At 70.0% G+C, this 57,487-nt stretch carries 49 protein-coding genes and 3 pseudogenes; 31 read left to right on the top strand and 21 right to left on the bottom strand.

The genetic code is table 11. The features are described from left to right. The 3 genes from GFH49_RS30445 to recX form a co-directional block, all read left to right on the top strand. On the top strand, nt 1-875 hold an 875-nt coding region (locus tag GFH49_RS30445; protein ID WP_155059276.1), incomplete at its 5' end, for an AI-2E family transporter. Nucleotides 876-1,138: 263 nt separating this feature from the next. After that, complete coding sequence (gene recA, locus GFH49_RS30440) at nt 1,139-2,266, top strand: recombinase RecA (RefSeq protein ID WP_155059275.1); 1,128 nt, start codon at nt 1,139-1,141, stop codon at nt 2,264-2,266. Between the two features lie 4 nt (nt 2,267-2,270). Beyond that, nucleotides 2,271-3,197 (top strand): recombination regulator RecX, encoded by a 927-nt coding sequence (recX, locus tag GFH49_RS30435; protein ID WP_196218169.1) that lies wholly within the window; start codon nt 2,271-2,273, stop codon nt 3,195-3,197. 164 nt (nt 3,198-3,361) lie between these two features. On the opposite strand, the gene GFH49_RS30430 is transcribed toward recX, so the two are convergent. The 8 genes from GFH49_RS30430 to GFH49_RS30400 form a co-directional block, all read right to left on the bottom strand. Continuing rightward, the gene (locus tag GFH49_RS30430; protein ID WP_155059274.1) at nt 3,362-3,772 is read right to left on the bottom strand and encodes a rhodanese-like domain-containing protein; all 411 of its coding nucleotides are present in this window, start codon (nt 3,770-3,772) and stop codon (nt 3,362-3,364) included. Next, a complete protein-coding gene (locus GFH49_RS30425) occupies nt 3,769-4,326 on the bottom strand; it encodes a cupin domain-containing protein (protein ID WP_155059273.1) in 558 nt (185 codons plus the stop codon). The genes GFH49_RS30430 and GFH49_RS30425 overlap by 4 nt, the downstream gene beginning before the upstream one ends. Nucleotides 4,327-4,406: 80 nt before the next feature. Continuing rightward, nucleotides 4,407-4,478, bottom strand: a complete 72-nt coding sequence (locus GFH49_RS41270) for a putative leader peptide (protein ID WP_328288302.1) — start codon at nt 4,476-4,478, stop codon at nt 4,407-4,409. 91 nt (nt 4,479-4,569) lie between these two features. Then, on the bottom strand, nt 4,570-6,207 hold the full coding sequence (locus tag GFH49_RS30420) for an FAD-dependent monooxygenase (RefSeq protein ID WP_155059272.1): 1,638 nt from the start codon (nt 6,205-6,207) through the stop codon (nt 4,570-4,572). Between the two features lie 180 nt (nt 6,208-6,387). Beyond that, the gene (locus tag GFH49_RS30415; RefSeq protein ID WP_155059271.1) at nt 6,388-7,290 is read right to left on the bottom strand and encodes an amino acid ABC transporter permease; all 903 of its coding nucleotides are present in this window, start codon (nt 7,288-7,290) and stop codon (nt 6,388-6,390) included. Then, nucleotides 7,287-7,955 (bottom strand): amino acid ABC transporter permease, encoded by a 669-nt coding sequence (locus tag GFH49_RS30410; protein WP_155059270.1) that lies wholly within the window; start codon nt 7,953-7,955, stop codon nt 7,287-7,289. Before GFH49_RS30410 ends, GFH49_RS30415 begins: the two co-directional genes overlap by 4 nt. A 75-nt stretch (nt 7,956-8,030) precedes the next feature. Beyond that, nucleotides 8,031-8,879: a glutamate ABC transporter substrate-binding protein gene (locus GFH49_RS30405; protein WP_196218168.1), complete on the bottom strand. Its 849-nt coding sequence runs from the start codon at nt 8,877-8,879 to the stop codon at nt 8,031-8,033. An 80-nt stretch (nt 8,880-8,959) separates the two neighbouring features. After that, nucleotides 8,960-9,736, bottom strand: coding sequence for an amino acid ABC transporter ATP-binding protein (locus GFH49_RS30400; RefSeq protein WP_155059268.1), 777 nt, complete (start codon nt 9,734-9,736; stop codon nt 8,960-8,962). A gap of 286 nt (nt 9,737-10,022) precedes the next feature. Between GFH49_RS30400 and GFH49_RS30395 the strand changes: the two genes are divergently transcribed. Both GFH49_RS30395 and GFH49_RS30390 read left to right on the top strand, forming a co-directional pair. Next, nucleotides 10,023-10,709: a response regulator transcription factor gene (locus GFH49_RS30395; RefSeq protein WP_155059267.1), complete on the top strand. Its 687-nt coding sequence runs from the start codon at nt 10,023-10,025 to the stop codon at nt 10,707-10,709. Between the two features lie 9 nt (nt 10,710-10,718). Next, nucleotides 10,719-12,128 (top strand): sensor histidine kinase, encoded by a 1,410-nt coding sequence (locus GFH49_RS30390; protein ID WP_155059266.1) that lies wholly within the window; start codon nt 10,719-10,721, stop codon nt 12,126-12,128. Nucleotides 12,129-12,148: 20 nt separating this feature from the next. Here GFH49_RS30390 and GFH49_RS30385 read toward each other — a convergent pair whose 3' ends face one another. Continuing rightward, nucleotides 12,149-13,147 carry a TAXI family TRAP transporter solute-binding subunit gene (locus GFH49_RS30385; protein WP_155059265.1) on the bottom strand — a complete coding sequence of 333 codons (999 nt, stop codon included), beginning with the start codon at nt 13,145-13,147 and terminating at the stop codon, nt 12,149-12,151. 110 nt (nt 13,148-13,257) lie between these two features. Here GFH49_RS30385 and GFH49_RS30380 point away from each other — a divergent pair, with 110 nt between their 5' ends. Then, nucleotides 13,258-13,662, top strand: a complete 405-nt coding sequence (locus GFH49_RS30380) for a pyrophosphohydrolase domain-containing protein (RefSeq protein ID WP_155059264.1) — start codon at nt 13,258-13,260, stop codon at nt 13,660-13,662. Between the two features lie 235 nt (nt 13,663-13,897). Here the strand turns inward: GFH49_RS30380 and GFH49_RS30375 are convergent, their stop codons facing one another. Both GFH49_RS30375 and GFH49_RS30370 read right to left on the bottom strand, forming a co-directional pair. Next, a complete protein-coding gene (locus tag GFH49_RS30375; RefSeq protein ID WP_230396585.1) occupies nt 13,898-15,238 on the bottom strand; it encodes a cation:proton antiporter in 1,341 nt (446 codons plus the stop codon). Nucleotides 15,239-15,242: 4 nt separating this feature from the next. Further along, a complete protein-coding gene (locus GFH49_RS30370; protein ID WP_155059263.1) occupies nt 15,243-15,728 on the bottom strand; it encodes a cation:proton antiporter regulatory subunit in 486 nt (161 codons plus the stop codon). Between the two features lie 187 nt (nt 15,729-15,915). On the opposite strand from GFH49_RS30370, the gene GFH49_RS30365 reads away from it, so the two are divergent. The 8 genes from GFH49_RS30365 to GFH49_RS30335 all read left to right on the top strand — a co-directional run bounded on the left by GFH49_RS30365 (nt 15,916) and on the right by GFH49_RS30335 (nt 22,815). Further along, a complete protein-coding gene (locus GFH49_RS30365; RefSeq protein ID WP_230396584.1) occupies nt 15,916-16,896 on the top strand; it encodes a sensor histidine kinase in 981 nt (326 codons plus the stop codon). Further along, the gene (locus GFH49_RS30360; RefSeq protein WP_155059261.1) at nt 16,896-17,558 is read left to right on the top strand and encodes a response regulator; all 663 of its coding nucleotides are present in this window, start codon (nt 16,896-16,898) and stop codon (nt 17,556-17,558) included. Before GFH49_RS30365 ends, GFH49_RS30360 begins: the two co-directional genes overlap by 1 nt. Nucleotides 17,559-17,621: 63 nt before the next feature. Continuing rightward, entirely contained in the window at nt 17,622-17,855 is a 234-nt protein-coding gene (locus tag GFH49_RS30355) for a hypothetical protein (protein ID WP_155059260.1), read from the top strand. A gap of 154 nt (nt 17,856-18,009) precedes the next feature. Beyond that, nucleotides 18,010-18,309, top strand: a complete 300-nt coding sequence (locus GFH49_RS39535; RefSeq protein WP_196218170.1) for a hypothetical protein — start codon at nt 18,010-18,012, stop codon at nt 18,307-18,309. Continuing rightward, nucleotides 18,306-19,721: an FAD-binding oxidoreductase gene (locus GFH49_RS30350; protein ID WP_230396583.1), complete on the top strand. Its 1,416-nt coding sequence runs from the start codon at nt 18,306-18,308 to the stop codon at nt 19,719-19,721. The genes GFH49_RS39535 and GFH49_RS30350 overlap by 4 nt, the downstream gene beginning before the upstream one ends. Before the next feature lie 210 nt (nt 19,722-19,931). Next, nucleotides 19,932-20,075: a hypothetical protein gene (locus GFH49_RS40580; protein ID WP_155059259.1), complete on the top strand. Its 144-nt coding sequence runs from the start codon at nt 19,932-19,934 to the stop codon at nt 20,073-20,075. Nucleotides 20,076-20,469: 394 nt separating this feature from the next. Next, nucleotides 20,470-21,999 (top strand): tRNA (N6-isopentenyl adenosine(37)-C2)-methylthiotransferase MiaB, encoded by a 1,530-nt coding sequence (gene miaB / locus GFH49_RS30340; protein WP_155059258.1) that lies wholly within the window; start codon nt 20,470-20,472, stop codon nt 21,997-21,999. Between the two features lie 84 nt (nt 22,000-22,083). Further along, the gene (locus tag GFH49_RS30335; RefSeq protein ID WP_155059257.1) at nt 22,084-22,815 is read left to right on the top strand and encodes a class III extradiol dioxygenase subunit B-like domain-containing protein; all 732 of its coding nucleotides are present in this window, start codon (nt 22,084-22,086) and stop codon (nt 22,813-22,815) included. 263 nt (nt 22,816-23,078) lie between these two features. Here the strand turns inward: GFH49_RS30335 and GFH49_RS30330 are convergent, their stop codons facing one another. Further along, on the bottom strand, nt 23,079-23,348 hold the full coding sequence (locus GFH49_RS30330) for an antitoxin (RefSeq protein ID WP_155059256.1): 270 nt from the start codon (nt 23,346-23,348) through the stop codon (nt 23,079-23,081). 25 nt (nt 23,349-23,373) lie between these two features. Continuing rightward, nucleotides 23,374-23,613: a hypothetical protein gene (locus tag GFH49_RS30325; protein ID WP_328288301.1), complete on the bottom strand. Its 240-nt coding sequence runs from the start codon at nt 23,611-23,613 to the stop codon at nt 23,374-23,376. Between the two features lie 221 nt (nt 23,614-23,834). Between GFH49_RS30325 and miaA the strand changes: the two genes are divergently transcribed. The 6 genes from miaA (at nt 23,835) to hflX (ending at nt 31,992) form a co-directional block, all read left to right on the top strand. Next, on the top strand, nt 23,835-24,773 hold the full coding sequence (gene miaA / locus GFH49_RS30320) for a tRNA (adenosine(37)-N6)-dimethylallyltransferase MiaA (protein ID WP_155059254.1): 939 nt from the start codon (nt 23,835-23,837) through the stop codon (nt 24,771-24,773). Between the two features lie 108 nt (nt 24,774-24,881). Further along, on the top strand, nt 24,882-25,379 hold the full coding sequence (locus GFH49_RS30315; RefSeq protein WP_155059279.1) for a hypothetical protein: 498 nt from the start codon (nt 24,882-24,884) through the stop codon (nt 25,377-25,379). Between the two features lie 34 nt (nt 25,380-25,413). Next, nucleotides 25,414-26,307 (top strand): diaminopimelate epimerase, encoded by an 894-nt coding sequence (dapF, locus tag GFH49_RS30310; RefSeq protein WP_155059253.1) that lies wholly within the window; start codon nt 25,414-25,416, stop codon nt 26,305-26,307. Nucleotides 26,308-26,587: 280 nt separating this feature from the next. Next, on the top strand, nt 26,588-28,708 hold the full coding sequence (locus GFH49_RS30305) for a RelA/SpoT family protein (RefSeq protein WP_155059252.1): 2,121 nt from the start codon (nt 26,588-26,590) through the stop codon (nt 28,706-28,708). Between the two features lie 161 nt (nt 28,709-28,869). Next, nucleotides 28,870-30,342 carry a M1 family metallopeptidase gene (locus tag GFH49_RS30300; protein WP_155059251.1) on the top strand — a complete coding sequence of 491 codons (1,473 nt, stop codon included), beginning with the start codon at nt 28,870-28,872 and terminating at the stop codon, nt 30,340-30,342. 156 nt (nt 30,343-30,498) lie between these two features. Next, nucleotides 30,499-31,992 (top strand): GTPase HflX, encoded by a 1,494-nt coding sequence (hflX, locus tag GFH49_RS30295; protein ID WP_155059250.1) that lies wholly within the window; start codon nt 30,499-30,501, stop codon nt 31,990-31,992. A 243-nt stretch (nt 31,993-32,235) separates the two neighbouring features. Here hflX and GFH49_RS30290 read toward each other — a convergent pair whose 3' ends face one another. Then, nucleotides 32,236-33,450, bottom strand: a complete 1,215-nt coding sequence (locus GFH49_RS30290; protein WP_155059249.1) for a trypsin-like serine peptidase — start codon at nt 33,448-33,450, stop codon at nt 32,236-32,238. Nucleotides 33,451-33,830: 380 nt separating this feature from the next. Between GFH49_RS30290 and GFH49_RS30285 the strand changes: the two genes are divergently transcribed. The 4 genes from GFH49_RS30285 (at nt 33,831) to GFH49_RS30270 (ending at nt 41,383) form a co-directional block, all read left to right on the top strand. After that, nucleotides 33,831-35,465 carry a diaminobutyrate--2-oxoglutarate transaminase family protein gene (locus GFH49_RS30285; protein WP_155059248.1) on the top strand — a complete coding sequence of 545 codons (1,635 nt, stop codon included), beginning with the start codon at nt 33,831-33,833 and terminating at the stop codon, nt 35,463-35,465. 128 nt (nt 35,466-35,593) lie between these two features. Beyond that, complete coding sequence (locus GFH49_RS30280) at nt 35,594-37,786, top strand: IucA/IucC family protein (RefSeq protein WP_408055971.1); 2,193 nt, start codon at nt 35,594-35,596, stop codon at nt 37,784-37,786. 275 nt (nt 37,787-38,061) lie between these two features. Further along, the gene (locus tag GFH49_RS30275; protein ID WP_456243059.1) at nt 38,062-39,000 is read left to right on the top strand and encodes a GNAT family N-acetyltransferase; all 939 of its coding nucleotides are present in this window, start codon (nt 38,062-38,064) and stop codon (nt 38,998-39,000) included. Between the two features lie 412 nt (nt 39,001-39,412). After that, entirely contained in the window at nt 39,413-41,383 is a 1,971-nt protein-coding gene (locus GFH49_RS30270) for an ATP-dependent DNA helicase (protein ID WP_155059247.1), read from the top strand. A 114-nt stretch (nt 41,384-41,497) separates the two neighbouring features. Here GFH49_RS30270 and lexA read toward each other — a convergent pair whose 3' ends face one another. Further along, complete coding sequence (gene lexA / locus GFH49_RS30265) at nt 41,498-42,277, bottom strand: transcriptional repressor LexA (protein WP_155059246.1); 780 nt, start codon at nt 42,275-42,277, stop codon at nt 41,498-41,500. Between the two features lie 564 nt (nt 42,278-42,841). Here lexA and nrdR point away from each other — a divergent pair. Then, nucleotides 42,842-43,393: a transcriptional regulator NrdR gene (nrdR, locus tag GFH49_RS30260; protein ID WP_155059245.1), complete on the top strand. Its 552-nt coding sequence runs from the start codon at nt 42,842-42,844 to the stop codon at nt 43,391-43,393. A gap of 163 nt (nt 43,394-43,556) precedes the next feature. Next, nucleotides 43,557-46,451, top strand: a complete 2,895-nt coding sequence (locus GFH49_RS30255; protein WP_155059244.1) for a vitamin B12-dependent ribonucleotide reductase — start codon at nt 43,557-43,559, stop codon at nt 46,449-46,451. 66 nt (nt 46,452-46,517) lie between these two features. On the opposite strand, the gene GFH49_RS30250 is transcribed toward GFH49_RS30255, so the two are convergent. Then, nucleotides 46,518-47,048 carry a TerD family protein gene (locus tag GFH49_RS30250; protein ID WP_155059243.1) on the bottom strand — a complete coding sequence of 177 codons (531 nt, stop codon included), beginning with the start codon at nt 47,046-47,048 and terminating at the stop codon, nt 46,518-46,520. Between the two features lie 148 nt (nt 47,049-47,196). On the opposite strand from GFH49_RS30250, the gene GFH49_RS30245 reads away from it, so the two are divergent. The 3 genes and pseudogenes from GFH49_RS30245 to GFH49_RS30235 form a co-directional block, all read left to right on the top strand. Further along, nucleotides 47,197-47,802 (top strand): YdbC family protein, encoded by a 606-nt coding sequence (locus GFH49_RS30245; RefSeq protein ID WP_155059242.1) that lies wholly within the window; start codon nt 47,197-47,199, stop codon nt 47,800-47,802. Between the two features lie 119 nt (nt 47,803-47,921). Then, nucleotides 47,922-48,605 carry a histidine phosphatase family protein gene (locus tag GFH49_RS30240; RefSeq protein ID WP_155059241.1) on the top strand — a complete coding sequence of 228 codons (684 nt, stop codon included), beginning with the start codon at nt 47,922-47,924 and terminating at the stop codon, nt 48,603-48,605. Next, nucleotides 48,595-49,110 (top strand): annotated as a pseudogene (locus tag GFH49_RS30235) (ADP-ribosylglycohydrolase family protein); the annotation flags it as partial. The gene GFH49_RS30240 and the pseudogene GFH49_RS30235, both read left to right, overlap by 11 nt. On the opposite strand, the pseudogene GFH49_RS40575 reads toward GFH49_RS30235, so the two are convergent. Then, nucleotides 49,056-49,478, bottom strand: a pseudogene (locus GFH49_RS40575) (MFS transporter); the annotation flags it as partial. The pseudogenes GFH49_RS30235 and GFH49_RS40575 sit on opposite strands and share 55 nt — an antisense overlap. Nucleotides 49,479-49,489: 11 nt before the next feature. Here GFH49_RS40575 and GFH49_RS40570 point away from each other — a divergent pair. Further along, nucleotides 49,490-49,612: pseudogene (locus GFH49_RS40570) on the top strand (glycine/betaine ABC transporter substrate-binding protein); the annotation flags it as partial. A 538-nt stretch (nt 49,613-50,150) separates the two neighbouring features. Here the strand turns inward: GFH49_RS40570 and GFH49_RS30225 are convergent. From GFH49_RS30225 to GFH49_RS30215, 3 genes are read right to left on the bottom strand one after another with little or no spacing between them, the layout of a single operon-like run. Continuing rightward, the gene (locus GFH49_RS30225) at nt 50,151-51,278 is read right to left on the bottom strand and encodes an ABC transporter ATP-binding protein (RefSeq protein ID WP_155059240.1); all 1,128 of its coding nucleotides are present in this window, start codon (nt 51,276-51,278) and stop codon (nt 50,151-50,153) included. After that, nucleotides 51,271-53,040 (bottom strand): ABC transporter permease, encoded by a 1,770-nt coding sequence (locus GFH49_RS30220; RefSeq protein WP_155059239.1) that lies wholly within the window; start codon nt 53,038-53,040, stop codon nt 51,271-51,273. The genes GFH49_RS30225 and GFH49_RS30220 overlap by 8 nt, the downstream gene beginning before the upstream one ends. A 33-nt stretch (nt 53,041-53,073) precedes the next feature. Continuing rightward, nucleotides 53,074-54,213 carry an ABC transporter substrate-binding protein gene (locus GFH49_RS30215; RefSeq protein WP_155059238.1) on the bottom strand — a complete coding sequence of 380 codons (1,140 nt, stop codon included), beginning with the start codon at nt 54,211-54,213 and terminating at the stop codon, nt 53,074-53,076. A gap of 293 nt (nt 54,214-54,506) precedes the next feature. Between GFH49_RS30215 and GFH49_RS30210 the strand changes: the two genes are divergently transcribed. Next, the gene (locus tag GFH49_RS30210; RefSeq protein WP_155059237.1) at nt 54,507-56,084 is read left to right on the top strand and encodes a sensor histidine kinase; all 1,578 of its coding nucleotides are present in this window, start codon (nt 54,507-54,509) and stop codon (nt 56,082-56,084) included. On the opposite strand, the gene GFH49_RS30205 is transcribed toward GFH49_RS30210, so the two are convergent. After that, nucleotides 56,017-57,243, bottom strand: a complete 1,227-nt coding sequence (locus tag GFH49_RS30205) for an IS110 family RNA-guided transposase (protein WP_155053965.1) — start codon at nt 57,241-57,243, stop codon at nt 56,017-56,019. The genes GFH49_RS30210 and GFH49_RS30205 overlap by 68 nt on opposite strands. Between the last annotated feature and the right edge of the window lie 244 nt (nt 57,244-57,487).

Here is a 57,487-nt window from a genome sequence, read left to right as displayed (position 1 = left end):
TGCTCGCCGAGCAGATCGTCAAGATCGTCGAGGACTTCCCTGCGTACCTCGACTCCGTCATCAACTGGGTCAACGCCCGCTTCAACACCGATCTGGAGCGGGTGGAGGTCCAGGAGGACCTGCTCAACTCCGACTGGCTGCGCGACTACGTCCAGAACGGCGCCACCGGCGTCCTCGACGTGTCCGCCCAGGTCCTCGGCGGGCTCTTCCAGCTGCTGACGATCACCCTGTTCGCGTTCTACTTCGCCGCGGACGGCCCCCGACTGCGCCGCGCGCTCTGCTCCGTACTGCCGGCCGCCCGGCAGGCCGAGGTACTGCGCGCATGGGAGATCGCCGTCAACAAGACCGGCGGCTACATCTACTCACGCGGCCTGATGGCGCTCGCCTCCGGCCTGGCGCACTACGTGCTTCTGCAAGGGCTGGGTGTTCCCTACGCGCCCGTGCTCGCCGTCTGGGTGGGCCTGGTCTCGCAGTTCATCCCCACCGTCGGCACCTACCTCGCGGGCGCCCTGCCGATGCTGATCGCCTTCACCGTCGATCCCTTGTACGCGCTGTGGGTGCTGATCTTCGTCGTGATCTACCAGCAGTTCGAGAACTATGTGCTGCAGCCCAAGCTGACCGCCAGGACCGTCGACATCCACCCCGCGGTCGCCTTCGGCTCCGTCATCGCGGGCACCGCCCTCCTCGGCGCCGTCGGCGCGCTCATCGCCATCCCGGCGGTCGCCACGCTCCAGGCGTTCCTCGGGGCCTATGTGAAGCGGTACGACGTCACGGACGACCCCCGTGTCCAAGGGCACCAGAGAGGGGAGCCGGGACCCGGCCTGTCCACGCGGGTGCGTGAGCTGTGGGCGGGCAGGACCCGGACGGGGCGCTGAATCCCGGGCGGATCCGGCGGATCAGGGCGTTGTCGGACCGTGAACGTAGGCTCGGAGGTGTCGGGTGGTGTGCTTGACACTAAAATCGAACATCCATTCTTATGGAGGCTCCGGCGGGGCTCTCGACGGGGATTTCCGCCGGGTTTGGATGGAGAAGTACCCGAGTTATCCACAGGCCGGACAGGCGTCAGGGCGCATTGTCAGTGGCAGGCGCTAGCGTCTTTGACGTGAAGCGATCGACTCAAGCAAACCGGGTGGAACCCATGGCAGGTACCGACCGCGAGAAGGCCCTGGATGCCGCGCTCGCACAGATTGAACGGCAATTCGGCAAGGGCGCGGTCATGCGCATGGGCGAGCGGTCGATGGAGCCCATCGAGGTCATCCCGACCGGGTCGACCGCGCTCGATGTGGCCCTCGGCGTCGGCGGTCTGCCGCGCGGCCGAGTGGTCGAGATCTACGGACCGGAGTCCTCCGGCAAGACGACCCTGACCCTGCACGCGGTGGCGAACGCTCAGAAGGCTGGCGGCCAGGTCGCCTTCGTGGACGCGGAGCACGCCCTCGACCCCGAGTACGCCAAGAAGCTCGGCGTCGACATCGACAACCTCATCCTCTCCCAGCCGGACAACGGCGAGCAGGCCCTGGAGATCGTGGACATGCTGGTCCGCTCCGGTGCCCTGGACCTGATCGTCATCGACTCCGTCGCCGCGCTCGTCCCGCGTGCGGAGATCGAGGGCGAGATGGGCGACAGCCACGTCGGTCTGCAGGCCCGGCTGATGAGCCAGGCGCTGCGGAAGATCACCAGCGCGCTCAACCAGTCGAAGACCACCGCGATCTTCATCAACCAGCTCCGCGAGAAGATCGGCGTCATGTTCGGCTCGCCCGAGACCACGACCGGTGGTCGCGCGCTGAAGTTCTACGCCTCGGTGCGTATCGACATCCGCCGCATCGAGACCCTGAAGGACGGCACGGACGCGGTCGGCAACCGCACCCGCTGCAAGGTCGTCAAGAACAAGGTCGCGCCGCCCTTCAAGCAGGCCGAGTTCGACATCCTCTACGGCCAGGGCATCAGCCGTGAGGGCGGCCTGATCGACATGGGTGTGGAGCACGGCTTCGTCCGCAAGGCCGGCGCCTGGTACACGTACGAGGGCGACCAGCTCGGCCAGGGCAAGGAGAACGCACGCAACTTCCTCAAGGACAACCCCGACCTGGCCAACGAGATCGAGAAGAAGATCAAGGAGAAGCTGGGCGTCGGCGTGCGCCCGGAGGAACCGGCCGCCGAACCCGGCGCGGACGCCGCGGTCTCCGCCGCCGCGGACGACGCCGCCAAGACGGCGTCCGCGCCGGCCGCAGCCAAGGCCGCCAAGACCAAGGCCGCGACCGCCAAGAGCTGACGCCGTGACACGACGAACCGACTGGGCCGAATACGTCTACCCGGAGACTCCGCGTGGGCGGCAGAGACCGGGTGACGGCGGCTCGGCCGCCGCGGACGACCTCGGGGACCGCGACGCGGCCCGGCGGTACGACCACGCCGAGCGGTGCGGCGCGGGCGGGGAGCACGGTGCCGAGCGGGACGGCCGAGAGTGGCCGGACGGGGGAGCGTCGCCGGACGGGGGCGCGGTGCCCGGCGCAGGTTCGGCGAGTGCTTCGCGTCGCCGTGGCCGGTCTTGTCACGCGAGCAGTGGGGCTGGGGGCCGGGACGCGGAGGGTGGGGATCGCGACGCGGGCGGTGGACGCGGGCGCCGACGGCGTGGCCGCATGGAGCCGGCCGGTGAGGGCGAAGGTTCCTCCTCCTCGTCGAGGGCCGGGCAGGAGGAACCTTCAGGGGACCCGGTGGAGCGGGCGCGGGCGATCTGTCTGCGCCTGCTCACCGGGACCCCGCGCACGCGGAAGCAACTCGCGGACGCCCTGCGCAAGCGCGAGATTCCGGACGACGCCGCGGAGGAGGTGCTGTCGCGGTTCGAGGAGGTCGGGCTGATCAACGACAGTGCGTTCGCGGACGCCTGGGTGGAGTCCCGGCACCACGGCAGGGGCCTGGCCCGGCGTGCCCTCGCCCAGGAACTGCGGACCAAGGGCGTCGACTCCACACTGATCGACGCGGCCGTGGCACAGCTCGACTCAGAACAGGAAGAGGCGACCGCGCATGAACTCGTCGCCCGCAAACTGCGCGCCACCCGTGGCCTCGACCGCGAGAAGCGGCTGCGCCGACTCGCGGGCATGCTCGCCCGCAAGGGCTATCCCGAGGGCATGGCCCTGCGGGTGGTCCGGCGGGCGCTCGAAGAGGAGGGCGAGGAGACGGAATTCGTTGAAGACGAGGGGATTTGACGGGCAGGGGTCGGCCTCGGACACGGTGGACGCGCGGGGGTGCCCATCGCGCAGGGGCCGGACATTCCCCACCGGTTCTTCACCAGTTCTCACCGGTTTCCACCGGTTTCCACCGGTTCTCACCAGTCTCCGCCCCGCCTCCGCCAGGACGCAACAGCCAAGCCCTACGACGTCACCGGAAGCCCCGCGCCCTTCCAAGCCTGGAAGCCGCCCACCAGATCAGTAGCCCGCCGCAGCCCCAGCCGATGCAGGGATGCGACCGCCAGACTGGAGGCGTACCCCTCGTTGCACACCACGACCACACGCAGGTCATGGCTCGTGGCCTCGGGCGCGCGATGGCTGCCCTGGGGATCGAGACGCCACTCCAGTTCATTGCGCTCGATGACCAGCGCGCCCGGGATCAGACCGTCCCGCTCGCGCAGGGCCGCGTACCGGATGTCCACCAGCAGTGCCTCACCGGCCTGGACGGCGTCGTAGGCCGCCAGGGGCTCGATGCGGTCGTAGCCCTCGCGGACCCGCTCCAGCAACTCGTCGACGCCGGCCGGCCGTTCGCTCGTACCGCTGCTGTCGCTCACTGCCAGTCCTCCGGGCGCTCGACCTGCTCCAGGCGCAGGATCGGCCCGGTGCGGCTGTAGCGGCGGATCTGTGGCAGGGGCGGGTAGTAGGCGTGGACGGAGATGGCGTGCCGGTCCGGAGACTCGTTGAGGACCTCGTGTACGTGGTGGCGGCCGAAGGAGCGGCCCTGGCCGGCGGACAGCCGGCGCTCCCGGTCCACGTCCTCGCTGAGTTCCAGGTTCTTCCAGCCGTCGGTGGGCAGCCGGGCGGCGAGTGAGTTCTCCTTGAGCTCGCCGACGGCGGTCAGGAACGCGCCGACCGAGTCGGCGTGGTCGTGCCAGCCGGTGCCCGTGCCGGGCGGCCAGCCGATCAGCCAGGCCTCACTGCCGCCGGGCCCGTCCAGTCGCACCCACGTGCGGCCTTCCGGGTCGAGCGGAAGCGAGGCGATCAACTCGGCGTCGGCCGCCGTACGCCGTACGAAATCGAGAAGGTCAGCCTGCGTGGGCGCGGCAGAGGCTGACACAGCAGAAGCTGACGTGGGGGCAGAGCCGGAGAGGGAGGGGGAGACAGACACGTACACCGTCCTGATGAGCGTTCGCGGGGAGCGCGCGGCTGCTTTGTCGGTGGCACGCGCGGGTGAAGAGGGATGCGAATTCAGCAGGACCGGGTACACATGCAGCCCGCATAGCGGACGAGGTCCATATGGACCCTCCGCCACAGGTGCACACATGTGTCGATCACGATGCGGAGTACACCATGTCGGTGTGGACCGGTCAACTCACCGTCACTATGTGGACCGGACGACGCCGGGCGCCGCTCAGCGCGACCCCGCCGTGGCCTCCGTCTCCGTCTCCTTCTCTGTTTCCGCCTCTGGCTCCGCCGCCTGCACCGGTCCGCCCAATGTCGCCTGGGCCGCTGTGTACAGGTCGGCCGGCCGTACGCCGTTCAGCGCGGTGACCAGGTGCCCGTCGGGACGCACCAGCAACACCGTGTGCGCGGCTGCCCCCGGGTAGCTCTCCGTGACCAGCAGCTCGGCCGGGTGCGGCAGCGCCGTCACGGCCGCCGCGAGCCGGGGCATGATCCCGGCGGTCACCCAGTGCCGCCGCTCCCACACGCCGGTGCCCGGCGCGACGAGCAGGACGAGCAGCGCGCCGCGGCCGAGCCGGTCCCGCAGCCGTACGAAGGTGCCGTCCTCCGCGGTGACCCGGACGTCGGCGACCTGTGCGCCGGGCGGTGTCTCCACGACGGTCTCGCCCTCAAGGGGCCGGGGCGCGAGCGGTGAGCGCTCGTGATTCCCCGTCGCACCCAGTGCTCCCTGCCCCAGGTGGCCGTCGGTGAGCAGGGCGTCGTGGCCCCGGGCCGATCCGGGGACGTACGACCGCAGCCCTCCGCCGCCGCGCACCAGGGGCAGGGCCTGGTCGGCGGCGCGCAGCCGGGCGGCGACGATGCCGCGCCGCTCGGCCTGGTAGCTGTCGAGCAGTGCCTCGTGCGGCCCGTGGTGCCAGGCCAGTGCCAGCTTCCAGGCGAGGTTGTCGGCGTCCCTCAGCCCTTCGTCCAGCCCCTGCGTGCCCAGCGCGCCGAGCAGATGGGCGGCGTCCCCCGCGAGGAAGACCCGGCCCGCTCGCCACCGCCGGGCCAGCCGGTGGTGGACGATGTGGACTCCGGTGTCCAGCAGCTCGTACGGCGGTGTGGAACCGCCCGTCCAGCCCGCGAGCGTCTCCCGGACGCGGGCCACCAGCAGCTCCGGTGTGACCAGGTCCTTGCCGGGAGGCAGCAGCCAGTCCAGTCGCCAGACGCCGTCCGGCAGCGGGCGTCCGGTCACCTCCCCGCCCGAGGGGCCCGACGTCCGCCACGGCGGCATCCGATGGAGCAACGCTTCGCCGGGCCACGGAAGTTCCGCACGCAGCGCGGCCACGGCGTGTCGCTCCACCGCCGTACGGCCCGGGAAGCGGATGTCCTGGAGCTTGCGCACGGTCGAGCGCGGGCCGTCGCAGCCGACCAGGTAACTGCCGCGCCACCATGTTCCCTTGGGGCCGCGGGTGTGGGCGGTGACGCCTGAAGGTTCCTGCTCGATGGTGTCGAGGCGGCTGTCGGTCGCGATGTCGACCAGCTGTTCGTCGGCGAGGGCCGTCCGCAGGGCGCCGGTCAGCACGTGCTGCGCGATGTGCAGCGGAGCGTCCGGCCCGGTCTCGTCGAACGTCAGAGCGCGCGTCACCTGCTTGCGGCGCATGGACCGCCATCCGGCCCAGCGGCAGCCGGCCTCGGACATCGGCACACCGGTGAGGCGCTCGACGAGGGCGGCGGTGTCCTCGCGCAGCACGACGGTGCGCGCGGGACGCGGTTCGTCGTTGCCCGGCCCCTCGTCGAGAACGACGGACGGCACCTCCTGACGCGCCAGCGCAAGCGCGAGCGTGAGCCCGACGGGCCCCGCCCCGACGATGATCACCGGGTCCACGGCGCGGCGCCCCCTGCCCGCAGCGGTGTCCTGAGGGATGTATGTGAGCAGGAAGTTGGAGCAGGGTGCACGATCACAGAACGTATGCAACCCATTGCCGGTGCTTGCGTCAAGCGACGGAGGCAGTGGCGATCACGCCACTGCCTCCGTACAGGTCACACCGCTTGACTGCTCATCAGGTCATGCCGATGCGCCCGACCCGTAGGCGCCCCCGATCTCGGCCGCATTGAGCTCCTCCACGTCCTCGGCGCCGAGCACCGCACCCGTGCTGCGCTTGCTGCGCCGCAGCCTGCCCTCCAGCCAGCTCGCGAAGCTGGTCAGGATGAAGTTCAGGATGATGTACATGATCGCCACCACGATGAAGCTCGGGATGACCGTGGCGTAGAACGCCGCCAGTGTGCCGCGCGAGTTGAGCAGCTCGGTGAAGCCGATCATCACACCGCCCAGCGCGGTGTCCTTCACGATGACGACCAGCTGGCTGACGATGGCCGGCAGCATCGCGGTGACGGCCTGCGGCAGCAGGACGTTGGTCATCGTCTGGCCCTTGCGCAGACCGATCGCCTGGGCCGCCTCCGTCTGGCCCTTGGGCAGGGCGAGGATGCCCGCCCGCACGATCTCGGCGAGGACCGAGGCGTTGTAGAGCACCAGGCCGGTGACGACCGCGTACAGCGGACGGTCGTCGGTGCTGACGTCCGTGGAACGGGCGTAGAACTCGTTGGCGAACAGCATCAGCAGCAGGACCGGGATCGCCCGGAAGAACTCGACCACCGCGCCGGCCGGGATCCGCACCCACCGGTGGTCGGACATACGGGCGATACCGAAGAACGCGCCCAGCGGGAGGGCGATGATCATGGAGAGCCCCGCTGCCTTCAGCGTGTTGCCGAGACCGGGCAGCAAGTACGTCGTCCAGGCCTCGGACTCCGTGAACGGCTCCCACAGGGCCCACTCCAGCTGGCCCTTGTCGTCCAGTGCCCGGTAGATCCACCACGCGAGCAAAGCGAGGAGGGCGAAGAAGACCACCGAGAGAATGATGTTGCGCCGCTTGGCCCGGGGGCCGGGGGCGTCGTAGAGGACCGAGCTCATCGCTTCACCGCCAGTCGCTTGCTCAGCCAGCCGAGGAAGAGGCCGGTGGGCAGGGTCAGAACCACGAATCCGAAGGCGAACACCGCGCCGATGGCCAGGGTCTGGGCTTCGTTCTCGATCATTTCCTTCATCAGGGTGGCGGCCTCGGCCACACCGATGGCGGCCGCCACCGTCGTGTTCTTGGTCAGCGCGATCAGTACGTTGGCCAGCGGGCCGATGACCGAACGGAATGCCTGCGGCAGCACGATGAGCCAGAGGACCTGGGTGAAGCTCAGCCCGATGGCGCGGGCCGCCTCCGCCTGCCCGACGGGCACGGTGTTGATGCCGGAGCGGATCGCCTCGCAGACGAAGGCCGCGGTGTAGGCGACGAAGCCGAGGATCGACAGCCGGAAGCTCAGGGCCTCGAAGTCGTCGGCAGCGCCCAGCGTCACCCTGAAGATGTCGGCGAGGCCGATCGAGGTGAAGACGATGATGACCGTCAGTGGGATGTTCCGGACGATGTTCACGTACGCGGTGCCGAACCCGCGCATGAGCGGGACCGGGCTGACCCGCATGGCGGCCAGCAGGGTGCCCCAGATCAGCGAGCCGACGGCGGACAGGAGGGTGAGTTGCACCGTCGTCCAGAACGCCCCTAGGACGTCGTAACCTTCAAGAAAGTCGAACACTGTCTCCCGCGCTTCCGGGTGTAGAGATGCCCGGGTGCGTCGCCCGGCGGGGCGACGCACCTGTCAGGCGCTGCTTCAGCTGACGATGTCGCCGATCTTCGGGGCGGGCTCGTTCTTGTAGTCGGCCGGGCCGAAGTTGTCCTTGACCGCGGTGTCCCAGGCGCCGTCGCTGACCATCTTCTCGAGGGCGGTGTTGATGTTGTTGACCGTCTCGGTGTCGCCCTTCTTGACGCCGATGCCGTAGTTCTCGTTGCTGAGCTTCAGGCCCGCGAGCTTGAACTGGCCCTTGTACTGCTCCTGTGCCGCGTAGCCCGCGAGGATCGAGTCGTCGGTGGTCACCGCGTCCACGGCGCCGCTCTGCAGACCCGCGATGCACTCCGAGTACGTGCCGTACTCCCTCAGCTGGGCGTCGGGAGCGATCTCGTCCTTGATGTTCTGCGCCGAGGTCGAGCCGGTCACCGAGCACAGCCTCTTGCCGTTGAGGTCGGTGGCCTCGGTGATGTCCGAGTCGGTCTTGGTCAGCAGGTCCTGGTGGGCCAGCAGGTAGGGGCCGGCGAAGTCGACCTTCTCCTGGCGCTCTTCGGTGATCGAGTACGTGGCCGCGATGAACTTCACGTCGCCACGGGCCAGCGCGCTCTCGCGGTCGGCGCTCTTGGTCTCGACCCATTCGATCTGGTCGGCGTCGTAGCCGAGTTCCTTGGCCACGTACGTCGCCACGTCCACGTCGAAGCCCGAGTAGCCGTTGGGCTCCTTCAGCCCGAGACCGGGCTGGTCGTACTTGATGCCGATCTTGATCGTGTCGCCGCCGCCGGCAGTGGAGCCCGACCCGGCGTCGCTGTCGTCGTCGTCGCTCCCACACGCCGTCGCGGTCAGGGAGAGGACGAGCGCAGCCGCGGCCGCTGCGGTGACCTTGCGGAGCTTCATGGTGAACATCCCTTTGTGTGATGAGGAGAATGCCGTTGGTGCGGGTGACGCAGCTCGTCGCGCGGGCGCGACGGCCGGGGTCAGTGGTGAAGGATCTTCGACAGGAAGTCCTTGGCGCGGTCGCTGCGCGGATTGCTGAAGAACTGGTCCGGCACAGCTTCTTCGACGATTTTTCCGTCGGCCATGAAGACCACCCGATTGGCGGCAGAACGGGCGAAGCCCATCTCATGGGTGACGACGATCATGGTCATGCCGTCGCGGGCGAGCTGCTGCATGACTTCGAGGACCTCGTTGATCATCTCCGGGTCGAGAGCCGACGTCGGCTCGTCGAAGAGCATGACCTTGGGGTCCATGGCGAGGGCGCGTGCGATGGCGACGCGCTGCTGTTGGCCGCCGGAGAGCTGCGCGGGGTACTTGTCGGCCTGGTTGGCCACCCCGACCCGGTCGAGCAGACCGCGGGCCTTCTCCTCGGCCTTCTTCTTGTCGGCCTTGCGGACCTTGATCTGGCCCAGCATCACGTTCTCGAGCACGGTCTTGTGCGCGAAGAGGTTGAAGGACTGGAAGACCATTCCGACGTCGGCACGCAGCCGGGCGAGTTCCTTGCCCTCCGCGGGCAGCGGCTTGCCGTCGATGGCGATCGCGCCCGAGTCGATCGTCTCAAGGCGGTTGATGGCGCGGCACAGGGTGGACTTCCCGGACCCGGAGGGCCCGATGACCACGACGACCTCGCCGCGGGCGATCGTCAGGTCGATGTCCTGGAGTACGTGCAACGCGCCGAAATGCTTGTTGACGCTCTTCAGGACGACCAGGTCGCCGGATGCGGCCACGTCTTCCTTGGCCACCGATACTTTGGTCATCGCACTAAGGCTCCGTCCTCCTCGGTTTCGGAGGACAGTAATAACCCTACGCGACCTGCGTCTCTACATCTGAGGGGAATCTGAGCATCACGATCCGATAGCAATCAGACACCTGTCGTAGCAGTTGTGACCTGGGCGGGTTGCTTCCGCGTAACGGATGCGCGGCGCATCCGGAACCCTCTTGACGCCGTCCGTGTCCATCAGCGTGACTGCAACGTGCACGCGCGCGTGCACGCGTTTTTGTACACACCTCCCCCGTACGGCCGATGAACTGAAGGGAGCCGGGATGAGACTGCTCCTCGTCGAGGACGACAACCACGTCGCCGCCGCTCTGTCCGCGGTCCTGGCCAGGCACGGCTTCGACGTGACGCACGCCCGCAGCGGCGAGGAGGCTCTCCAGGCGCTCGTCCCCGAGGGGGCCGGGTTCGGTGTCGTGCTGCTCGACCTCGGCCTGCCCGACCAGGACGGCTACGAGGTGTGCGGCAAGATCCGCAAGCGCACCAGCATCCCGGTGATCATGGTCACCGCACGCTCCGACGTCCGCTCCCGCATCCACGGCCTCAACCTGGGCGCCGACGACTACGTGGTGAAGCCGTACGACACCGGAGAACTGCTCGCCCGTATCCATGCCGTCAGCCGGCGCACCGTCCATGAGGACGCCACGGCCGGCGGCGAGAGCGTGCTCAAGCTGGGCCCCATGCACATCGACCTGCCCACGCGACAGGTCAGTGTGGACGGTTCGGTTGTCCAGCTGACCCGCAAGGAGTTCGACCTCCTCGCCCTGCTGGCCCAGCGCCCCGGGGTGGTCTTCCGGCGCGAGCAGATCATCAGCGAGGTATGGCGCACCAGCTGGGAGGGGACCGGACGCACCCTGGAGGTGCATGTCGCGTCCCTGCGCGCCAAGCTGCGCATGCCGGCCCTGATCGAGACCGTGCGCGGCGTCGGCTACCGGCTCGTCGCCCCCACCTCGTAGCGGGCAAGGGTGCGCACTCGTCTCCTTCCGCTCCTCATCATTCTGATGGCGGCCGTGCTGCTTGCCCTCGGTTTCCCGCTCGCCGTCAGCGTGGCCGGAGCGCAACAGCAGAGGGTGGTCGTCGACCGGATCGACGACACGGCCCGCTTCGCCGCCCTCGCCCAGTTCGTCACCGACACGCCCGGCGGGCCGACCGGCACCACGGTCATCGACGAACGCCAGGAGGTCCTCAAACGCGAGCTCCTCAGCTACTACGAGGTCTACGGCATTCGTGCCGGTGTCTTCTACCGCAACGGCTCCCCCATGGCCAGCGCGCCGACCAGTTGGGACGAGCCCGAACCGGGTGAGGTACGCGATGCCTTCGACGAGGCGCTGCTCAGCCGGCGCAGCCACGACCCGCGGCAGGTGTGGCCCTGGCAGCACAACCGGCTGGTGGTCGCCTCTCCGGTGATCAGGGACGGGGACGTCGTCGCGGTCGTGGTCACCGACTCGCCCACCGGGCAGATGCGTTCGCGGATTCTGCACGGCTGGCTGATCATCGCCGCGGGCGAGAGCGCCGCGATGCTGCTGGCGGTCGGCGCGGCGCTACGGCTGACCGGCTGGGTGCTCCGCCCGGTTCGGGTGCTGGACGCCACCACCCACGACATCGCCACCGGACGGCTGAAGTCCCGGGTCGCGGCGGCGGGCGGGCCGCCGGAACTCCGCAGGCTCGCCCGGTCGTTCAACGAGATGGCGGACAACGTCGAGGGTGTCCTGGAGCAGCAGCGCGCCTTTGTCGCCGACGCCTCGCACCAGCTGCGCAACCCGCTCGCCGCGCTGCTGCTGCGCATCGAGCTCCTCGCCTTCGAGCTGCCCGAGGGCAATGCGGAGATCGCCTCCGTCCAGGCCGAGGGCAAGCGTCTGGCCCAGGTCGTGGACGACCTGCTCGATCTCGCCCTGGCCGAGCACGCCGAGGCGGACCTCAGGCTCACCGACATCGGCGAGCTGACCGCCGAGCGCGTCGCGGCCTGGTCGCCGACCGCGGAGGCCAAGGGCGTACGGCTGGTGGGGGACTGCCCGCCCACCACCGCCTGGGCCGACCCCGTCACCCTGTCCAGCGCCCTGGACGCGGTGATCGACAACGCGGTGAAGTTCACGCCGAAGGACGAGCGGGTGGAGGTGGCCGTCGCGGCCAACGGCGACACCGCGACCGTCGTCGTCACCGACAACGGCCCCGGCCTCACCGACGAGGAGCTCGCCCGCGTCGGCGACCGCTTCTGGCGCAGCGGCCGTCACCAGAACATCAAGGGCTCCGGCCTCGGTCTGTCCATCACGCGGGCGCTGCTGGCGGCGGCCGGCGGCTCGATCTCTTACGGCCATCACGAGCCGCGGGGACTGACGGTGACGGTGACGGTGCCGAGGTCGCAGGCGGCGTCGTAGCGGGGCCTGCGGACGATCGCCTACGGCTTGACGGACCGGTAGTAGCGCCGGGCGCCCTCGTGCAGCGCCAGCGGGTCGGTGTAGATCGCGGTGCGTACGTCCACCAGCTGGGCCGAGTGGACGTGGTTGCCGATGCCGTCGCGGCTGTTGATCACGGTGCGGGTCAGCCAGTCGGTGAGCCGGGGGTCCATGTCGGCCCGGGTGATCAGCAGGTTGGACACGGCCATCGTCGGCACGGAGTCGCCGTTCTGGATGCTGGGGTAGGCCGACTCGGGCATCTCGGTGGCGCGGTAGTACCGGGTGGCGCCGCCCATGGCGTGCACCTTGGCGACGAGGTCGGCGTCGATCGGCACGAACCGGTAGGCCAGCCTGTCGGCAAGGTTCCGCAGGCCCTCCGTAGGCAGCCCGCCCGACCAGAAGAACGCGTCGATCTCGCCCTTCTCAAGCCGGGCGGGTCCGGTGTCGATGCCGTCGGACAGCGGTGTGATGTCGCGCTCCGGGTCGATGCCGGCCGCATCGAGCAGACGGTTGGAGATCAGCCGCACACCTGAGTGGGTCGGCCCTATGGCCACCCGCTTGCCCCGCAGGTCCGCCACCGATTCGATGCGCGAGCCCGGCCGGACGATGAGCTGTACGTAGTCGTCGTACAGCCGGGCGACACCGCGCAGCCGGTCGGCTCCGGGCCCGTCGGCCAGTTCGTACGTCTCCACGGCGTCGGCCGCCGCGATCGTGAAGTCCGCCTTCCCGGTCGCCACGCGCGTGACGTTCTCCTGCGAGCCGTCGCTGGTCCGCAGCCGCACGTTCAGGTTCGGCATGTCCTTGTCCAGCTCGGTGCGCAGCAGCTCGCCGTACTTCTGATAGACGCCCGCCGGCGTTCCGGTGCTGAACGTGATCGTCCCACCGGGCGGATCCTCCCCGAGCGGCAGCAGCCACCACAACAGCAGCCCGAACACGACGAACCCGGCGGCCGCGGCCGGCAGGGCCCGGCGCCTGCCGATACGGGGGAGGACCTGGGACATGCGTGCGATCCTGCCAGCACGGATGCGGTGCTGACCAGGGCCGGGGTCACAGGGGGGGGCGATGGCGCCGCCCCGGGGCATTGTCAGTGGCCGTCGCTAGAGTGCCGTTCATGAGCTCATCGCCCGCCGACCTGGTCCGTGCCTTCCATCGCTCCGTCGGACTGGACGTCCGCTGTACCCCGACCGAGGTCTCTCCCGAACTGGCCGCCCACCGGGGCGAGTTGCTCGCCGAGGAGGCGGCCGAGGTCGCCGAGGTCTCGGTCACCGGCCCGCTCGACCGGCTCGCGCACGAGCTGGCCGACGTGGTCTACGTGGCGTACGGCACGGCGCTCGTCCATGGGATCGACCTGGACGCGGTGATCGCCGAAGTGCACCGCTCCAACATGAGCAAGCTGGGCCCCGAAGGCCACGTCGCCCGCAGAGCGGACGGCAAGGTCCTCAAGGGCGAGCACTACGAGGCACCGGACGTGTCGGGCGTACTGCGCCGCCAGGGCTGGGCGCCCGGGGGCACCTGATGGCTGGGGCGCGCTGCTGTGCGGCGCGGATTGAGGTGCTGTACGGCTCGGGCCGCGCCACGGCGTCTCCCGGCCCTCGCCCACAACACCCGCCCCCCACTCGTTTTCCCCCACCCACTCACTTCCCCCACTCACTTCCCCCGCCCTCACTCACCCCGGCTTCAGCACTCACCCAGCCTCATTACGCACCCCTGCCCCCCATCACCCACCCCCGGCCCCACTCACCCCGCCCCACTCACTCACGCACCCACGCTCCCGCCTCCGTAGCGCCCTCCGAGTCCGATGAATCCGATGAATCCGACGAATGCGATGCCTCCGCCGATTTCGTGACCTGCTCTGCCTCCGTGTCCTTCCCCGAACCCCCAGCCGTCGCCGAACTCCTCTCCCCAGTCCGGCGCTCGCTCCCAGTCCCGCGCTTCCCCCCACGACCGCCCCACCACATGGCCACCGGCTCGGTGTAACGCGCGGTCAGCGGGCCGAGGACGACCAGGATCAGGACGTACGCCGTCGCCAGCGGGCCCAGGGACGGCTCGATGCCCGCGGTGACCGCCAGCCCGGCGATGACGATGGAGAACTCGCCGCGGGCCACCAGGGCGCCGCCCGTGCGCCAGCGGCCCTTGACGGAGATGCCGGCACGCCGGGCCGCCCAGTAGCCGGTGGCTATCTTCGTCGCGGCGGTGACGACGGCCAGCGCGAGGGCGGGCAGCAGGACGGGCGGGATGCTGGCGGGATCCGTATGCAGCCCGAAGAAGACGAAGAACACGGCGGCGAACAGGTCCCGCAACGGACTCAGCAGCGTCTGCGCGCCCTCCGCGACCTCCCCGGACAGCGCGATGCCGACCAGGAACGCGCCCACGGCCGCCGAAACCTGGAGCTGCTGCGCCACACCCGCGACCAGGATGGTCAGCCCGAGCACCACCAGCAGCAGTTTCTCCGGATCGTCGCTCGACACGAACCGGGAGATCACCCTCCCGTACCGCACGGCCACGAACAGCACCAGCCCCGCCGCCCCCAGCGCGACCGCCAGCGTCACGCTGCCCGCCAGCAGCCCGGCCCCCGCCACCAGCGCGGTGACGATGGGCAGGTAGACCGCCATCGCGAGGTCCTCCAGGACCAGCACGCTCAGGATCACCGGGGTCTCGCGGTTGCCGACCCGGCCCAGGTCACCCAGCACCTTGGCGATCACCCCGGACGACGAGATCCAGGTGACACCGGCCAGCACGACGGCGGCCACCGGCCCCCAGCCCAGCACCAGCGCGGCCACGGCGCCCGGCAGGGCGTTGAGGGTGCCGTCGACCAGCCCGGCCGGGTAGTGGGACTTGAGGTTGGTGACCAGATCGCCGGCCGTGTACTCCAGGCCGAGCATCAACAGCAGCAGGATGACGCCGATCTCGGCACCGGTGGCGACGAACTCCTCGCTGGCGCCGAGCGGCAGCAGCCCGCCCTCGCCGAAGGCGAGCCCGGCGAGCAGGTACAGCGGGATGGGCGAGAGCCGGAAGCGGCCGGCGAACCGGCCGAGCAGGCCGAGGCCGAGGATGATGGAACCGAACTCGATGAGCAGGACCGCGGAATGCACCCGTTCACTCCCGCCCGAGTATCGCCGCGGCCGCGTCGACGCCCTCGCGGGTGCCGACCACGATGAGCGTGTCGCCGCCCGTGAGCCGGAAGTCCGGCGCCGGCGACGGGATCGCCTCGGCCCGCCGCAGCACCGCCACGACGGACGCGCCCGTCTCGGTCCGCATCCGGGTGTCGCCCAGCACCCGGCCGTTCCAGCGTGAGGTGGTGGCCACCTCGACCCGCTCGGCGACCAGTCCCAGGTCCGAGGTGTACAGCAGGCTCGCGCTGTGGTGGGACGGCTTGAGCGCGTCGATCAGCGAGCCCGCCTCAGCGCCGGTCAGCCGTAGCGACTGGGCGCAGGAGTCGGGGTCGTCGGCCCGGTACACGCTCACCGTGCGGGTCCCGTCCCGGTGCGCCACCACCGACAGATGGCGCTGCTCTCGCGTCACGAGGTCGTACTGGACCCCGATGCCCGGCAGCGGGGTCGTCCTCAGGCGTGGAGCGGACACGTTTCTTCTCTTTCTCTCGTCCTGGTGCTGGGCTGCTTGATCGGCTCCAGGCCGACGCCGCCATGCTGTCACTCCCGCATACGGTGGCGACATGGGTGTTGTGACGGATATACGTGGCCGCGGGCGAACGGCGAGTCTGATACGGGCGCAGAAGTGCCGACGGATCGGACGGAGCGGAGCCGGGAACGTGTCGCTGTTCTGGCGGATCTTCTCGCTCAACTCCGCGGGCCTGGTCGTGGCCGCCGCGCTGCTGCTCGGCCCGGTCACCGTCTCGACCCCCGTCCTGCCCGCCGAGGCGCTCGTCATCGCCGCCGGACTGGCCGCGCTGCTGGCCGCCAATGCCGTCGTCCTGCGCGTCGGGCTGGCCCCGCTCCAGCGGCTGGGCCGGTCCATGGCCACGGCCGACCTGTTGCGCCCGGGGGCCCGTGCGGTGGTCGCCGGTCCGGCGGAGACGGCCGAGCTCATCACGACGTACAACACGATGCTCGACCGTCTGGAGGCCGAGCGGGCCGCCGGTGCCGCCCGTGCGCTGTCCGCGCAGGAAGGTGAACGCCATCGCATCGCGAGGGAACTCCATGACGAGGTCGGCCAGACCATGACGGCCGTCCTCCTCCAGCTCAAGCGCGTCGCCGACCGGGCCCCCGAGGAGTTGCGTGCGGAGGTCGGCCAGGCGCAGGAGGCCATCCGCGCCGGTCTCGACGAGATCCGCCGCATCGCCCGCCGGCTGCGCCCGGGCGTTCTGGAGGAGCTGGGCCTGGCCAGCGCCCTGCGCTCGCTGGCGACGGAGTTCACCGGGCACGGGCTCTCGGTCCGCCACCACATTCCCGGCGACCTGCCCGCGCTGCCCGAGGAGGCGGAACTCGTCGTCTACCGGGTCGCCCAGGAGGCGCTCACCAACACCGCCCGGCACGCCGGAGCCGAACGCGCCGAGATCCGTTTCCGGCGGATCGCGGACGGCGCCGACCCCGTCGACCCCGACGACGACGTCGACCTCGTCGAACTCGTCGTACGCGACAACGGAAAGGGCGTCGGTACGGCGGCGGAGGGCGCCGGGATCGGGGGCATGCGTGAGAGGGCGCTGCTGATCGGCGCGGACCTCGCCGTGCGGCCGGGGCCCGAGGGCCGGGGGACGGACGTACGCCTGTGCATACCGGCCGGAGGCCGCTGATGTCCGCGTCGGACACCCGCATCCGCGTCCTGCTCGCCGACGACCACACTCTCGTACGCCGTGGGGTGCGGCTGATCCTGGACGGCGAGGACGATCTGACGGTCGTGGCGGAGGCCGGCGACGGTGCCGAGGCGATCGCGCGGGCCCGTGACACCGGGGCGGATCTCGCCGTCCTGGACATCGCCATGCCCCGGATGACCGGCCTGCAGGCGGCCCGCGAACTCTCGCGCCGCATGCCGGAGCTGCGGATCCTCATCCTCACGATGTACGACAGCGAGCAGTACTTCTTCGAGGCGCTCAAGGCGGGGGCCTCGGGCTATGTCCTGAAGTCCGTCGCCGACCGGGATCTGGTCGAGGCGTGCCGGGCGGCGGTGCGCGACGAGCCGTTCGTCTATCCGGGCGCGGAGCGGGCCCTCGTCCGCTCCTACCTGGACCGTCTGCACCGGGGCGACAGCCTGCCCGCGCGGGCCGTCACCGACCGCGAGGAGGAGATCCTGAAGCTGGTCGCCGAGGGGCACACATCCAAGGAGATCGGCGAGCTGCTCTTCATCAGCGCGAAGACGGTCGAACGCCACCGGGCCAATCTGCTGCAGAAGCTGGGGATGCGGGACCGTCTGGAACTGACGCGGTATGCGATACGGGCGGGGCTCATCGAGCCTTGAGGCGCGGGTGCGGACCGAGCCCGGGCGGCGCATCGACGCCGGACTCGCCGTGTTCCTGATCAGGTGCAGCGTGCGCGCGGGGCGGCCCTGGCCTCCGCCCTGTGCGCGGCTGACCCGCTGGCGAGCATTCAGAGTCCCGGTCTTCGACGACCGCCTCGCGGTGGCGCCTTCTCGCTGACGGCCTACGGGTTCGCGGAGCCGTCCTCGGTCCGGGAAGCCCACGAACGCATCCAGGCGATCCGCGCCATGGCCGACCGCGGCACCCGTGCGCTCGCGGACCGTACCCCGCCCGGGTGACTCGCCGCGTCCCCGGACGCTCTGTCTCACCTGACGCTCTCTGTCTCACAACGAGATCCGTAACGGGCCCTCGCCGCCGATACGTTCACGACCGGGCGCCCGGCCCCCGCCCGCGCACGCCGTTCCCGACGGCCGATCCCAAGGAGAGACCCGCGTGTCCACCGCACTCTCGTCCTCCGCCCGGTCCCGGGCGGAGATCCTGGTCCGGGAAGCCTTCCTGCTCCAGGGCTCGGAACTGCCCGTCCTGAACCAGCACGGCCCCGACTCCGTCCCGCTACTACACCCGTACCCGTACGAAGACCGTGACCCAGCGCTGGCCCGGCGGGACCCCGGCGGACCGCGGGGGGCACTTCGTGATCCCGAACATGCCCTGAGCGTCGCCATGCCCGAAGGCAGGCATGGCCGAAGGCAGGCATTTCCGAAGGTCGGCATTTCCGAAGGAGGAACACGGTGACTGTGACCGCTTCCGGGACGCGTGTCCCGGGCGACGAGGTCGTGTCGGCGCTACGGGGCCGGTTCCGCGGCCCGATCCTGCGTCCGGGCGACGACGGATACGACGACGCCCGGGCCATCTGGAACGCCATGCACGACGCCCGTCCGGCCCTGATCCTGCGGGCGACGGGTACGGCGGACGTGTGCGCCGCCGTGGACTTCGCGCGGGAAGGCGGATGGACGCCGGCCGTGCGCGGGGGAGCGCACGGTGTGCCGGGGCACGCGGTGTGCGAGAACGACCTGATGATCGACCTCTCGCTGATGCGGGCCGTAAGAGTCGACGCCGAGGCCCGCGTCGCCCATGTGCAGGGCGGCGCGACCTGGGGGGACTTCGACCACGAGGCGCAGCTGTTCGGGCTGGCGGTGCCGGGCGGCGCGGTCTCCCAGACCGGGGTCGGCGGGCTGACGCTGGGCGGCGGCTACGGATGGCTCACCCGCAAGTACGGGCTCACCCTCGACAACCTGCGCTCGGTGGACATCGTCACCGCGGACGGCCGCGCCCGGACCGTCAGCGAGACGAACGAGCCCGACCTGTTCTGGGCGGTCCGCGGGGGCGGCGGCAACTTCGGCATCGTCCCGTCCTTCGAGTTCCAGCTCCACCCCGTGGGCCCCATGGTGCTCGGCGGCGCCGTGCTGTGGCCCTTCGAGCGGGCCGGGGAGGTCCTGCGCTTCTACCGTGACTTCGGCGTGGACTCCCCGCGGGAACTCGGCATCAACTCCGCGGTCGTCACCGTGCCGGCCAATCCCTTGTTCCCGCCGGAACTGCACGGCCGGAAGGTGTACGCGGTCTTCGTCTGCTGGAACGGCCCGTTCGACGAGGGCGAGACGGTGCTGAAGCCGCTGCGCGCGCTCGCCGAGCCCCTGCTGGACCTGATCCAGCCGCTTCCCTACACGGCCCAGCAGCAGATGGTCGACCAGCTGGGCTCGGGCCCCTTCGGCAGACGGCAGTACTGGAAGACCGGCTACCTCGACGAATTCGACGACGCCGCCATCGACGCTTTCCTCGCCTCCGCGGAACACGCGACCGGGGCGACCCAGTGCGAGCTGAACACCATCGCCGGGGCCGCCAACGAGGTGGATCCCGCGGCCACCGCGTTCACCAAGCGCAACGGACGCTGGAACCACGTCCACATCCAGTGCTGGGAGGACGCCTCCGACGACGAAGCGAACCTCGCCGAGGCCCGCCGGGTCGGTGAGCTGATGACGCCGCACTACGCGGGCGGCGCGTACGTCAACTTCCTGGATGTCGAGGACCCGGCCAGGGTGCGCCAGGCGTACGACGAGACGACGTGGACCCGGCTCCGGAACATCAAGACAGCGTACGACCCCGGGAACCTCTTCCGGCGCAACCAGAACATCCCCCCGCTCGACTGACCGGGCGAACGCGGCCGAAGACCAAGGGAGGTCTCCGCATGGACGGCGGCGACGGCACGACGGGTGCCCGGGTCGTCGTGCCGTCGCCGGGGCGGCGTCCGGGACCGGCCTGGCCGTCGCCCCGGCGACTGGCGAAAGAGGGACACCGGGCCGCCCTGTTCGACCGTCAGGGGGACGCGGCACGGCAGGCGGCCGAGGCGCTGCGTGCGGGTGGCGCCGACGCCCTGGCCCACGACGTCGACGTCGTCCCGAGATTCGCTCGACGACGCGCCGGACGCCGTCCGCGAGGCATTCGGGCCCGTCCAGGTAGTGGTCACCAGCGCCGGCGTGCAGTCCTTCGCGCCGGTCACCTGACGCTCGGCGGTCTCGCCGGCCTCGTACCGCCAGATGCTTGTGATGCCGGTGGCGACGGTGATCCGTTTTGTCGCCTCGACGACCGGTGCCGCGTGCCGCACCCCGCAGTTGCCCAGCCAGGCCGCACCGAAGCCCAGATCCTCAGCCTCGGCCGCCGCCTCGCCGAGCCGGGAGATCCAGCCCGGGTCCTCCGCGTGCTGTCCACTGACCCGGACGCCGTATCGTCCTACGTTGTTCTGCATCGACGCAGATGGGTCAACTCCTGAGCCCCGGACCTTTGTTCCTGACATGCTCGGGTGTTCCTGACCTACGCGTGGACCGTCGGGGCCGTGCCGAGACCGCCGGTGGAAACCACGTCGGCGAGCGCGCTCCGGGAACCGCCTACCCTTGAGCCATGACCAGCAGCAGCGACCGGAGCCCGGCAGTGGACGTTCGATCATCTAAGACCTATGAAGTTCGCACCTACGGGTGCCAGATGAACGTCCACGACTCGGAGCGATTGTCCGGGGTGCTCGAAGAGGCCGGTTACGTGCGCGCCCCCGAGGGATCCGACGGCGACGCGGATGTCGTCGTCTTCAACACCTGCGCAGTCCGGGAGAACGCCGACAACAGGCTGTACGGCAACCTCGGCCGGCTCGCCCCGAGGAAGGCCTCGCGGCCCGGCATGCAGATCGCGGTCGGCGGCTGCCTGGCGCAGAAGGATCGCGACACGATCGTGAAGAAGGCGCCCTGGGTGGATGTCGTCTTCGGCACGCACAACATCGGCAAGCTGCCGGTCCTGCTGGAACGCGCGCGCGTGCAGGAAGAGGCGCAGGTCGAGATCGCCGAGTCGCTGGAGGCGTTCCCGTCGACGCTGCCGACCCGGCGGGAGAGCGCGTACGCGGCCTGGGTGTCGGTCTCCGTCGGCTGCAACAACACCTGCACCTTCTGCATCGTCCCGGCCCTGCGCGGCAAGGAGAAGGACCGCCGGACCGGCGACATCCTCGCCGAGATCGAGGCCCTGGTCGACGAGGGCGTCAGCGAGATCACGCTGCTCGGCCAGAACGTCAACGCGTACGGCTCCGACATCGGCGACCGCGAGGCCTTCAGCAAGCTGCTGCGGGCCTGCGGAAGGATCGAGGGCCTGGAGCGCGTCCGCTTCACCTCACCGCACCCGCGCGACTTCACCGACGACGTGATCGCGGCGATGGCCGAGACGCCGAACGTGATGCCGCAGTTGCACATGCCGCTGCAGTCCGGTTCGGACACGGTCCTGAAGGCGATGCGCCGCTCCTACCGCCAGGAGCGCTACCTGGGGATCATCGAGAAGGTCCGCGCCGCCATCCCGCACGCCGCGATCACCACCGACATCATCGTGGGCTTCCCCGGCGAGACGGAGGAGGACTTCGCGCAGACGCTGCACGTCGTCCGCGAGGCCCGCTTCGCGCAAGCGTTCACGTTCCAGTACTCCAAGCGGCCAGGCACGCCCGCGGCGACCATGGAGAACCAGATCCCCAAGGAGGTCGTCCAGGCGCGCTACGAGCGTCTTGTCGCCCTCCAGGAGGAGATCTCCTGGGCGGAGAACAAGAAGCAGGTCGGCCGCACCCTGGAGCTGATGGTCGCGGAGGGCGAGGGTCGCAAGGACGGCGCCACCCACCGCCTCTCCGGCCGTGCCCCCGACAACCGCCTGGTCCATTTCACCAAGCCCGACCAGGAGATCCGTCCCGGCGACGTCGTCACCGTCGAGATCACGTACGCCGCCCCGCACCACCTCCTCGCCGAGGGCGCCGTCCTCGAAGTGCGCCCCACGCGCGCGGGCGATGCCTGGGAGAAGCGCAGCGCCGCCGAGGCGGCCAAGCCGGCCGGCGTGATGCTCGGTCTGCCGAAGGTCGGCGTCCCCGAGCCGCTGCCGGTGGCCACGGGCAGCGGCTGCGGCTGCGACTGAGCGAGGGAGCCCGCTCGCAGCTGTACGGGGGTTGACTGGCATGCGCACGGAGTTGAGCAGCTGCACGGGGTTAATCTGCCGACCATGCTTGTCGCCGCCGCCGTCTGCCCTTGCCCACCGCTCCTCGTGCCGGAGGTCGCCGCGGGTGCCGCGCCCGAGTTGGAAGCCGCGCGCGCCGCGTGCACGAACGCGCTGGGCGTCCTCGCCGCCGCCCGGCCCGATCTGCTCGTGGTGCTCGGGCCCACGGAGCAGAGCGGGCGCGGACCGCACCCGGAGGGCACACTCGGCTCCTTCCGCGCCTTCGGCGTCGAACTCGACGTACGACTGGGCAGCGGCAAGGGCGATGACGACACGGCACCGGCGGAGTCGGAGCCTCGGCTTCCACCCTCGCTCGCCGTGGCCGGATGGCTGCTGGAGCGCACCGCGTGGTCGGGCGCCCCGATCGAGGGACTCGGCGTGGCGGAATCTCTGGCGGCCGAGCGATGTGTCGAAGTGGGCAGGAGGATCGCCGCGCGTGCCGAACGGGTGGCGCTGCTGGTGATGGGCGACGCCAGTGCGTGCCGCACGTTGAAGGCCCCCGGCTATCTCGACGAGCGGGCGGCGCCCTTCGACGCGGAGGCCGCGCGTGCCCTGGGCACGGCGGACGTGGCGGCGCTGAAGGCGTTCGACGTCGAGCTGGCGGATGACCTGAAGGCATCGGGCCGGGCCCCCTGGCAAGTCCTTGCGGGCGCGGCAGAGGAGGCGCGGCTGGAGGGTGCACTGCTGTACGAGGACGCTCCGTACGGCGTGGGGTACGTGGTCGCGACCTGGTCGTAGGACCGTATCAGCACGGTTGGGCGGCATAGGCCACGCCCGGGCGGAACGGCGGACGGCCGGGAGCTCATCCGCTCCAGGGCCGGGTGGGGCGGCGGACGGCCGGGTGCTCATCCGCTCGGCGGCCGGGTGGGGCGGCGGAAGGCCGTGCTCATCGGCCCGGCCCGGGTGGAACGGCGGACGGCCGTGCTCATCCGCTCCGCGGTCGGTGAAACGGCGGACGGCCGGGAGCTCATCCGCTCCGCGGCCGTCCGTCGGTGTGCCGTTCAGGAAGTCGGCGGCGGCGAGTCCGGCGGCGTCGTCGGTGCGTCGCCCGTGCCGGTGTCGTCCTTGTGCGCGACTCGGTCCATGGCTCCCTTGGCCTTGCCCGTGCCCGACTGGATCTTGTCGCTGTACTTGCCCTTGGTCTTTTCGTCGACGGTCTTCGCGGCCTTGTCGAGGCCGTGCGTGATCTTGTCCCCGTGCTGTTGCGCGAGACCCGAGACCTTGTCCTTGGCCGGGGCGAGTCTGGCCTTCAAGTTGTCCAGGAGACCCATGGTCCACCTTCCCTCGCGGGAGCCGTTACGTGCGGGCGCCGTCGCCGGCCTCCCGGTCGGCGGCCTCCTCCGAGGACTGCTTGGGGATGTCGTGCTTGGGGACCTCGACGCCCTCCGCGGCAGCGGCACCGACGGTCTCCGCCGCCTCCTCCGTGGCCTCGGACGGCGCCTTCGTCTCCGCCGCCTCAGTGGCTTCCGCCACGTCCGCCGCGGGTTCGGCCGTCGGTGTGTCGGCCTGCGCCGCGGTGGTTGACGTCTCCTCCACAGTCTTCGACCTTCGGAGAAGTCGTGCAAAAACGCCCATATCCACTCCATACGTTACTCGTGCGGGCGAATTCCCGCGTAGCCCGGTACGCCCGTTTGCGCCGCCCGGGTCACCGCCTCTCGAAATCGGCGGCGAAAACCTCGCAACTGGGAACGACCCCGGACCCGGGCCGTCACGTAACTCGTTCGAGGCGGCGGCCGGAGGTTTGCGAGACTGGGGCGGTGAGCAGTGCACCCCCCGCCCCCCGCGTCATCGCCGTCGTCGGACCCACCGCGGCCGGAAAGTCCGATCTGGGCGTATTTCTGGCCCAGCGTCTCGGCGGCGAGGTCGTCAACGCCGACTCCATGCAGCTCTACCGAGGGATGGACATCGGCACCGCCAAGCTGACGCCCGAGGAGCGCTCCGGTGTCCCGCACCACCTCCTGGACATCTGGGACGTGACCGTCACGGCGTCCGTCGCCGAGTACCAGAGACTCGCGCGGGAACGGATCGACGCGCTGCTCGCCGCCGGACGCTGGCCGATCCTGGTCGGCGGTTCCGGTCTGTACGTCCGCGGCGCCGTCGACAACCTGGAGTTTCCCGGCACGGACCCCGGCGTCAGGGCCCGCCTGGAGGAGGAACTCACGCTCCGCGGCTCCGGCGCCTTGCACGCCCGACTGGCCGCCGCCGACCCCGAGGCCGCGTACGCGATCCTGCCCAGCAACGGCCGCCGTATCGTCCGGGCCCTCGAAGTGATCGAGATCACCGGCAGGCCGTTCACCGCCAACCTTCCCGGCCATGACTCGATCTACGACACCGTCCAGATCGGCGTGGACGTGTCGCGCCCCGAACTCGACGACCGCATCGCCCGCCGGGTCGACCGGATGTGGGAGGCGGGGCTCGTCGACGAGGTGCGCGCACTTGAGGCGCAGGGGTTGCGCGAGGGGCGTACGGCCTCGCGCGCGCTCGGCTACCAGCAGGTACTCGCCGCGCTCGCCGGGGAGTGCACGGAGGAGGAGGCGCGCGCCGAGACCGTCCGTGCCACCAAGCGCTTCGCGCGCCGTCAGGATTCATGGTTCAGACGCGATCCCCGGGTGCACTGGTTGAGTGGGGCGGCGGCGGATCTCACAGAACTTCCGCACCTCGCGCTGGCGTTGCTCGAACGACCGGTTACAGCCTGATCACGTCATGGCATCGGGACGCTCCGGCCGTCATCCCGGCCTCCGGCTCCGTGCCATCATCGAGCTTCGATCGACCGAGTTGAGTCCGAGTTGGGAGGGCGCGTGGCGATGGAGGCCGGCCCTCGCGACACCGCACAAAACACCGAACCTCTCACCGCCGACAGCGGTGAGCAGGCACAGGACGGCGACCGTCTGAGCCCGGACGGGCCCGACGAGGACGGCGTGACCGACGACGGCCCGGAGCCCGAGGAGATGTTCGCCGGCGGCCCGGAGGTCGAGGTCGAGCTGAGGCCGCAGCGCCGACTGCGCATCTGGCAGCTCGCGCCCATCGTCGCCCTGGGCGCGGTCGGCTCCCTGATGTTCGCGTTCCCCCTGGCCTTCGACTTCGGCGACAGCGGCGCCGTGATCGCCATGCTGGGGCTGCTGATCTGCTCCTGCGCGGCCGGCTGGGGCATGATGGCCGCCCGTCGCGTCGGCTACACCTGGCCCGGCCTGCCCCAGCGTGGCTCGGGGCGCCGGCTGGACTGGCGGGTCGTGATCGCGTACGTCGTGGCGGTCGCCGCGGTGGTGGTGCTGGCCGTGTGGAGAGTGGCCCGGCTGCGCTGACCCCGCTGTCGTACCCAAGCCTTACGATCGAGGAATGAGCACGCGGATCGCCTTCCTCAAGGGACACGGCACGGAGAACGACTTCGTGATCGTCCCGGACTCCGAGAACGCCATCGACCTGCCCCCGGCCACCGTCGCGGCCCTGTGTGACCGCCGAGCGGGCATCGGTGGCGACGGGCTGCTGCATGTCGTACGGTCCGCCGCGCACCCCGAGGCCAAGCACATGGCGGCCGAGGCGGAGTGGTTCATGGACTACCGCAACGGCGACGGCTCGATCGCCGAGATGTGCGGCAACGGGGTGCGGGTGTTCGCGCGCTACCTCCAGCACGCCGGACATGCCACCGAAGGTGACCTCGCCATCGCCACGCGGGGCGGCGTGAAGACCGTGCACATCGCAAAGACCGTCTCCGACAGCGGCTCCGCCGCGGGCGACATCACGGTGGGCATGGGCAAGGCGCGTCTCCCCGAAGGGGACGTCACCGTGAGCGTCGGCGAGCACAGCTGGCCCGCGCGGAACGTGAACATGGGCAACCCCCACGCGGTCGCCTTCGTGGAGGATCTCGCCCACGCGGGAAACCTGTTCACACCGCCGCCCGTCAGCCCGGCGTCCGCCTACCCGGACGGGGTGAACGTCGAGTTCGTGGTCGACCGCGGCCCCGCCCACGTAGCGCTGCGCGTGCACGAGCGCGGCGCCGGCGAGACGCGTTCGTGCGGCACGGGCGCGTGCGCCGTCGCCGTGGCCGCCGCCCGCAGAGACGGCGCCGACCCCGCGGCCACCGGCACCCCGGCGACGTACACCGTCGATGTCCCCGGCGGGACCCTGGTGATCACCGAGCGGCCCGACGGCGAGATCGAGATGACCGGACCCGCGGTGATCGTGGCCGAAGGGGAGATCGACGCGGAATGGCTGGAAACCGCGGCTCGCTGACGGTCCGTAGCGCAACGGCCCGATGCCGGAAACCTTGGGTTTCGGGGCTCGTGAGGTCCGGAACTGCCTTGGGCCGCACGTCACATGGCGCGAAATCGCAAACATCCAGACCATCGCTCGAATGGGTGATCCGTTTCACGCTCGGCGAGAGGCGGTCAATCACGCGTGATGGGCTCGGTAGCATCAAGCACCGGCCCGGACGGGGGAACGAAGCCATCCCCTGAGCCGCCGTCCGCCATGGGGCAACCCCGTCCGCCGGTCCACGCAGCCGGAGGTGCCCATGAGTGCGGAGGCAACGAACCCTGCCGCAGGTCCCGTAGCCCCCACCGGGCCCCGCAAGAGGTCGCTCCCCAGGATCGACCTGCGCCGCCTGGGCCGCGCCGCGTTGCTCGGCCCCACCGCCCGCGACCGGCTGCCCGACGCCATCGGCCATGTCGTCGAGGCCCATCGCGCCCACTACCCCGCCGCCGCGCTCGAACCCCTGCGCCGCGCCTACGTGCTGGCCGAGTCCTCGCACCGCGGGCAGATGCGCAAGAGCGGCGAGCCGTACATCACCCACCCGCTCGCCGTGACGCTGATCCTCGCCGAACTCGGCGCCGAGACCACGACCTTGACGGCCTCTCTGCTCCACGACACCGTCGAGGACACCGAGGTGACCCTCGATCAGGTCGGTGAGCAGTTCGGCGCCGAAGTCCGCTATCTCGTCGACGGCGTCACGAAGTTGGAGAAGGTCGACTACGGCGCCGCGGCCGAACCCGAGACCTTCCGCAAGATGCTCGTCGCCACCGGCAGCGACGTCCGTGTGATGTCGATCAAACTCGCCGACCGGCTGCACAACATGCGAACCCTCGGCGTGATGCGCCCCGAGAAACAGGCGCGCATCGCCAAGGTGACCCGCGACGTGCTCATCCCGCTCGCCGAACGCCTCGGCGTGCAGGCCCTCAAGACCGAGCTGGAAGACCTCGTCTTCGCGATCCTGCACCCCGAGGAGTACGACCACACACGCGAGTTGATCGCCGACAACGCGGCGCTCCCCGGTGACCCGCTCGCCGAGATCGCCGAAGAGGTGCGCACCGTCCTGCGCGAGGCCGGCATCCAGGCCGAAGTCCTCATCCGGCCCCGGCACTTCGTCTCCGTGCACCGCGTGGCCCGCAAGCGGGGGCGCCTCAGGGGCTGCGACTTCGGCCGGCTGCTGGTGCTGGTGAGCGAGGACGCGGACTGCTACGGCGTCCTGGGCGAGCTGCACACCTGTATGACGCCCGTCGTCTCGGAGTTCAAGGATTTCATCGCCGTCCCCAAGTTCAACCTGTACCAGTCGCTGCACACCGCCGTCGCCCGGAAGGACGGCCAGGTCGCCGAAGTCCTCATCCGCACCCACCAGATGCACAAGGTCGCCGAGGCCGGCGTCGTCGCGCTCGGCAATCCCTACGCCCCCGCCCCCGAGGACCCGGCCGACGGCGAGCGCGTCGACCCCACCCGGCCCGGCTGGCTCTCCCGGCTGCTCGACTGGCAGGAGGCCGCCCCCGACACCGACACCTTCTGGTCCACCCTGCGCGAGGACCTCGCCCAGGACCGCGAGATCACCGTCTTCCGGCCCGACGGCGGCACGCTCGGCCTGCCCGAGGGCGCGACCTGCGTGGACGCCGCGTACGCGCAGTACGGCGAGGACGCGCACGCCTGCATCGGCGCCCGCGTCAACGGCCGTTTGGCGACGCTGAGCACGGTCCTGCGGGACGGCGACACGGTCCAGCTCCTCATGGGGCAGGACCCGGCCTCCGAGCCCTCCAGGGAGTGGCTGGAGCACGCGCACACACCGACGGCCAGGATCGCGATCCAACGGTGGCTCTCGACCCACCCCTCACCGGCCGAACCCGAGGCCGAGGCCGAGCGCGGTCCCGAGCCACCGTCCGCGTCCCCGCGTCCCGCCGCCGACGCCCCCGCCACCCGTCCCGGCGCCGCGAACGCGGTCGTCGACCAGCCCGGCGCGACCGTACGGCTCGCCGGCTGCTGTACGCCCGTACCGCCCGACGAGGTCACCGGCTTCCCGGTCCGCGGGGGAGCGGTGACCGTGCACCGCGTCGAGTGCGCCGCGGTGGCGCGTATGAAGAGCACGGGGCGCGCGGAGGTCGGCGTGCGCTGGGGCGACACCACCGAGTGCCGGGTCACCCTGGTCGCCGAATCGTTCGGCCGCCCTCATCTCCTGGCCGACCTCACGGAAGCGATCGCCCTGGAGGGCGCGGAAATCGTGTCGGCGACCGTCGAACCCCCGAGCCAGCAACGCGTCCGCCACACCTACACCCTCCAACTCCCGGACGCCGCCCACCTACCCGTCCTCATGCGGGCCATGCGGAACGTGCCGGGGGTGTACGACGTGGGACGGGCCCAGACACCGGGAGCGTGAGGGGCCGCGCGCCCCGCCTTCACGCGCGCGCCCCGCCTTCACGCGCGCGCCCCGCCTTCACGCGCGCGTGCCGCACCGTAAGACCCCCTTCAGGAACCCATTCGAGTGGGCCGGACGCGCGTCGTCGCCGTGCTCCGGGTGAGCCCTGGTAGCCGTGGTCCATGCTGCTCACCCCGCGCACCTCCCGCACTGCCCGACGGCTGAAGGCCGCCCTGCTCGCGTCTGCCGTGTCCGTCTGCCTCGTCGCGGCAGGCGCCCCGCCGACCCCCCTCGGCGTCGGCGACCGCCTCTTCCCGCATCTGGGCAACCCCGGATACGACGTGACGTCGTACGACCTCTCCTTCACCTATCCGGGCACCAACGACAAGCCCCTCCAGGCGGTCACGACGATCAGTGGCTGGACGACCACCGCACTGGACCGCGTCAACCTCGACTTTTCGCACAGCGAGGCCACGTCGGTCGAGGTCAACGGGGAAAAGGCGGCCTTCTCCAGCGCCAAGGAGGACCTGGTCGTCACCCCGGCCAAACCGCTGCCCGCCGGCAGCTGGATGCGGATCACCGTGCGGCACACCAGCGACCCCCGCCCGGCGGCCGGAGGCCGGGACGGAGGCTGGGTGCGGACCGCCGACGGGCTCGTCATGGCCAACCAGGCCGACGTCGCCCACCTGGTGTTCCCGTGCAACGACCATCCCTCGGACAAGGCGATGTTCACCTTCCGGGTCACCGCACCCGACGGTCACACCGCCGTCGCCAACGGGATGCCGGCCGGCGTCGACCGCGCGCGCGGGAAGACGACATGGACGTACCGGACCCGGCACCCCATGGCCACCGAACTCGCCCAGGTCGCCATCGGCCGCTCCACCGTGCTGCACCGCACCGGGCCGCACGGACTGCAGATCCGGGACGTCGTCCCCACCAAGGACCGCAAGCTGTTCGAGCCGTGGCTGAAGAAGACCCCTGCTCAGATGAAGTGGATGGAGGGCAAGGTCGGGCCGTACCCCTTCGAGACCTACGGCCTGCTCATCGCGGAGGCGGACACCGGCTTCGAACTTGAGACGCAGACCCTCTCTCTCTTCGAGAGAGATCTGTTCACCGAGTCCGGGTTCCCCGAGTGGTTCGTCGACTCGATCATGGTCCACGAGCTGGCCCACCAGTGGTTCGGCAACAGCGTCGGCCCCCGCACCTGGTCCGACCTGTGGCTCAACGAGGGGCATGCCACCTGGTACGAGGCCCTGTACGCGGAGGAGAAGGCGAACAAGCAGCTGCAGACCCGGATGAAGGCCGCGTACCGCTCCTCCGACGGCTGGCGTGCCGCCGGCGGACCACCGGCCGCGCCCAAGGTGCCCGAGCCCGGCCAGAAGATCGGCATCTTCCGTCCGAACGTCTACGACGGCGCCGCGCTCGTCCTGTACGCGCTGCGCGAGAAGATCGGCCGTCCGGCCTTCGAGCGCCTGGAGCGGACCTGGGTGCAGCAGCACCGGGACGGCTCGGCGACCACGGCCGAGTTCGTGCAGCTCGCCTCCGAGGTGTCCGGACGCGACCTCGGCGGGTTCTTCCAGGACTGGCTGTACGGCACGAAGACCCCGCCGATGCCAGGTCACCCGGACTGGAAGTCGGAAGCGCCCGGCAACTAGCTCGGAAGCGCCCCACGAATAACACAGTGACGAGACGCCCCGTGCCGTGCGACCATCGTCAGGCCGGCGGGGTACGGGGCGCGGGAATCTCCCGGAGTGCTCGTACGTTGTGCACAGTGACCGCCGAAATGGCATCTCCAACGACGTAAGGACCCAATGACCTCCTCTTCTTCCCCTTCCCAGGACACTCAGCGCCTCGCGCACGCCTACCCCGAAGGTCTTCGGGCCGATGCCCTGATGGAAGAGGACGTCGCCTGGAGCCACGAGATCGACGGAGAGCGGGACGGCGATCAGTTCGACCGCTCCGAGCGTGCGGCCCTGCGCCGTGTCGCCGGTCTCTCCACCGAGCTTGAGGACGTCACCGAGGTCGAGTACCGGCAGCTCCGTCTGGAGCGGGTCGTGCTCGTCGGCGTCTGGACCACGGGGACCGCACAGGACGCGGAGAACTCCCTGGCGGAGCTCGCCGCGCTCGCGGAGACCGCGGGCGCGCTCGTGCTCGACGCTGTGATCCAGCGCCGCGACAAGCCCGACGCGGCGACGTACATCGGCTCCGGCAAGGCCGACGAGCTGCGGGACATCGTCCTCGATTCGGGCGCGGACACGGTCATCTGCGACGGTGAGCTGAGCCCTGGGCAGCTGATCCACCTCGAAGACGTCGTCAAGGTCAAGGTCATCGACCGTACGGCCCTGATCCTCGACATCTTCGCCCAGCACGCCAAGTCCCGAGAGGGCAAGGCGCAGGTCGCGCTCGCGCAGATGCAGTACATGCTGCCGAGACTGCGCGGCTGGGGTCAGTCGCTGTCCCGGCAGATGGGCGGCGGCAAGGGCGGCGGCCTCGCCACCCGTGGTCCCGGTGAGACCAAGATCGAGACGGACCGGCGCCGGATCCGCGAGAAGATGGCGAAGATGCGCCGGGAGATCGCGGAGATGAAGACCGGCCGCGAGGTCCAGCGCCAGGTGCGCCGGCGCAACAAGGTGCCCTCGGTCGCCATCGCGGGCTACACAAACGCCGGTAAGTCCTCGCTGCTCAACCGCCTCACCGGTGCCGGTGTCCTGGTCGAGAACGCCCTGTTCGCGACCCTGGACCCGACCGTGCGCCGGGCCGAGACACCGAGCGGCCGGCAGTACACGCTGGCGGACACCGTCGGTTTCGTCCGGCATCTGCCGCACCACCTGGTCGAGGCGTTCCGCTCCACGATGGAGGAGGTCGGCGAGTCCGACGTGATCCTGCACGTGGTCGACGGTTCGCACCCGAATCCGGAGGAGCAGCTGGCCGCGGTGCGCGAGGTGATCAGGGACGTGGGTGCCACCGACGTACCCGAGATCGTCGTGATCAACAAGGCCGACGCGGCGGACCCGCTGACGCTCCAGCGGCTGCTGCGGATCGAGAAGCGCTCCATCGCCGTCTCGGCCCGCACCGGCCGGGGCATCGCCGAGCTGCTGGCACTCATCGACAACGAGCTGCCGCGGCCGTCGGTCGAGATCGAGGCGCTGGTGCCGTACACGCACGGCAAGCTGGTCGCCCGCGCCCACACCGAGGGCGAGGTGATCTCCGAGGAGCACACCCCGGAGGGCACCCTGCTCAAGGCACGGGTGCATGAGGAACTGGCGGCGGATCTCGCGCCGTACGTTCCGGCACCGCTCGCCTGACACCGTACGAAACGGACGGCCCGCCCCTGCTTCTTGCGGGGGCGGGCCTTCGGCGTGCACGGGCGGTCTCCGGGGTCACTGACCGCCGTACGTCTTGCCCATGTGCTCGCAGACCTCCTGAGCCTCGCGCCGAGCCGCGGATCCGCCAGCGAGCCAGGTGGTGTCGCCCGGCTTGCTTCATCTGCGGCACCGTGTGGCGCTCGTGCCGGTCGGCTCCGTACGGCACGCCACCGCCGGATCACATCACTGGCCGGCGAACTTCTCGCTCACCGAGTCGTACACGCCCTTGGCCACATCACCCAGCCGCGGACCCGCCAGCCAGCCCGCGGTCACCGGGCCGATCGAGGTGTTGGACACCAGCGTCTCCTCGCCGTCCGCACCCGTGGTGACCCAGCCGCCGCCGGACGAACCACCGGTCATGGTGCAGCCGATGCGGTACATCGTCGGGTCGGAGGCGTTGATCGACAGCCGCCCGGGACTGTCCTGGCACCGATACAGCGTCTGGCCGTCGAACGGCGCTCCCGCCGGGTAACCCGTCGCCGTGATCCGCTCCACCTGCTGGACGGCCGGAGCCTCGAAGTCCACCGGCAGCGCCGATCCGACGGTCTCCTCCAGCGACTTGCCGTCGCCGTTCTCGGGCGTCACATGGATGACGGCGAAGTCGTACGCCGCACCGTCCCCGCCCGTCGCACCGCCCTGCTCGATCCACTGGTCCGAGGTCTGCGCCCAGTCGCCCCACCAGACACCGTAGGGAGCGACCTCCTCCTGCGCGGCGTTCTCCAACTCCGCGGCCGACTCGCCGGAGTCGTTGTACGACGGGACGAACGCGATGTTGCGGTACCAGCCGCCGCTCCTGCCCGCGTGCACACAGTGGCCCGCCGTCCACACCATGTTGGACTTGCCCGGGTTGGCCGGATCCTGCACGACCGTCGCCGAGCAGACCATCGTGCCCTCGGGGGAGTCGAAGAACACCTTTCCTGCCGTGGCGGCATTGTCGTGGTACGTAGGCGGTACGGCCTCGGCGTCCACCGGCTCGGGCGTCGGGTCGGTCACGCCCTGGTCACCCGAGAGGTCGCTGTCGTCGACGCTCTGGTCCGGCTCATCGGCGTCCCGCATCCGGTCCGGGTTCCACAGGTCCTCGATGATGGGGTTGACGAAGTCCTCGGCCTCACGCAGCCAGTCGTCCCTGTCCCAGTTCCTCCAGGCGCCGTTCTGCCAGTTGTCGATGTCGATCCCATGCTCTTTGAGCCGGTCCGTGATGTCGTCCGGGATCGTGATCTTGCCGTCGCCCTCGGCGGATGCCGAGGTCTGGCCGCCCGCCTCGGCGTCGCCCGAGGAGCAGGCGGTCGCGGTCAGTACGAGCGCGGAGGCGAGCGCAACGGCCGCCAGCACGGGGGAGGTTCTGCGGCGTGCGCTCCCTTCTCGGCGAGCGGTGAACGAATGCCTTGTCGATCGCATGATCTGACTCCCCCTGAGGTAACGAGTTCGGCGCTGCGGCGTGCTCTCGCTCGGAGCCCACGTGATGCCGGCCGATGCCACGGCGCCCAGGAACGGCAACTCACACTATGCGCCCGCTATGAGGGACTTCCGACGGAACAGCAACAGTTCCGTCACGGGAAGGATCTTGAAGCAACCCGTAACCCGGTCAGCAGCGCGCGGTTGGTAGCGGTGGGGGGCGGCCTGCTGTGTGCGTGTGCGGTCCCCAGCGTCAAGTGGGCACAGCCAAGTGCGTATGGCCAAGTGCGCATCGCCAAGTGTGCGAGGAATGTCGGGTGTCGGGTGTCGGGCGGTTGATGCCGGGACCCGGGCGCCCCTGGACAGCGGGAGGACAGGGAGCCGTGACCGTGACCGAGTCTGCGCCCGGGGGGACTGCCGAGCCGGCCCAGGTGTCCGGGATGTCCGTGGCACGCCGTGACGCGGGGACGCGCTCCGTGCACGAGGGGATCCTGCGGCGCCAGTCGGCACGCGAGTCGGCGGCGCGCACCTACGCGCGCGCCCTGCCCATCGTGCCCGTGCGGGCACGCGGACTGACCATCGAAGGTGCGGACGGACGCCGCTACCTCGACTGTCTCTCCGGCGCCGGAAGCCTCGCCCTGGGGCACAACCACCCGGTCGTCCTGGAGGCGATCCGCAAGGTTCTCGACTCCGGCGCACCGCTGCACGTCCTCGACCTGGCGACACCCGTCAAGGACGCGTTCATCACGGAGCTGTTCCGCACCCTGCCGCCCGGCCTCGCCGACCGCGCGCGCGTGCAGTTCTGCGGACCGGCCGGCACGGACGCTGTCGAGGCCGCCTTCAAGCTCGTACGGTCCGCCACCGGGCGCACCGGGATGCTCGCCTTCACCGGTGCCTACCACGGGATGACCGCCGGTGCCCGCGAAGCGTCCGGGCACGCCCTCGACGTACGGGTCACACGGCTGCCCTACCCGCAGGACTACCGGTGCCCCTTCGGTATCGGCGGCGCGCACGGTGCCGAACTCGCCGCCCGCTGGACCGAGTCCGTCCTCGACGACCCCAAGTCCGGCGTGCCGCGACCTGCCGGGATGATCCTCGAACCCGTGCAGGGCGAGGGCGGGGTGATCCCCGCGCCCGACATCTGGATGCGCCGCATGCGGGAGATCACCGCCGCCCGGTCCATCCCGCTGATCGCCGACGAGGTCCAGACGGGCGTCGGGCGCACCGGTGCCTTCTGGGCGGTCGAGCACAGTGGAGTCACCCCCGACGTGATGGTCCTCTCCAAGGCCATCGGCGGCAGTCTGCCCCTGGCGCTCGTGGTCTACCGCGACGACCTCGACGTCTGGCAACCCGGCGCCCACGCAGGCACCTTCCGCGGCAACCAACTCGCCATGGCAGCGGGGACCGCGACGCTGGCCCACGTCCGCCAGAACCGGCTCGCCGAACGGGCGGCCGACCTCGGCACCCGAATGCTTTCCCAACTCCGCTCCCTTGCCGATGACTTCCCCTGCGTGGGTGATGTACGTGGGCGGGGGCTGATGATCGCAGTTGAGGTGGTGGATCCGGAGGCCACCCCCCGGACGGGACGTGACCCGGCGGGCGGCGGAGGGGGACCGGAGGGCGGTTCGACTGGTGTGGACCGTGCCGGTGGTGAAACCCACGCGGGTGCGGCTCCGCACGACCGTTCCGGAAAGACGGTTTGCCCAGCGGATGGGCAGGCAGTCTTTCGCGGTCCTCGCCCGGCCGCTCCCGAACTCGCGACCGCCGTACAGCGGGAGTGTCTGCGCCGCGGCCTGATCGTGGAACTCGGTGGGCGGCACGCGAGCGTCGTACGGCTCCTGCCACCGCTGACGATCAGTGACGAGCAGGCGACCGCGGTGCTCGACCGACTGGCCGATGCGGTGGCCGCGGTGGCCCGTGGGCACACCCGCCCCGGCGAGACGCATCGGTCGCGCCGATGTGCCGACGGCCCTGCGGAGCGAAAGGGCAGGCCGGCGCCCCAGGGCGGGCTCGCCTGAACGCCCGTGCAGCCACCCGTCGTTCGGGCACTGACCCGCCATCCGGTCGGCCTGTCGGCCTGTCGGCCCATGCCGTCTCACTTCCAGGTCGTCGCACAACGAACCAGAACCACCTCACGAGGACAGCGTTGAACACCACTCCCGCATCCGACACCCACGCCCACGCCGATCTGCCGGGCCCCGCGGAACCCGGAACTCCCCCGACGGCCACGGCTGAACCGATCTCTCCGTCATCCGCGTCATCCGCCGAGCGGCCGGACCGGGTCCCCGAGCAGGGCGGGGCACCCGACTGGGAACGCCGCCCCGGGCAGGACGGAGCCCTCGACGCCGGACGGCCACACGATGGGACCGCCGATCTCCTGGAACATCCCGACCCGCATACGACGGCACAGTCCGCGGCCGTGGAGAACCTGCTGCGCTGCTGGGTGCGCGAGACCGACATCCCCTCTCCCGGCAACGGCACCCTCCGCATCTGCCTGCCGGCCAGCGGTACGGCCCTGCTCGTCCCGGTCCGCTACTGGTCGCCGACCGGCTTCCACCGCTTCGGCCTTCCGCGCCTTGCCGACGCCCCACAGGCCTCCCCACCGGCCGACGCGGTCACCGTCGCGGCCCTTCTGTCCAGGGAGACACCTCCGGCGACAGGAACGACCGACCGGCCTGCCAGGTCCGCCGACTCGAGCCTCGGCCCTTCCCGGCGAGCCGACTCCAAAGCAGCCGGGCGCACCATCCCTGGTGCAGTCGACCACGCCACCCCCGGCGCAGCCGACGACGCCACGCCCGGCGCAGCCGACGACGCCACGCCCGACGCAGCGGCTTGCACGACGCCCGACGCGGCCCAACGCACCGACCTCGTCTCCCGTGTCGCCGACTCCGTCCGACTGACCGCCTCCTTCATCAAGGACCGTCGGCAACACCCATCAGATGTGTCCGACCTCTACCTCTCGGCTGAACAAGCGCTCCTCCTCGGCCACCCACTGCACCCGACCCCGAAGAGCCGCGAAGGTCTCTCCGAGCGCGAAGCGCGGTGGTACTCACCCGAGTTGCGCGGCTCCTTCCCGTTGCACTGGCTGGCTGTCGCCCCCTCCGTACTCGCCACCGACTCCGCCTGGACCGAACGGGGCCGTCTTGTCCCGGCACCGCAGCTCACCGCACGACTGGCGGCGGAACTGCCGCTGCCCGACAGTTATGCCGCCCTCCCGCTGCACCCCTGGCAACTGCGCGACATCCACGGACGCCCCGAGGCCGCGGCTCTGCTCGACGCAGGACTGCTCCGCGACCTCGGCGAGCACGGCCTTCCCTGGCATCCCACCTCCTCCGTGCGCACCGTTTACCGGCCCGGCGCCCCCGTGATGCTCAAGCTGTCCTTGGGCCTGCGCATCACCAACTCCCGCCGGGAGAACCTCCGCAAGGAGCTCCACCGTGGCGTCGAGGTCCACCGTCTGCTGCGCAGTGGCCTGGTCAAGCAGTGGCAGGAGGCGCACCCGGGCTTCGACATCGTCCGCGACCCGGCCTGGCTCGCCGTCGACACGCCGGACGGCAACCCCGTGCCCGGTCTCGACGTGATGATCCGGCACAACCCGTTCAGCCCTTCGGACGACGTCTCCTGCATCGCGGGACTTGTCGCCCTCCGGCCGTACCGTCCATCGGACACGGTCGCAGGACACTCCGAGTCCGGTGGGGCACCATCGCGGCGGCCACCCGTCACGTCCCGTCTGGCAGAGGTGGTGACGCGTCTCGCCGACCGAACCGGTCGACCTCTTGGCGCGGTCGCCGCCGAGTGGTTCCTGCGCTACCTGGAGCAGGTCGTCCGACCCGTCCTGTGGCTGGACGCGGAGGCGGGCATCGCACTGGAGGCACACCAGCAGAACACGCTGCTTCTGCTGGACGCCGACGGCTGGCCCACCGGCGGTCGCTACCGCGACAACCAGGGCTACTACTTCCGTCAGTCCCGGCGTGCGGAACTCGATGCCCGGCTGCCCGGTGTCGGCCGGCACAGCGGCACTTTCGTCTCGGACGAGGTCGCCGACGAGCGCTTCGCCTACTACTTGGCGATCAACAACGTGCTCGGCCTCATCGGTGCGTTCGGCTCCCAGCGCCTCGTCGACGAGCAGTTGCTGCTCGCCGCCTTCCGCCGCTTTCTCAGCGAGGTCGCTGTCGGCCCGGCCCGCTTGCGCGGCTCATTGCCCGCCCGACTGCTCGACTCACCCGTGCTGCGCTGCAAGGCCAACCTGCTGACCCGGCTGCATGGACTCGACGAGCTGATCGGCCCGATCGCCACCCAGTCCGTCTACGTCACCATCGCCAACCCCTTCCACTTCTGACCATCACCAACTCCCTTCACTTCCGAGGAACATGCCCCACCCCTTCTCCTGAGAGGAGCGTCACCGTGCCTCCCACTGACGCGAGCGCCGACGCCGGTACGGCAGCCGTCACCGACGTTGGCCCGGCCGCCGACGAGAGCGCCACCCGTACGAGCCCTGATGCCGACGAGAGCAGGACCGGGACGGACGCCTGCTCGGAGCCGGACTGCGAGGACACCCTCGACCTGCGCCTGCCCGACGAGTTCATCGCACTCCTCGCGAACGAACGGGCCGCGGTGGAAGAACGGACCACTGCGGAGGAGCGGACCGTCACGGAGGAGCGGACCGATGCGCGGGAGCCGGCCGACTTCGCGACGCGGACCGCCGCGCGGGAGCAGGCCGACGCCGGGACACAAACCGGCGCGGGGGAGCACGGTGCCGACTTTGAGGCGGACGGGCGGGAGCAGGCCGACATCGACTGGCAGCCGGACGCGCGGGAGCAAGCCGATGCCAACTGGCAGGAGGACGCGTACGGACCGGCCCACCCCGGAAGGCCAGCGGACACGGGTGAGCGGATCGCGGCTGGGCGGCAGGCCGGCAGGGAGGGGAAGCGGAGCCGCGGTGGGGACGCGCCTCATTCCATCCCTTCCGTGCAGATCGACGGCGACCTGCTCGACCACGTCGCCGACTGGGGGCCGGCCGTCACACCAGCAGGCGTGTTCCAGCTCGTCCCGGTGGACCTGGCACAGGACTTGCCGCTCATCTGCCGCTGGATGAACGACCCCGCCGTGGCGGCGTTCTGGGGTCTGGAGGGGTCCCAGAACGCGACAGAGGACCATCTGCGTGCCCAGCTCGCCGGAGACGGACGCAGCATCCCCTGCCTCGGGGTGCTGGAGGGCACGCCGATGAGCTACTGGGAGATCTACCGAGCGGACCTCGATCCGCTGGCCCGCCACTATCCCGCTCGACCTCACGACACTGGAATCCACCTCCTCATCGGTCGAGTCGCCGATCGCGGGCGAGGACTCGGCGGCACCCTGCTCAGAGCCGTCGCCGACCTCGCGCTCGACAAGCGGCCCGCCTGCGCTCGCGTCGTCGCGGAACCCGATCTGCGCAACACCCCCTCCGTGGCCGCCTTCCTGAGCGCAGGTTTCCGGTTCTCCGCCGAGATCGAGCTGCCTGCCAAGCGGGCCGCCCTGATGATGCGAGACCGTTCCCTGCGCCACCTTCTGTAGCGCTGTGCCATCACGCTGCCACTTTTGGTACGCCGCTCGAACCGATCCGGTTCCCACTCCACCTCCGTCCTCGCCGAGCCGGTCGGCGGCTTGTCCAAGGCTGGTCGGTGCCTGACCACGGACCCGCACAGCTCCGACGCACCCGACCCGCCGGCTCCCCGCTTCCCCGCTTCTCCGCTTCTCCGCAGAATCGTGCCCGCAGCTGCCCCCGCGATCGCCCCGCCCCAGCCCGCCCACAACCGAACCGAACCGATCCGAGCCACCAGTGACCCGCTTCCACCCCGATTACGTCACCCCCGACCAGCAACGGAACCGATCCGATCACCAACCGCGCAGCCCACGGTCTTGATCCAGTCCCTCGCCCCGCCTTGACCACTCGTTTGTCAGTGGTGGGCCGTAGGGTGGACGCGCTATGACGAAGCCCTCACTTCCCGAACTCCTGCATGCTGCCGTCACTGCCGTCGGCGGTACGGAGCGCCCCGGTCAGGTGACCATGGCCGAATCCGTCGCGGAGGCGATCGATGACGGCTCCCATCTGCTGGTCCAGGCCGGCACCGGCACGGGAAAGTCGCTCGGCTATCTCGTGCCCGCGCTCGCCCACGGGGACCGCGTCGTCGTGGCGACCGCCACGCTGGCGCTGCAGCGCCAGCTCGTGGAGCGGGACCTGCCGCGCACGGTCGAGGCCTTGCACCCCCTGCTGCGCCGCCGCCCGGAGTTCGCGATGCTCAAGGGCAGGTCGAACTACCTGTGTCTGCACCGCCTCCACGAAGGCGTTCCGCAGGACGAGGAAGAGGGACTGTTCGACCAGTTCGAGGCAGCCGCACCCACCAGCAAGCTGGGCCAGGACCTGCTCAGGCTGCGCGACTGGTCCCAGGACACCGAGACCGGTGACCGCGACGACCTCACCCCCGGCGTGTCGGATCGCGCCTGGGCGCAGGTGTCGGTCTCCTCGCGGGAGTGCGTGGGCGCCACGAAGTGCGCGTACGGCGCCGAATGCTTCGCCGAGATGGCCCGCGAGCGCGCCAAGCTCGCCGAGGTCGTCGTCACCAATCACGCGCTGCTCGCGATCGACGCCATCGAGGGCGCCCCGGTCCTCCCGCAGCACGAGGTGCTGATCGTCGACGAGGCTCATGAGCTGGTCTCCCGGGTGACTGGAGTGGCCACGGGTGAGCTCACCCCCGGCCAGGTCAACCGCGCGGTGCGGCGTGCCGCGAAGCTCGTCAACGAGAAGGCCGCCGACCAGCTCCAGACCGCCGCGGAGGGCTTCGAGCGGCTGATGGAGCTGGCCCTGCCGGGCCGTCTGGAGGAGATCCCGGAGGATCTCGGCTATGCGCTCATGGCCCTGCGCGACGCCGCCCGCACCGTCATCTCCGCGATCGGAGGGACCCGCGACAAGTCCGTCCAGGATGAGGACGCGGTTCGCAAACAGGCCCTGGCCTCCGTCGAGGCCGTGCACGACGTGGCGGAGCGGATCACCAACGGCTCCGAGTGGGACGTCGTCTGGTACGAGCGGCACGACCGCTTCGGCGCCTCCCTGCGCGTCGCCCCGATGTCCGTATCGGGTCTCCTCAGGGAGAAGCTCTTCACCGACCGCTCGGTGGTCCTGACCTCCGCGACTCTCAAGCTGGGCGGCGACTTCAACGGCGTCGGCGCCTCCCTGGGGCTGGCCCCCGAGGGCACGGAGAGCGACGACTCCCCGCAGTGGAAGGGCGTGGACGTCGGCTCGCCCTTCGACTATCGCAAGCAGGGCATTCTGTACGTCGCCAAGCACCTGTCGCGGCCCGCGCGTGACGGCGATCGCGCGGACATGCTGGACGAGCTGACCGAACTGATCCAGGCCGCCGGAGGGCGCACGCTGGGGCTGTTCTCCTCGATGCGGGCCGCTCAACTGGCCGCCGAGGAACTGCGTTCCCGCATCCCCGAGTTCCCGATCCTCCTCCAGGGCGAGGAGACCCTCGGCGAGCTGATCAAGAACTTCGGAGCCGACCCCAAGACGTGCCTCTTCGGCACGCTGTCGCTGTGGCAGGGCGTCGACGTACCCGGCCCGAGCTGTCAGCTGGTCGTCATGGACAAGATCCCCTTCCCGCGTCCCGACGATCCGCTGATGAGCGCCCGCCAGAAGGCGGTGGAGGACGCCGGCGGCAACGGCTTCATGGCGGTCGCCGCCACGCACGCGGCCCTGCTCATGGCCCAGGGCGCCGGCCGCCTGGTACGGGCGTCGGGAGACCGCGGCGTGGTGGCCGTACTGGATCAGCGGCTGGCCACGGCGCGGTACGGCGGCTATCTGAAGGCGTCACTGCCCGACTTCTGGTACACCACGGACCGAAACCAGGTCCGGAAGTCACTGGCCGCCATCGACGCGGCAGCGCATCAGGCGGGGTGAGAAGCGGCTCCGCCCCGTCGGGGTGGAGCCGGACAGCACAGGGCCCCGGAACCGGCGCAGGGGTCCCGGGGCCCGGTCAGAAGGCGGGCCTGTTCGGCCCGCCCGCCGCAGCCGTCACACGCGGCGCAGCACAGCGACCACCTTGCCGAGGATGGTGGCGTCGTCGCCTGGAATCGGCTCGTACGCCGAGTTGTGCGGGAGGAGCCAGACGTGGCCGTCCTCGCGCTTGAAGCGCTTGACGGTGGCCTCGCCGTCGAGCATGGCGGCCACGATGTCGCCGTTCTCGGCGACGGGCTGGCGGCGGACCGTGACCCAGTCGCCGTCGCAGATCGCGGCCTCGATCATCGAGTCGCCGACCACCTTCAGCACGAACAGCTCACCGTCACCGACCAGCTGGCGGGGGAGGGGGAAGACGTCCTCGACCGACTCCTCGGCGAGAATCGGGCCGCCCGCGGCGATACGGCCGACCAGCGGAACGTACGACGCGGCCGGCTTACCCGCGGTGTCCGTGGGCTGCACGGAGGTGGCCTGGTCGGAGCCACGCACCTCGTACGCACGCGGACGGTGCGGGTCGCGGCGCAGGAACCCCTTGCGCTCCAGTGCCATCAGCTGGTGTGCGACGGAGGATGTGCTGGAAAGCCCGACCGCCTGCCCGATCTCGCGCATCGACGGCGGGTAGCCGCGCCGCTGCACGGAGTCCCTGATCACCTCGATGACGCGGCGCTGCCGGTCCGTGAGGCCCGAGCTGTCCGCCCGGATGCCTGGAGGTCGGCCCGGCAGGGAGCGCTTGTGCCCCTCGGGATTGGTGGCTTCGTTCATCGCATGCACCGGCTCGGGTCGGCCCTGGGGGCGGTCCTGGGCAGTGATGGTGGCACTGTCTGCGGTGGTGGTCACGTCGGCCCCTCTCGATGGTCTCCCTGCTGGACAACGGTAGTTGCTTTCGAAAGGTTGCGCCAAACACACGTTCGAGTGAAAAAACGCGAATCGCCTGCCGCGATCATGTGTCTGGGTGTACAGCTAACGCGACACCTGGCGGACAAAAGCGGCCTATTGTGCACTCTTCGCCACCGGGGAACGACCTCTTGAGTCGTTGCCCCAGTCTGCCATCCGGCATCCGGTCAACACGGAACCGACCCTCATCTGCGCGGGAGTCGCACGACCTCTCCCTGCGGCGCCCACGGTATCCCCGCATGCGCCTCGGCGGTACGGCTGTGCACGTACGCGTGCCGGCGTGGCGGTGTTGCCGTACGGCACGGCTCGTGCGGGTGCGACACGCGGGCATGGCGTGCATGTATGAGCCAATCCCCACATCTAGTGGTTGGATTGCGGCAGCAGCCCAGAAGTTGTGGTCCCCCGGGTCTTCGGTCCCGCGATCATCGCCTATGCTTGGGGCTGCTTCGAGGGGCCCGAGTGGCCTTTCGAGGCTATTGAGTCTGCTGTGAGGAGGGTTGGGAGATCATGCACTGCCCCTTCTGCAGGCACCCCGACAGCCGCGTCGTCGACAGCCGTACGACCGACGACGGCACGTCGATCCGCAGGCGCCGCCAGTGTCCGGACTGCTCCCGTCGTTTCACGACCGTGGAGACGTGCTCGCTCATGGTGGTCAAGCGCTCCGGCGTCACCGAACCTTTCAGCCGTACCAAGGTCATCAACGGCGTGCGCAAGGCATGCCAGGGACGACCTGTCACCGAGGACGCGCTCGCCCAGCTCGGCCAGCGGGTCGAGGAGGCGGTGCGGGCCACCGGAAGCGCCGAGCTGACCACCCATGACGTGGGGCTGGCCATACTCGGCCCGTTGCAGGAACTCGACCTCGTCGCCTATCTGCGATTCGCCTCCGTCTACCGGGCGTTCGACTCGCTGGAGGACTTCGAGGCCGCCATCGCGGAACTCAGGGAAGAGACGCCACGCCCCGGCGCCGACGACGAAGACGCGCGCGCGGGGGGCCAGGAAGACGATCGCGGGCCCGGAGGGACCACTCACGTCCCCGTGCCCGCCAACGCCGCCGACTGACAGGCGGGCCGGACCCGGGCCCCAGGGCTCCGGGTCGGCCGGTCGGCGGCGAGCGAAGACCTGTTGCGGCGGCAGCGAGAGGTGCCCGCAACACCAGACAGAACACCGTGCCACGGGAACATCGTGGCACTTCAGGGCGTTTTAGCCCGTACAGGGAGGCGGCATGACAGAGACGGCGAGCGGTCCGGCACGAGGTTCCCGAGCCAAGGGCACCAAGGCGAGCAAGGGCCTGCGTATCGAGCGCATCCACACGACCCCCGGCGTACACCCGTACGACGAGGTGGCCTGGGAGCGCCGTGACGTCGTCATGACCAACTGGCGCGACGGCTCGGTCAACTTCGAGCAGCGCGGCGTGGAGTTCCCCGACTTCTGGTCGGTGAACGCGGTCAACATCGTCACCAGCAAGTACTTCCGCGGTGCCGTCGGCACCCCGCAGCGCGAGACCGGCCTCAAGCAGCTGATCGACCGCATCGTGAAGACGTACCGGAAGGCCGGTGAGGACTACAAGTACTTCGCCTCGCCCGCCGACGCCGAGATCTTCGAACACGAGCTGGCATACGCCCTCCTGCACCAGATCTTCAGCTTCAACAGCCCCGTCTGGTTCAACGTCGGCACCGCCCAGCCGCAGCAGGTCTCCGCCTGCTTCATCCTGTCCGTCGACGACTCCATGGAGTCGATCCTCGACTGGTACAAGGAAGAGGGCATGATCTTCAAGGGCGGCTCCGGCGCCGGCCTGAACCTCTCCCGCATCCGCTCCTCCAAGGAACTGCTGTCCTCCGGTGGCAACGCCTCCGGCCCGGTCTCCTTCATGCGCGGCGCCGACGCCTCCGCAGGGACGATCAAGTCGGGCGGCGCCACCCGCCGCGCCGCCAAGATGGTCATCCTCGACGTCGACCACCCCGACATCGAGGACTTCATCGAGACCAAGGTGAAGGAGGAGGAGAAGATCCGCGCCCTGCGTGACGCGGGCTTCGACATGGACCTCGGCGGCGAGGACATCACCTCCGTCCAGTATCAGAACGCCAACAACTCGGTCCGCGTGAACGACGAGTTCATGAAGGCCGTGGAGAACGGCGACAAGTTCGGCCTCCGCGCGCGGATGACCGGTGAGGTCATCCAGGAGGTGGACGCCAAGGCCCTCTTCCGCAAGATGGCCGAGGCCGCCTGGGCCTGCGCCGACCCCGGCATTCAGTACGACGACACCATCAACCACTGGCACACCTGCCCGGAGTCCGGCCGCATCAACGGCTCGAACCCCTGCAGCGAGTACATGCACCTGGACAACACGTCCTGCAACCTCGCCTCGCTGAACCTGATGAAGTTCCTCAAGGACGACGGCAAGGGCAACCAGTCCTTTGCGGCCGAGCGCTTCGCCAAGGTCGTCGAACTGGTCATCACCGCGATGGACATCTCCATCTCCTTCGCCGACTTCCCGACCCGGAAGATCGGTGAGAACACGCGCGCGTTCCGCCAGCTCGGCATCGGCTACGCCAACCTCGGCGCGCTGCTGATGGCGACCGGCCACGCGTACGACTCGGACGGCGGCCGCGCCCTGGCCGGCGCCATCACCTCCCTGATGACCGGCACGTCGTACAAGCGCTCCGCCGAACTCGCCGCGGTCGTCGGCCCGTACGACGGCTACGCCCGCAACGCGCAGCCGCACCTGCGGGTCATGGAGCAGCACTCCGACGCCAACGCGAAGGCCGTCCGCATGGACGACCTGGACACGCCGGTCTGGGCAGCCGCCACGGAGGCCTGGCAGGACGTGCTGCGTCTCGGCGAGAAGAACGGTTTCCGTAACTCTCAGGCATCCGTCATCGCGCCGACCGGCACCATCGGCCTGGCGATGTCCTGCGACACCACCGGCCTTGAGCCCGACCTCGCCCTGGTCAAGTTCAAGAAGCTGGTCGGCGGCGGCTCGATGCAGATCGTCAACGGCACCGTCCCGCAGGCCCTGCGCCGCCTGGGCTACCAGGAGGAGCAGATCGAGGCGATCGTCGCCCACATCGCCGATCACGGCAATGTCGTCGACGCCCCGGGCCTCAAGCACGAGCACTACGAGGTGTTCGACTGCGCCATGGGCGAGCGCGCCATCTCCGCGATGGGTCACGTCCGCATGATGGCCGCGATCCAGCCGTGGATCTCCGGCGCCCTGTCCAAGACGGTCAACATGCCGGAGTCGGCGACCGTGGAGGAGGTCGAGGAGATCTACTTCGAGGCCTGGAAGATGGGCGTCAAGGCGCTCGCGATCTACCGCGACAACTGCAAGGTCGGCCAGCCGCTCTCCGCGAAGACCAAGGAGAAGGAGAAGGCCGAGATCACCGAGAAGACCGAGGACACGATCCGTACCGCGGTCGAGAAGGTGGTCGAGTACCGCCCGGTTCGCAAGCGCCTCCCGAAGGGCCGGCCCGGCATCACGACCTCCTTCACCGTCGGCGGCGCCGAGGGCTACATGACCGCCAACTCCTACCCGGACGACGGTCTCGGCGAGGTCTTCCTGAAGATGTCCAAGCAGGGTTCCACCCTCGCGGGCATGATGGACGCCTTCTCGATCGCCGTCTCGGTGGGTCTGCAGTACGGAGTGCCGCTGGAGACGTACGTCTCGAAGTTCACGAACATGCGCTTCGAGCCGGCGGGTATGACGGACGACCCGGACGTGCGGATGGCCCAGTCGATCGTCGACTACATCTTCCGCCGCCTGGCGCTGGACTTCCTGCCCTTCGAGACGCGTTCCGCGCTCGGCATCCACTCCGCCGAGGAGCGCCAGCGTCATCTGGAGACCGGTTCGTACGAGCCGTCCGACGACGAGGTCGACGTCGAGGGCCTGGCCCAGTCGGCGCCGCGCGCCCAGGAACTGAAGGCCGTCGCCACGCCCAAGGCCGACATCGAGGCGGCCAAGCCCGCCCCGCAGCAGGCCCACACCAGCGCTGAACTGGTGGAGATGCAGCTGGGCATCCAGGCCGACGCCCCGCTGTGCTTCTCCTGCGGTACGAAGATGCAGCGGGCCGGCTCCTGCTACATCTGCGAGGGCTGCGGCTCGACCAGCGGCTGCAGCTGACCCCAGGTGGCGGGCAGGCCCTGAAACGAAGGGGCGCCGACCCTGTGCGGCGCCCCTTCGGGCTGATCAGGACCAGTGGTTGCCCATGACGCGGGTGAAAGTGGCCGGGTCGTCCTCGAAGCCATGGATTCCTGCATGGAAGTCCCATGCGCCCGATTCTCCGCGCACGAACTCGGCGACTGCTGCCGCTGTCGCCGCCAGCACACCGCCGAAGTCGTCCTGGGCCAGGACGTCATAGCCCTCGCTGATGCGCAGGTTCGGCTTGAGCACGCTGACGAAGGTCCGGTGTGCGGGGCGCTGTTGGATGACCACGCCGACGACCACGCGCGCGTACCGGCTGTCGAGCCGGTCGAGCTCCAGGGTCATGACCTCGTCCCAGCCGAAGCCCTTGCCGTCCGCGCTGTCCCGGTTGAGCGTGATGGTGCCGTCGGGAGAGCGGCTGCCGAAGTACACCGTGTAGGCGGGATCGCCGTGTGGATCGCTCGCCAGGTAGGTCGCGGCCACGAGGTCCATATCCGTGGGCGGTTGCCCTGCCGGACTCGGGTCCCACTTCAGTGCGACCTCGGCCTTCCGAATGCCCTTGCTGAGCCCGTTCACCAGACGTCCCCTTCCCCGTACGGACCTGCCCCAACTGCCGGACAGTCATGGTTGGTTGTCCATCGTGCCACGCGCGCGTGCACAGGTGCGCGGATGTGGTCCGCACGAGCGTGACCGAGGCCACGCTCCGTGGCCTTACGATGGCGCGGTGCTGGTCAAGTGGATTCGCTGCACCGTGGTGGACCGCCGCGGCTTCGAGCGGGGGCAGCGAAAGTGGGCGGGGCTTCTGGGGGAGCCGGGGTTTCGAGGGCAGGGCGGAGGCTGGAGTCGGGGGCGGCCCTCCGTCGCGCACATCTTCGCCTTCTGGGAGAGCCGTGCCTTCTACGACTCCTTCATGGCCCGTTCCCACGACCGGCTCGCGGCGGCCCAGTCGGGCACGTTCAAGGACGCTCAGGTCAGGCTGTTCGACTATCGCTTCGACGTGAAGACCGGCTTCGAGCCGCGTTTCACGGACGCCGATCTGCTCCGGGTCGCCCACTGCCGCGTCCATGAGGACCGCGCCGAGCACTTCATGCTGATGCAGGAGAAGGTGTGGAACCCCGCGATGGCCGGCTCGCCCGGCATGGTCCGCGGGCTGTTCGGTGAGGCGCCCGGGAATGAGTTCCTCGTGCTGTCGATGTGGCAGTCGGCCGCCGAACACGGCAAATACCGCACCGAGCGGGTGGAGCGGCTCGCCCTGCGTGCCCAGACCGAGGCGGACGTCGCAGCCCTGAGAGGTGACATCGTGGGGTTGGAACCGGCCTGGATAGTTTGATATCCGGGCCCAATGATTCGTGTGCCCTATGGGGCCTGTGTTGCAAGAATTGTGTGACCTACGCTGTATGGAGCCCGTACGAGTGCTCGATGAGCCGTCACTCGATCTAGGGTTTTGGCATGGCACGACCACGGCGCATCGTCCTTGTCCGGCATGGTGAGTCAACCGGCAATGTTGATGACACCGTGTACGAACGCGAGCCCGACCACGCCCTGGCACTGACCGAGCGGGGCTGGCGGCAGGCCGAGGAGACGGGAAAGCGGCTGCGCGAGGTGTTCGGCCGTGAGCGCATCAGCGTGTACGTCTCCCCGTACCGCCGTACGCACGAGACGTTCCGCGCCTTCCACCTCGACCCCGAGCTCGTCCGCGTGCGTGAGGAACCCCGGCTGCGCGAACAGGACTGGGGCAACTGGCAGGACCGGGACGACGTACAACTTCAGAAGGCCTATCGGGACGCGTACGGTCACTTCTTCTACCGCTTCGCCCAGGGCGAGTCCGGGGCCGATGTGTACGACCGGGTCGGCGGCTTCCTGGAGAGCCTGTACCGCAGCTTCGAGGCCCCGGACCATCCGCCGAACGTTCTGCTGGTCACCCACGGCCTCGCGTTGCGGCTGTTCTGCATGCGCTGGTTCCACTGGACGGTCGCGGAATTCGAGTCGCTGTCGAACCCGGGGAACGCGGAGATGCGGATGCTCGTTCTCGGAGAGGACGGCAAGTACTCGCTCGACCGGCCGTTCGAGCGCTGGCGAGATCCGGAACCGTACGGGATCACCGGGATGGAGTGGCAGAGCGATGACCGCTGACTCCGCTCTCGCCGGGCGCCTGGACCGCGCCCTGGCGAGCCTGCGCGGACTCGCGGTCGGGGATGCCCTGGGCTCGCAGTTCTTCGTGCCGGTGAACTACCCGCTCCTGAAGCGCCGTGAGCTGCCACAGGCTCCCTGGCAATGGACGGACGACACGGAGATGGCGTGCTCCGTCGTGGCAGTCCTCGCCGGTCACCGCCGCATCGACCAGGACGCCCTTGCCGGCTCCTTCGCCGAGCACCACGACTTCGACCGCGGCTACGGCCCGGCGGTCAACCGTCTGCTGAGGCTGGTCCGTGAGGGCGGCGACTGGCGCGAGCTCGCGGCTGCGCTCTTCAACGGACGGGGGTCCTGGGGGAACGGCGCAGCGATGCGGATCGCCCCCCTGGGCGCCTGGTACGCGGACGATCCGGAGCAGGCGACCCACCAGGCCGAGATCTCCGCATACCCCACACACCAGCACCGTGAGGCCGTGGTCGGCGCCATGGCCGTCGCCGCTGCCGCGACGAAGCCCATCGAAATGCCGTGGGTGAGTACGTCGTGCCCCCAGGGCGCGGGCAACCGCTGAGTCTTGGCGAACTCGGCCTTCTGCTCGGCCGAACCGTCGGCCATGAACTTCGGCAGTTGTTTCTCCGTCTCGTCCTTGCTGGCCGAGCCGAACACCGTCGTCAGGATGGACAGGCCCAGCGAACCGCCCACCTGTCGCGTGGCGTTGAGCAGTCCGGACGCCGCACCCGCCTCGTGCTGGGCGACACCGGACACCGCGGTCACCGTCAGGGTGACGAAGTTCAGCCCCATGCCGAAGCCGAACACCAGCACCGGCCCGAGCACCCCACCGACGTACGAGCTGTCGGAGCTGATCAAGGTCTGCCAGACGGTGTCCCTGGACCAACGACGACCAGAACACCGTCGCCAAGTACATCGCGCTCGACAAGACGACACCGGAGGCGGCGGCGAAGAAGTGGGTCGACGCGAACCCGGACAAGGTCGAGGCCTGGCTTGGCTGAGCGGGTCCGTCGAAGTCCGGTGCGTATCGGCTCGCCCCGAAGGGGCGCGGGGCTGTGTCGAGGTGCGGTTGCCGCCGCGATGGGGGTCCCCGGGTTCGAGCGAAGTCGGGAATTCGGGGGGAGCGACCAGCCACGGCGGACCCACGGCCGACGCACCGGACTTCCAGCGGAGCGCTGAGCGCCGGTCGGGCCCGGCGGCGGCCGGCAGCCCGGCGCACAGGCACAGCCGTTCCTGCGTCCGCTCGCAAGTTCCGCCCCTCGGGCATACGCCGCCCGGGGTCGCGCCGGCAGGCCGACGGCCTTGACGGGGAAGGCGGTCGGGGAGGCCGCCGGATCGTCGCGCACCGTCAGCTCGTCGGCAGGCACTGTCCGGCGAGCCGGCCGCGGACTCGCCGGCAGGGGAGGACACCGGGTGGAGGGGCACCCGCGCCCACCCGGGGCGGTGGGCCGCCGTGTCCCGGGACGGCGCCCCGGACGAACCCGGGTGGGGCACCGTCCCGGGGCCGGTCATGTGCCGGTCGGCCGGGGTGCGCGGGCCTCAGGGGCTGACCGTCAGCAGGTCCCGCTGCTCTTCCGGGAGCTCGACCTCGTCCGCGTACAGGAGCGCCTGGGCGGGCTCGAAGACGAGGGACACCTCCCCGGACAGTCCGCCCTGGCCGCTGAGGACCTGGACGACCTGGTCGCCGAGGCGGACGTCGTACTCGTAGCGGGAGCCGACGTAGGAGCTGGTGAGGACGTGGGCCTTCAGATGGTTGGTGCCGGAGGCCGTACCGGGCTGCGGGACGACCTCCAGGCGCTCCGGACGGATCGCCACCGTGACGGAGTCGCCGCCCGGGAGCTTTTCGTCGCTGTCGACCTGCACCACGTCGGCGCTGCAGTCGAGGAGGATGCTGTACCGCTTGCCCTGCTGCCCGACCACCCGGCCGGCGAGGAAGTTGCAGCGGCCGACGAAGGCGGCCACCGCGGGGGCGGCGGGACGCTCGTAGATCTCGGACGGCGTGCCGATCTGGATCATGTTGCCGCCCTCCATGACCGCGATCCGGTCACTGAGGGCGAGGGCCTCCTCCTGGTCGTGGGTGACATAGACGGTGGTGATGCCCAGCTCCTCCTGGAGGCGCTTGAGCCAGGCGCGGGCCTGCTCGCGGAGCTTGGCGTCGAGGTTGGACAGCGGCTCGTCGAGGAGCAGGACCGTGGGAGAGTAGACCAGGGCCCGGGCCAGGGCGACGCGCTGCTGCTGGCCGCCGGAGAGCTGGTGCGGGTAGCGGTTCTTCAGCTCGGTGAGGCCGACCTTGTCGAGCGCGTCGTGGATCAGGGTCTTCTGTTTCTCCTTGGGGACCTTGCGGATGGTGAGGGGCAGCGCGAGGTTCTTCGCGATGGTCATGTGCGGCCACAGCGCGTACGACTGGAAGACCATGCCGAGGTTGCGTTCCTCGGGCGGCAGGAACACTCCGGCCGAGGTGTCGACGAAGGGCCTTCCACCGACGGTGATGGAGCCCTCGGTGGGCTGTTCGAGTCCGGCTACGCAGTTGAGCGTGGTGGACTTGCCGCAGCCGCTGGCTCCCAGGAGGGTGAAGAACTCGCCGTCCTTGATGGTGAAGGTGACATCGCGGAGGACGGAGTTGTCCCCGAACGTCTTGGCCAGGTTCTTCACGGTCACCTCAGGCATGGTGCTTTCCCTTCATGAGCAGGCCCGCGAGTGCGACGAAGACCGCGGTGATGGCGATCTGGAGGGTCGCCAGAGCGGCGACGGATCCGGCCCGGCCCTGGGTCCAGAGGCTGAGCATGGTGGTGCCGAGGATGTTGTTGTCCGCGGAGCTGAGGAACACGGCCGGGGAGTATTCCTTGAGCATGATCACGAAGGTGAGGACCAGCGCTCCGGCGAACGCCGGGGTGACGAGGGCCCGCAGGACGCGGAAGAACGTCATCACCCAGTCGGCGCCGGAGACCCGGGCCGCGTTGTCCAGCTCGCCGCCGATCTGCATGATCGCCGGGGCGATGGAGCCGAACGCACTGGGCAGAGCGCGCATGCCGAAGGCGATGATGACGGCGTAGACGGTGCCCTGCAGCACTGAGCCGATGCCGAACGGGGCGAGCGCGAAGGCCCAGAAGAAGCCGATACCGATGATGATGCCGGGCAGCGACTGCGGGATCAGCGCGAGGTACTCCACGGCCCGGCCGAAACGGAAGGTGGAGCGGCGGGCGACCATCACCGCGAGCACCGCGATGGCGCTGATCGTCACCGAGCCGATCCCGGCGACGATGAGGCTGTTCCAGAGGGACTGCACGTAGTTGTCGGAGCCGAAGACGATCTCGTAGTTCTTTGTGGTGACCGTCTTCAGCGGCGACTGGAGCGGGGTGAATATCAGCGTGAAGGAGCGGAGGACCAGCCCGAGGATCGGGATGAGGGCGCCGGCGATGACGTACAACCAGATGCACACGATGCTCACCCACTTCAGCCAGCCGAGGTCCAGCTTGCGGGGGCGGGTCACCTTGCCGCGTACGGAGACGAAGCGGGCGGCGTCCTTGAGCAGCTTGGCCTGCACCGCGACCAGGCTCAGCGTGACGAACAGGATGATCGTGGAGGCCGCGCCCAGCATCGTGTAGTCGGGGTCCACCGACTGCAGGCCGTTGTGGTACAGGAACGTCGAGAACACATCGATGTCCACCGGCTGGCCGTACAGCAGCGGCACGCTCAGGGTCTCCAGCGAGACGGAGAACACCAGGATGGCGCTGTAGACGATGGGCGGTCGCAACAGCGGTACGACCACCTGCATCAGGATCCGCAGCGGTCCCGCGCCGCAGACCTGGGCCGCCGACTCCAGGGAGGCGTCCGACTGGCGCAGCGCGCCCGCGCAGAACACGTAGGCGATCGGGGCGAGTGCCACGGCCTCCGTGAGCGCCATCCCGGGAATCGAGTAGAGGTTCCACGGCACGCCGCCGAAGACCTGCTGGATCTGGATGCTGACGAACCCGGCCGGGCCGTACATGATGATCCAGCCGAAGCCCAGGATCAGCGAGGAGATGAAGAACGGCCACTGCATCGCCAGGGCGATCAGCCGGCCGCCCGGCAGCTTGGTGCGGACCACCACGATCGCCATCGGGATGGCGATGGCCAGGCTCAGCAGCGTGGTGAGCCCGGCGAACAGCAGCGTGTTGAGCGCTACGTCGCCGAAGCCGGCGTCGGTGAAGAGCCTGGTGTAGCCACTGAGGGTGAAGGCGCCGCCCGCTTCGTAGAGCGGGCGGTTGCGCACGCTCTGGTAGAGGGTCGGGACGATCGGGGCCAGTACCAGGACGGCGAGGAACGCCAGTACCCCGTACTGGACGACCTGGTCCCGCCCGATGCCGAGGGGACGGCGGTAACGCGGCGGCTTGAACGTTTTCTCATGCTCGCCGGCCGGCGTGCGGGGCGGCTGGGTCAGGGTTGACATCTGCTCTGGCTCCGATCGTCCCTTCAGGGGTGCCTACTTCTTGAGGAGTCCGTTGAACCGGTCGAGCCAGGCGTCGGCGTCGTTCTTCGCGACGGCCTCGTAGTCGACGTGGATGATCTTGTCCTCGCCGACCGCGTCGACGACCTCCTGGTAGGTGTGCAGGCCCTCGCCCTCGACGCCCTCCCGGTAGGACGACAGTCCGCCCTCGGCGACCGCGCGCTGGCCTTCCTCAGAGAGCGCGAAGTCCAGGAAGAGCTTCGAGGTCGCCGGGTGCGGCGCCTCGGCGGCGACGCCGAGGCCGCGGGGCAGGACCACGGTGCCGTCCTCGGGGAAGACGATCTTCACCAGTCCGGCGCTGTCCTCGACGACCGGGTACGCGGGCGAGGCGCTGATCAGGAAGCCGGCCGTGTACTCACCGGCGACGATCTTCTCCAACTGGGTGCCGGAGGAGGTCTCGGGGCGGGTCAGCGGGAGGATCGTCTTCAGCGAGTCCCACGCGCCGGGGCTGCCCTCGGTGAGGGCACGGGTGATCGTGAAGCCGAACGAGCCCTCCGGGTCGCGGACCGTGACCTTGTCCTTGAACTTGCCCTCGTCCGCGCTGACGATCTCGGCCAGGTCGGCGATGCCGGTCGGGGCCTGCTCCATCAGGGAGGTGTTGTAGGCGATCGTCATCGGGTCCTGCGACATCGAGTAGACGCTGGGCAGCAGCTCCGCGGATTCGCCGAGTTCGGAGAGCTCCGGGGACTTGTACTCCAGGACCGTGTCCCCGCGCCCGGAGAAGTCCGCCCAGGCGCTCGCCGCGCTGGAGATCAGCACGTCCGCCGGGGAGGAGCCGGACGCGTTCTCCGAGAGGACCTTCTGGAACAGCTCGTCGCTGTCGAGCTCGTTGATCGAGACGGTCTTGATCCAGTCGTACTTCTTCTTGAAGTCGCGGACGATGGGGGCCATGTTCTCGTCGCCGAGGTTGGAGTAGACGGTCAGCTTGCCGCCCTCCTTCTTGGCCTCCTCGATCAGGGCGTCGTAGTCCTCGGGGTAGTAGGCGGGCACCGCGCCCGTCGCGATCTTGTTCTCCGCCACCTTGGGCGTGTCACTGCCGCCTCCGCAGGCGGTCAGCGCGCCGCCGAGCGCGAGCGCCAGGGCGAGCGCGGTCGCGGGGTGGTGGGTTCTGGCCATGGTTCTCCTCCTCGAACGTGCCCGCTGGCACTTGTTGCCGGGAGGTTAGGAGTGACCGGAGCCACACCGGGAGTCTTGTGGGCGCAACCCGCTCTTCTGCGCACAAGCGGCGTTTTGCTCGTTGTGCCAACGGTATGGCGACGAAAACACGCCACAGGACTGGGCAGCGGCCCCTCGGGCGCTTACCTTTCGTTCACAACCGCGTCAATCGCATGAATCAATCCCATGAGTCGTCGGGCGATGGCGGGCGGTGGCGGGTGACGTCGGGTGACCAGGAAAGATGAGGTAGGCACGTGCGGATTCCCCGGCCCCGGCGTGTTTTCGCCCAGGTGCTGGCCGTGCAGCTGGCCATCACCACGGGTGTGACAATTCTCGCCACCGGACTCTTCCTCGCCCCGTTCGGCTCCCACCTCGACGACCAGGCGATGCGTCGTGCGCTCGCCATCGCCCAGACCGCCGCCCAGCCGGACATCGCACGCGATCTCGTCGCCACCGAGCCGAGTTCGTCGGGGCCGGTGCAGCAGAAGGCCGAACGCATACGCCGGGCCACCGGGGCGCTGTACGTCGTCGTGATGGACACCCACGGCGTGCGCTGGTCGCACACCAACCCGGCCCGGATCGGCTACCACGTCTCCACGGATCCCGATCGCGCGCTCGCCGGCCACGAGGTCATGGAGATCGACACCGGAACGCTCGGCCGCTCCGCCCGCGCCAAGGTGCCGCTGCTCGACGACCAGGGCGGCATCGTGGGGGCGGTCTCGGTCGGCATCGCCTACGGCAGCGTGCGCGACCAGCTCTTCGGCGCGGTTCCCGGGATGATGCTGTACGCGGGCGCCGCGCTCGCCGTCGGCGTCCTGGCCGTTCTCCTGGTCTCCCTCAGCCTGCGCCGCCGCACCCACGGAGTCGCGTTCGCTGACATCTCCGCCCTCCTCGACGAGCGCGAGGCCATGCTGCACGGCGTCCGGGAGGGCGTCGTCGCCTGCGACCGGCGCGGCAGGATCCGCCTGGTCAACGACGAGGCCAGGAGACTGCTGAACCTCGACACGGACGCCACCGGCCACACCCCGGACCAGGCGCTGCCCCCGGGCCGAACGGCGGACGTGCTGGCCGGACGCGTCGCCGGGGCCGACCTGCTGACCGTCAGCGGCGGCCGGGTACTGATCGCCAACCGCATGCCGACCCGGGACGGCGGGACGGTGGTGACGCTGCGCGACCGCACCGAACTGGAACTCCTCGGCCGCGAACTGGACAGCACGCAGGGGCTGCTGGACGCGCTGCGCGCCCAGGGCCACGAACACGCCAACCGTCTGCACACCCTCCTCGGGCTGATCGAGATCGGCCGCTACGACCGGGCCGCCCAGCTCATCGCCGATGTCGCCCACACCCGCCGGTCGTCCGCCGAGCAGATCGCCGAGCGCGTCCGGGACCCGCTGCTGTCGGCGCTGCTGGTCGGCAAGTCCGCCGTCGCCGCCGAACGCGGCGTACCGCTGCGGCTGTCCCCCGTCACGCGGCTGGCCGACCGGGTGGTCGATCCGCGGGAGCTGGTCACCGTCCTGGGCAACCTCATCGACAACGCCGTGGACGCGGTGGCCGGGCACCGGCCCTCCAACCCCTTCATCGAGGTGGAGCTGCGGGCCGAGGGCACCACCGCCGTCCTGCGCGTGGCCGATACCGGGCCGGGCATACCGCCGGAGATGCGCGAGCTGGTGTTCACCGACGGCTGGTCCACCAAACCCTCGGACCACCGTCCGCACGGACGTGGTATCGGCCTGGCCCTGGTCAGACACCCCATGTCGTTTGGTGTCAAGCGGTATGGGGTTGTGCGTGGTGCGACCAGGCGGTTGCTTCGTCGTAGAGGGTGCGGGTCTTGAGGCATCCGTGGAGGATGCCGACGAGCCTGTTGCCGACCTGGCGGAGGGCAGAGTTGTAGCCGGCCTCGCGGGCTCGCTGCTTGTCGTAGTACCGGCGGGCGCCGGGTGAGGCCCGCAGGGCGGAGAACGCCTGGCGCTGAAGCGCGTCGGCGAGCCGGTTGTTGCGCACGTAGCGGGCCTGGACGGTGTGGCTCTTGCCGGAGGCCCGGGTAACGGGGCTGGTTCCGGCGTAGTTCTTGCGGGCCTTGGCGGAGCTGTAACGGGTGGGATCGTCCCCGAACTCGGCGAGCACCCGGGCGCCGGTGATCTCTCCGATGCCGGGCATGGAGAGGTAGATCTCAGCGTCCGGGTGCGCGAGAAAATGCGCCTTCACCTGCTCTTCCATCGCGGCTATCTGTTCGTTGAGGGCGATCAGGAGACGAGCATGGGCGGTCGTGGTGGCCCCGTAGGCGGCGGCCACCGGCTCGGGCAGTTCCAGGTGCTTCTCGCGCAAGGCGGCCTGGATGGCCCCGGCCTTCTGGTCCCGGTTGTGGCGTCGGGCGCGGGCCAAGATGGCGGTGATCTGGATGCGGGTGAGCCTGGCCGCCGCCTGGGGGGTGGGCGCCTTGATGAGCAGTTCCAGCGCGTCGGTGCTGGTCAGCTCCAGGCTCGCGTAGGCGTTCAGGGCTGCGGGGAAGTACTCGCGCAGCGTGTTGCGCAGTCGTTGGAAGGTGCGGGTGCGTTCCCAGATCAGGGTCTGGTGGGCGCGGGCGACGACCTTGACGGCCTGGGCCTGGTCGCTGTCGCCGGCGATGGGCCGCAGCTGGTCGCGGTCGATGCGGACCATGTCGGCCAGCGCGTGGGCGTCGCCTCTGTCGCTCTTGGCGCCGGAGGTGCTGTACCGCTCCTTGAACCGGGCGACCTGCCGAGGGTTGATCGCGTAGACCCGGTAGCCGGCCGCAAGCAGGGCCTGCACCCAGGTGCCGCGGTCCGTCTCGATCCCGACGATCACGTCGCAGGGGACGAGGTCCTCACCCGCATGCTTCGCCACAAGCTCGTGGAGCTTGGTGATACCGTCCGCGCCCTCGGGCAACCTTGCGGTCGCGAGGCGGCGGCCGGTGGTGTCCTGGACTTCGACATCGTGGTGGTCCTCGGCCCAGTCGTCGCCGATCAGCAGCAACTCATCCTCCAGGTCAGGTACTTCCCGGTCATGCAGCCCGCGGAAGACACGGCACGCGGCCTAATGGATCCAGTGCTCACGCTCAGCTCGGCGGGCACGCCACCCCATCAGCGGTCATGGCCTTCCGGCCAACCAGCAGGGGCACGGTCTGACCACAGAACTCACAGTGGTTCCGGCGACATAAGTGCTCACCTGCTGGCGGCTACGGCACCGAGTCTCTCCGACCCGGCAGCTCCCATTAGGC

The organism is Streptomyces blattellae (assembly GCF_009709555.1).
GTDB lineage: Bacteria > Actinomycetota > Actinomycetes > Streptomycetales > Streptomycetaceae > Streptomyces > Streptomyces blattellae.
This window is presented reverse-complemented; position numbering and strand designations above follow the sequence as displayed.

Bases quoted from the DNA above. Each gene is read 5' to 3' on its own strand.
- recA (WP_155059275.1), top strand. From the start codon at position 1,139: ATGGCAGGTACCGACCGCGAGAAGGCCCTGGATGCCGCGCTCGCACAG.
- GFH49_RS30415 (WP_155059271.1), bottom strand. From the start codon at position 7,290: ATGAGCTCGGTCCTCTACGACGCCCCCGGCCCCCGGGCCAAGCGGCGC.
- GFH49_RS30405 (WP_196218168.1), bottom strand. From the start codon at position 8,879: ATGAAGCTCCGCAAGGTCACCGCAGCGGCCGCGGCTGCGCTCGTCCTC.
- GFH49_RS30400 (WP_155059268.1), bottom strand. From the start codon at position 9,736: ATGACCAAAGTATCGGTGGCCAAGGAAGACGTGGCCGCATCCGGCGAC.
- GFH49_RS30395 (WP_155059267.1), top strand. From the start codon at position 10,023: ATGAGACTGCTCCTCGTCGAGGACGACAACCACGTCGCCGCCGCTCTG.
- GFH49_RS30385 (WP_155059265.1), bottom strand. From the start codon at position 13,147: ATGTCCCAGGTCCTCCCCCGTATCGGCAGGCGCCGGGCCCTGCCGGCC.
- GFH49_RS30380 (WP_155059264.1), top strand. From the start codon at position 13,258: ATGAGCTCATCGCCCGCCGACCTGGTCCGTGCCTTCCATCGCTCCGTC.
- GFH49_RS30360 (WP_155059261.1), top strand. From the start codon at position 16,896: ATGTCCGCGTCGGACACCCGCATCCGCGTCCTGCTCGCCGACGACCAC.
- miaB (WP_155059258.1), top strand. From the start codon at position 20,470: ATGACCAGCAGCAGCGACCGGAGCCCGGCAGTGGACGTTCGATCATCT.
- GFH49_RS30335 (WP_155059257.1), top strand. From the start codon at position 22,084: ATGCTTGTCGCCGCCGCCGTCTGCCCTTGCCCACCGCTCCTCGTGCCG.
- GFH49_RS30330 (WP_155059256.1), bottom strand. From the start codon at position 23,348: ATGGGTCTCCTGGACAACTTGAAGGCCAGACTCGCCCCGGCCAAGGAC.
- GFH49_RS30315 (WP_155059279.1), top strand. From the start codon at position 24,882: ATGGAGGCCGGCCCTCGCGACACCGCACAAAACACCGAACCTCTCACC.
- dapF (WP_155059253.1), top strand. From the start codon at position 25,414: ATGAGCACGCGGATCGCCTTCCTCAAGGGACACGGCACGGAGAACGAC.
- GFH49_RS30305 (WP_155059252.1), top strand. From the start codon at position 26,588: ATGAGTGCGGAGGCAACGAACCCTGCCGCAGGTCCCGTAGCCCCCACC.
- GFH49_RS30300 (WP_155059251.1), top strand. From the start codon at position 28,870: ATGCTGCTCACCCCGCGCACCTCCCGCACTGCCCGACGGCTGAAGGCC.
- hflX (WP_155059250.1), top strand. From the start codon at position 30,499: ATGACCTCCTCTTCTTCCCCTTCCCAGGACACTCAGCGCCTCGCGCAC.
- GFH49_RS30290 (WP_155059249.1), bottom strand. From the start codon at position 33,450: ATGCGATCGACAAGGCATTCGTTCACCGCTCGCCGAGAAGGGAGCGCA.
- GFH49_RS30270 (WP_155059247.1), top strand. From the start codon at position 39,413: ATGACGAAGCCCTCACTTCCCGAACTCCTGCATGCTGCCGTCACTGCC.
- nrdR (WP_155059245.1), top strand. From the start codon at position 42,842: ATGCACTGCCCCTTCTGCAGGCACCCCGACAGCCGCGTCGTCGACAGC.
- GFH49_RS30255 (WP_155059244.1), top strand. From the start codon at position 43,557: ATGACAGAGACGGCGAGCGGTCCGGCACGAGGTTCCCGAGCCAAGGGC.
- GFH49_RS30240 (WP_155059241.1), top strand. From the start codon at position 47,922: ATGGCACGACCACGGCGCATCGTCCTTGTCCGGCATGGTGAGTCAACC.
- GFH49_RS30225 (WP_155059240.1), bottom strand. From the start codon at position 51,278: ATGCCTGAGGTGACCGTGAAGAACCTGGCCAAGACGTTCGGGGACAAC.
- GFH49_RS30220 (WP_155059239.1), bottom strand. From the start codon at position 53,040: ATGTCAACCCTGACCCAGCCGCCCCGCACGCCGGCCGGCGAGCATGAG.
- GFH49_RS30215 (WP_155059238.1), bottom strand. From the start codon at position 54,213: ATGGCCAGAACCCACCACCCCGCGACCGCGCTCGCCCTGGCGCTCGCG.